Raw genomic sequence first — 54,571 nt, forward strand, 5'->3', positions numbered from 1 at the left:
GTGGTCGACACACGGTGCGCGGGCGGTTGGGCTGCGGCGCGCATCGGCGGGCCCGCCCGCGGCGCCGACGCCCGCATGGCCTATCCCGTCATACCGCAGGCGAAAGGCCGTGCTTTTCAAGTGGTTTCGGGTTTGGTCGCGGCGTAGCCGACCAACGCAAGCGAGGTGGACTGGTCAAGAACCGGGAGCAGACGGGATCAGCGCGCACCGGTGAAACTCACCGGCATCCGACCCGTCCGTGGCATCGACATCGATGCCGCGATCTTCGGCGCAAACTGTGGCAATGTTGAATTTGCGGATCGTGGTGCCGTCCAGGTTGACCGACGACGTGATCGAGATTCTCGAACAGGATCCGTGCGTAAGCAGCGTCGCGGTAGTCCGGGCAGCTGTCATCCGTCCAGCCGGCGACCTCGTGTTCGCCGATGTCACCCGGGAGACTGCGAACGACATCATTTCGCGGTTGCGTGCTGTGGGTGTGCATCGCGAGGGCACCATCGAGATCCAACCGGTCCCCACCTGGCTGTCGAGCAGCGGGTTCACGGCCGAGTGCACTGCTCCGGGCAGCGGCGCGGACGCCGTTGTGTGGGCCGAAGTGGCGCAGCGCTCGTATGAAGAAACCGAACTCAATTGGACCTACTTGAGCTTCATGACGCTCGCTACAGTGATCGCAGCCATCGCCATCGTCCTGGATTCTCAGATCCTCGTGATTGGCGCGATGGTGTTAGGGCCGGAATTCGGGGCCATCGCCGCACTCGGAGTCGCCTTGGTTCGGCGCAGATTCGCGCTCCTCGCGCTCGCCGCGCGCACCCTCATCTTGGGTTTCACAGCAGCCATAGCCGTCACCGCGGTCCTTGCACTGATTGGCCGGGCCTTGGGATGGATCACCGTTGGCGATGTGATCGGGCCGCGGCCCGACACCGCGTTCATTTACACCCCGGACAGGTGGTCCTTCGTCGTGGCCGTCATCGCGGCGACGGCTGGCGTTCTGTCGCTCACATCGAGGAAGGCCGGCGGACTGCCCGGGGTGTTCATCTCGGTGACCACCGTGCCTGCTGCGGGCAACATCGCGCTGGGACTGGCCTTTGGCGTCGCCTCGGAGATTTGGGGCAGCGCGCTGCAACTGCTTTCAAACGTGTCCGGCATGGCCCTGGCTGGTTGGGTGGCACTGGCGCTCCAGCAAGCGGTGTGGTCGAGGGTGTCGGTCCGCCGGGCGAGGGCCATGACGCGACCGAAGCGCATGCTGTAGCGAGCCAACCAAACCGGGGACAGGTCGGCGACGTCAGCCCGCCACCGCCGTGCGCGGTTATTGAGTGAGCAGTTCCGGCATGGACGGCGACACATTGCCCGCGCTTTTGGTTGAGCTCGCCAACGGTCGTCATCAACCGCGAGCCGCCCGGCGACACGGCCACTCGGACACCCGCGGCCCCGCGAAGTAGTCGCCGAGGTAGCCGAACGGCGTTTCCCTCACACGCCGTCCGCAATAGGAGGGAAGTAAGTTTGATTTTCAAACTTACGTCTGGCAGACTCCCGACATGACCACAACGCCGCTGGCCAGCCTGCCCGGTCGGCCCTGCCCGATCGCAGCGGCACTCGAACTCGTCGGTGAACGATGGGCGCTGCTCGTGGTCCGCGAGATCGCGCTCGGGGCCACGCGCTTCAGCGACATCGTTGCCGGGACGGGGGCACCGCGTGATCGCATCGCCGCCAGATTGAAGGCGCTCGAGAGTGCGGGCGTCGTCACCCGGTCGCCGTATCACGAGGGCCCGCGCCGCTACGTATACCGGCTCACCGAATCCGGTGATGCGCTCATTCCGGTCCTGGACGCCCTACTGGTATGGGGCCAGCAGCACGCAGTCTCCCCCAACGATCCCGATCGACAACGCCGATACCCGCCGATGAGTGGGCTGAAGGAATCACGATGACCGCAGAACTGACCGATACCGGCAGGCGCGAAGGCTGGGGCCGGCCGCGCGCACGCACCGTCACATGGCACGAACCCGGGCCGAGCACAGCCCAGGGCCTTTCCCTGGCCGGAGTCGACTACCTGCGGGCGATGGCCAACGGTGAGCTGCCACAGCCCCCGATCGCGGGCCTGTTGCGGTTCGAGATCGTGTCGGCCGACCCGGGACGCGTGGTGTTCACCTGTGAACCGGATGAATCGGCATACAACCCGATCGGTGCCGTGCACGGCGGTGTGGTCTGCACACTGCTCGATTCAGCGGCGGGCTGCGCCATCCACAGCACACTGCCGCCGGGCAAGGGCTACACCGCGGTCGAGATCAAGGTGAACTACCTCAAGGCGGTCCGGCTGAACAGCGGGCTGCTCACGGCGACCGGAACCGTGGTGAAGACGGGTTCGCGGGTCGGCTTCGCCGAGGGCGTCGTCACCGATGCCAGCGGCGCGGTGGTCGCGACGGCCACCAGCACGCTGCTGGTGTTCGACCTTTGAGTCCCGTGTGATCCGAGGCGCTACGGTCGACCAGTGGCGGAGCATCAGCTCCTCGCAATTTTGAGGATTGGTGAACGAGTCAGCAACGCCGGAGGCGGCATGAGGCCACTCGTCACGACCAGGCGTCCGCGGGATGATGGTGGAAACATCGGAGGTGACCGAGATGGATCTGTATTTGATGCAGCACGGTCAGGCGACGACCGAAGCAGAGGATCCCGAGCGGCCCCTCACGGATGCCGGTCGAGCGGCGGTGCAGCGCGTCGCTCGACGAGCCCGGGCTGCGGGCGTCCGGATCAGCGGCTGCCTACACAGCGGAAAGCTACGCGCACAGCAGACCGCGCAACTGCTCGTGACGGAGATCGGCGTGGAGCCGAGCCTCGAGGCTCGACCGGGTCTCGCGCCGAAGGACCCGGTGGCACCGGTCGCGCAGTGGCTTCGAGCATCGAGCGGGCACGAGTCGCTTGCGCTCGTCGGCCACCAGCCATTCCTCGGCAAGCTCGCCTCGTTGCTGGTCGTCGGCGACGAGCAGGCACAGGTGGTCGGCTTCCAGATGGGTTGCCTGGTGAAGCTGGAACCGAAGGTCGACCGGGACGGCTTCGTCCTGGCATGGGCGCTTCCACCCGACCTCGCCTGACCACGCACCAAAAACTGGACGGCGCCCCGCATCACCGCCAAGGGTGCCGCGATGACGGCGACGGTCCGAGCATCAGTACCGTCTCCACCGATGCAGACGCGTCGACGTCCTCGCACTCATTTGTGCCAGCTCGAGTGGCCGCGGCGATGACCCGGGCGTGTACGGCAGGAATGGGCTGCTACTTCTCGAAGTGGCCAGGGCCGGGATCGAACCGGCGACCTTCCGCTTTTCAGGCGGACGCTCGTACCAACTGAGCTACCTGGCCGGAAGGCAATGGTCGCTACGACCAGAATGCCTCGCCGATCTGGCGACCCTGACGGGACTTGAACCCGCGACCTCCGCCGTGACAGGGCGGCGCGCTAACCAACTGCGCCACAGGGCCTTACTTACTACCTGTTCCTACTGCGTGCTCCGCGACAAAGCGAAACGCGTACCCCCTACGGGATTCGAACCCGCGCTACCGCCTTGAAAGGGCGGCGTCCTAGGCCGCTAGACGAAGGGGGCCAGCCGAATCTCTCCGGGGTACTCGCAACGCCGTGACGTTGGGAGCTTCGATAGCTTAGGGTACCGACCCCCAAATCCTCAAACGAGCCGGTCCACGGGACCAAACGAGCCGGTCCAGGGGACCAAAGGCGACGAAGTATCCTTAGTCCCCACGCCCCTATAGCTCAGTTGGTAGAGCTACGGACTTTTAATCCGCAGGTCGTAGGTTCGAGTCCTACTGGGGGCACAGGTGAGAGGCGGTTTCGCCGCGGAGGTGCCGTGATCGGTCGCAGCACCCGGCGCACCAGACCAAGACCACCGGCCCGTCGCGGAGGTGGCATTCTGGACACCATGTCCACTCGGATGTCCACCCGGATGTTCACCCGGCCGTTCACCAAAGCGGCCCTTACCGCGGCCCTGGCCGTGTCGGTCCTCGGCACCGCCTTGACCGTCGGGGTCGCACCGGCCGGCGCCACGCCCCAGGACGACCGGTTCCTGGGCATCGTCAAGCAACTCGACATCCCGGTGAACTCTCCCGAGGAAGCGATCCAGGTCGGCCAGGAGATCTGCAAGACCGTGGCCGAGAACCAGATCGAACCGGTGCGTGCGGTGCGCGGCATGCTCGGCAGGTTGATGGGGCAGGGCCTCAGCAAGGGCCAGGCGGCCAATCTCATCTGGGGTGCCGTCGGCGTCTACTGCCCGCAGTACAGCTCGATCGTCGGGCGCTGAGAGCGCGGCCCTGACGAGCTGAGAGCGGCCCTGACCAACCTCCGTCGCTAGGAGCCGGCGGGCACGTCAACCGGCGCGGGCACCTCAGACACCGGCGCGCGGACACTCACCGGCGGAGGCGACGCGAACTCCGCCAGCGCCAGCCCGATCTTCTCCGCCACCGCATCGATCACGCCGGGAAGCGGAAAGAACGGATCCACGCCGGACTCGGTCCTGGCGCCCATCAGCCGCGTCCCCGCCCGGCCGACACCGTCCAGCGCGTACTGCCCTGACAGGACGACGCCCGCCTGCGCGGTCTGGGCACACACCGTCGAGCACGCGCCGACAGTCGTGACCGCAATCCCCGCGACCGCCACGACGCCGACCCATCGCACCACGCCGCATCGGCGGTCGACGACTCGCGCCATCAGGTAATCGTGACCGACGCCGCGCCGATTGCCCAGCGCCAAGCCGAATGTGTTACCCGCCCGGAACCAAAAGCCTCGCCGGGGCGACCACAACGCACTCAACTATCACTGAGTTCGCAAGCGTGACTGTGAGCGCAGCCACCGCAGACACTTCCTGTCATCCCGACCACATCTGACAAAGGAGTGTCATGCTCGTAGCACTCGGCTTCCTGATGGTCGCCGTGTTCATGTTCCTGATCATGTCCAAACGTGCCACCCCCGTGGTGGCGCTGATCGCGGTGCCGGTCGTATTCGGCATCGCTGCCGGCGCCGGGTTCGGCATCGGCGACATGATCACCGACGGCGTGAAGGCCGTCGCCCCGACCGCGGCGCTGCTGTTCTTCGCGATCATCTACTTCGGCATGATGATCGACGTCGGCCTGTTCGACCCGCTGGTGCGGCTGGTGCTGCGGATCGTGCACGCCGACCCGATGCGCCTGGTCGTCGGCACCGCGGTGCTGGCCATGGTGGTGTCCCTGGACGGTGACGGGTCGACCACCTTCATCATCGTCACCTCGGCCATGCTGCCGCTGTACATGAAGCTCGGCGTGAGCCCCGTCGTCCTGACCGTCGTCGCCGGCCTGTCCAACGGCGCGATGAACATCGTGCCCTGGGGAGGTCCCACCGCCCGCGCCGCGGCCGCTCTCAACGTCTCGGCGACCGACGTCTTCGTCCCGATGATCCCCGCCATGCTGGGCGGCGTCGTCGTGGTGTTGCTGTTCGCCTGGCAGCTCGGCCGCAGTGAGCGGCGCCGCATCGGCACGCTCGTGATGAGTTCCGAGTCGTTGCTGGTCGGCGCCGCCGGCGGCCCAGGTCGCGAACGCCCCATCTCCGGCAACGCGGGCGACGGTGGCACCGGCGCCGACGGCCAGGAGCCCTTCGTCGACGGACTCGACCCGCAGCGCGCCACCCTGCGTCCGAAGCTGTTCTGGTTCAACGCAATTCTGACCGTCGCCCTGCTGACCATGCTCATCGTCGACGTGCTGCCCATCCCGGTGCTGTTCATGATCGCCTCCGCGATCGCGCTCACCGCCAACTTCCCCCACATCAAGGACCAGCAGGAGGCGATCACCCGGCATGCGTCGAGCATCGTCGGTGTGGTGGCGATGGTGATGGCCGCCGCGGTGCTGATCGGCGTCTTCAAGGGCACCGGCATGGTCGAGGCCATGGCGCAGTGGCTGGTGCACGTCATCCCGTCGGGGATGGGCCCGCACCTGGCGGTCATCACCGGTGTGCTGAGCCTGCCGTTCACGTTCTTCATGAGCAACGACGCCTTCTACTTCGGCATCATGCCGGTGCTGACCGAGGCCGCCAGCGCCTACGGCATCACCCCGGTGGAGATGGCGCGCGCGTCGATCACCGGCCAGACGTTCCACATGCAGAGCCCGCTGGTGCCGGCGATCCTGCTGCTGGTCACCCTCGCCGGGGTCTCCCTGGCTGACCACCACCGCAAGGTGCTGTGGCGCGCCGCCCTGGTTTCGCTGTCGATGCTGGCGATCGGCATCGTCCTCGGCCAGATCCCCCTGTGACATCCGAACACCCGAACCCCTTGCACACGAAGGAGATTCACGATGACTGTTGAGCACACCCCCACCCGGCAATCACGCGGCCCGCTGCACGGTATCCGGGTGCTGGACATCAGCACGGTTTATGCCGCCCCCATCACCGCGATGCTGCTGGGCGACTTCGGTGCCGAAGTCATCAAGGTCGAGCATCCCCGTGGCGATCCGGCACGATCGCACGGCGCCAACAAGGACGGCCACGGGTTGTGGTGGAAGGTCATCTCGCGCAACAAGAAATGCATCACCCTGAACCTCGGCACGCCCGAGGGCCAGCAGATCCTGCGCGACCTGGTCCAGGATGCCGACGTCCTCGTCGAGAACTTCCGCCCGGGCGTGCTCGAGAAGTGGGGATTGGGACCCGACCAACTGCAGTCCCTCAATCCCCGCCTGATCACGTTGCGGGTCACTGGTTTCGGACAGACCGGGCCGTATGCCCACCGGCGCGCGTTCGGCACGCTCGCCGAGGCGATGAGCGGCTTCGCGCATCAAACCGGTGAGGAGGGCGGACCGCCGACCCTCCCGCCGTTCGGCCTGGCCGACGGGGTCGCCGGCATCTCGGGTGCCTTCGCCGTGATGACCGCGCTCTACCATCGCGACACCCGTGACCGCGAGCGGCGGGGCCAGGTGATCGACATGTCGCTGCTCGAACCGCTGGTCGGCATCCTCGGCCCCGGACCGACCGCCTTCGATCAGCTCGGCACAATCGCAGGACGGCACGGCAACCGGTCGCCGAACAACGCCCCGCGCAACGCGTATCTCACCCAGGACGAGCGCTGGGTCGCGATCTCGGCCAGCGCCACCTCCGTCGCCGAACGGGTGATGCGGCTGGTCGGCCGTCCCGACATTGTCGAGGAGCCGTGGTTCGACTCCGCCGGTGAGCGCAGCAGGCACGGCGACATGCTTGACGAGGCGGTGGCTAAGTGGATCGCCGAGCGCCCGCTGAGCGAGGTGACCGAGGAGTTCGAACGCGTCGGTGCGGCGCTGGCGCCGATCTACGACGTCGAGCAGCTCATGGCCGATCCGCATGTGGTCGAGCGGGATTCGATCACCACCGTCGACGACGAGGACCTCGGGCCACTGAAGATGCAGAACCTGATGTTCCGCTTGGGTGCGACACCCGGCAGCATCCGGTTCCCCGGCAGGCGGCTCGGCCAGGACAACGATGACGTCTACCGCGAGGCGCTGGGCTACACCCCCGAGCGGCTTGCCGAACTCGCCGAGAAGGGTGTGCTGTAGATGGACCGGAGTTACCTGTTCGTGCCCGGGCACAACGAGAAGCTGCTCGCGAAGGTCTTCGACAGGGGCGCCGACGCGGTGATCCTCGACCTCGAGGACGCCGTCCCGCCGGAGCGCAAGGCGGCGGCACGGAGCGCCGTTGCCGAGGTTCTGCAATCCCACGCCGCGTGGGTGCGGATCAACGCGGCGGGATCCGAGCTCGCCGCGGCCGACCTGGACGCCGTCGCCGCTGTCGCCCACGGGATCCGAATCCCCAAGGTCGAGTCGGTCAACGATGTCCGGTGGGTCACCCAACGAGCACCCGGCAGCCCCCTGCTGTGCGCCATCGAAAGCGCCAAGGGGTTGGTCAACGCGCTCGCCATCGCCGAGCAGCCCCAGGTCGAACATCTCGCGCTGGGCGGGATCGACCTACAGCGGGACCTCGGGGTCGGCAGCGGCGACGCCCCGTTGCACTACGCGCGCTCACATCTGGTCGTGGCGTCGCGGGCGGCGGGCATCCAGCCGCCGATCGACAGCGTCTACCCCCATCTCGACGACCCAGACGGGTTACGGCGGCAGGCCGAGACCAGCCGGTCGCTGGGCCTGTTCGGCAAGTCGGCGATCCACCCGGCCCAGCTGCCGATCATCCACGCGGCGTTCAGTCCGACCCCGGACGAACTCGACTGGGCCCGCGACGTTCTCGAAGCGTTCGAGGAGGCGCGCGGCGGAGCCGCCCGCCTGTCCGGGGGCGAGTTCATCGACCTTCCCGTGGCGGAGCGGGCGAGGGCACTGCTGCGTCTGGCCGAGTCGCTGCCATCCTGAAGCAAGGAGCGCATGCGCTCGGCCGTCACTCCGTATGATCGGTGTCGATGTTCGACCAGCAAACCCGTCCGCCGTTCTGGCGCCGCCATCCGTGGATGAGCGGCACCGCGGCGTTGTTGACGGCGCTGCTGCTGTTCGACGGGTGGTATCTGACCGTCGGCACGGCCGCAGCCCTGGTCCTCTTCGTCGCTGTCCGCCGCCGCATGCGGGCGTTGGCGATACGCGAAGCCGGATTGCGCGCCCGCGCGGACTACGAATACCGGTTGAGCCTCGCCGGTGACCCGCGCGGCGTCTTCGGACGCTATCCGCCGGTGCAGGCGGGCTGGTTTCCAGACCCGCAGAACCGGCTGCAGATGCGGTATTTCGACGGCGCCATGTGGACTCGGCACGCCGTTCGCCGCTAGTCCGCCTCACCCGTCCACGGTGCGAGGAGTGACGTGCAGCCGGGTCAACGACAGGGCCGCTGGTCCGGACTTCCCCTGCGGGACCGCCAGGCTCGCAGGCGGGACGAATTGATCGCGGCGGGTATCGCCTTGCTCGGCGGGGCGGGCGGCCCGGTGCTGACCGTGCGTGCGGTGTGCCGTGAAGCCGCGCTGACCGAACGCTATTTCTACGAGAGCTTTGCCGATCGCGACGAGTTCGTCCGCGTGGTCTACGACGATGTGTGCCACCGCGCGATGACGACGCTGACGACGGCCGACACCGCCCGCGATGCGGTGGAGCGGTTCGTGGCACTGATGGTCGATGATCCAACCCGCGGCCGGATCCTACTGCTGGCCCCCGGCGTGGAGCCGGTCCTTGCCCAATCCGGCGCCACATGGATGCCGAGCTTCATCGAGCTGGTACAACGCAAACTCACCCGCATCAGCGACCCCGCTGTGCAGGCGATGGTCGCCACCGGTTTGATCGGGGCGCTGACCGCCCTGTTCACCGCCTACCTGAACGGCAGGCTCGCGGCTACCCGGGAGCAGTTCATCGACTATTGCGTCGAGATGCTGCTCAACCGGGTGTCGGGCTAGTGAGGCCTGGCCGGCCTCTACTCGTCAGGCGTGCTGACCAGCTGGAGCTCCTGCTCCTGTTGAGCGGCGGCCTCATCGGCGGCGGCCTTGGCCTCGCGGCCTGCCGGGCTCGCGACGGACGGACCGGCGCTGGCGGCCGTTGCGTGATCGCTGTTGCAGTTGAGGGCCAGCATGACCTCGCCGCCGGAGTGGCCGAACTCGCCGCCCACGTCGCGCACGAACGATCCGTTCCATGCGTTGGTCACCAGGCAGTCGTTCCGACTGAGCCGTCCACCGACGGTCGAGGCGACGACCGCGGTTCCGCCGGCGTCGGCGATCGCAGATGCCGCATCCGCATACCGCTCGCCCACCACATCCGGGGCCGCGGCGGCCACGCCACTACCGAAGAGCGCCATCGATGCTGATGCAGCGATGATGCCGCCACCGAGAACGATGTGCTGTTTCACGTGTGCCCGCCTCCGAGTCTGAGGGATGCCTACTTCTTTGAATATGGGCGTAACACTAATACCCGCCCGGATAGTACCGCCCATGAATCGGCCACGCAGACCTCATACGACACTCCGTTCGCGGTAACTTGATGTCACCGGAGTACACAGATATATTGACTGCAACCCACAGGTACAGATAACTGGGAGGCGCCGTGTCGAAAGACCTGACCGACCTACAGCTTTTGGAAGAACTTCAGCCGGCTGTCGAGCAGTACATGGACCGCCACATGAAGATGACCAAGGACTGGAATCCCCACGACTACATCCCATGGTCGGACGGCAAGAACTATTACGCGCTGGGCGGCCAGGACTGGGATCCCGACCAGGCCAAACTCTCCGAGGTCGCGCAGACCGCGATGGTGCAGAACCTGCTCACCGAGGACAACCTGCCCGCCTATCACCGCGAGATCGCGATGAACTTCGGCATGGACGGCCCGTGGGGACAATGGGTCAATCGCTGGACGGCCGAGGAGAACCGCCACGGTATCGCCCTGCGCGACTATCTCGTGGTTACCCGCAACGTCGATCCGATCCAGCTCGAGGAACTGCGTGTCGAGCAGGTCACCCGCGGCTTCTCGCCCGGCCAGAACCAGCAGGGCGACCTGTTTGCGGAAAGCCTGTTCGACTCGGTCATGTACGTCTCATTCCAGGAGCTGGCCACCCGGGTATCTCACCGCAACACCGGCAGGGCCTGCGACGAGCCGGTCGCCGACCAGTTGCTGGCGCGGGTGTCGGCCGATGAGAACCTGCACATGATCTTTTACCGCGACGTCAGCGGTGCCGGCCTCGACATCGCCCCCAACCAGGCGATGACGTCGCTGCACCGGGTGCTGCGCAACTTCAAGATGCCTGGCTTCACGGTGCCCGAGTTCCGCCGCAAGGCCGTGATCATCGCGGTCGGCGGGGTCTATGACCCCCGGATCCACCTCGACGACGTGGTGATGCCCGTGCTCAAGAAGTGGCGCATCTTCGAGCGCGAGGACTTCACCGGCGAGGGCGCGCGACTGCGCGATGACCTGGGTGAGCTCGTCAAGGAACTCGAGGACACCTGCGTCAAGTTCGAGGTCGCCAAGGAACGGCGCCTGGAGCGGGAACGCAAGGTCGCCGAGAAGAAGGCGATGAAGAACCTGCTGGTGTCCACCTCTTCATGACGTCCTCGTGACGGCGTCCGCCGCAACAGCTGCGACGGCCCGATCCGCACCGACCGATTCCCCCGCTGCTACCCGCGGGGTCACGATCGGCCCGATCGCGTTGCGCAGCCCGGTGGTGCTGGCCCCGATGGCCGGTGTGACAAATGTCGCGTTCCGTACTCTGTGCCGTGAGCTCGAGATCGCCAGGGCAGAAACGGTCAGCGGTCTCTATGTGTGCGAGATGGTGACGGCCCGCGCCCTCGTGGAACGGCACCCGTCGACCCTGCACATGACGACCTTCGCGCCCGACGAGTCGCCGCGATCGCTGCAGCTCTACACGGTGGACCCGAACACCACGTACGCGGCGGCGAAGATGATCGCCGACGAGGGCTTGGCCGATCACATCGACATGAACTTCGGCTGCCCCGTCCCCAAGGTCACCCGCCGCGGCGGTGGGGCCGCGCTGCCGTTCAAACGGCGGTTGTTCGGCCAGATCGTCAGGGCCGCGGTGGCCGCGACCGAGAACACCGACATTCCGGTGACGGTGAAGTTCCGGATCGGGATCGATGATCAACATCACACTCACCTCGACGCAGGCCGGATCGCCGCAGAAGAAGGTGCGGCAGCGGTGGCGCTGCATGCGCGCACCGCGGCTCAGCGCTACTCCGGCACGGCCGACTGGACTCAGATCGCGGCGCTGAAAGAGCAGGTCAACGGCATTCCGGTGCTCGGAAACGGCGACATCTTCGCCGCCGACGACGCGCTCGCCATGATGGCGGCCACCGGCTGTGACGGGGTCGTTGTCGGACGCGGCTGCCTGGGCCGGCCGTGGCTGTTCGCCGAACTCTCCGCCGCATTCACCGGGCTCGACATCCCCACCCCACCCACCCTCGGGGAAGTCACCGACATCGTCCGCAGACATGGCGAGCTCTTAGCCGCCCACTTCGGCGAGGACAAGGGCATGCGGGACATCCGCAAGCACATCGCGTGGTACCTGCACGGCTTTCCCGCCGGTGCGGACCTACGGAGGGCATTGGCACTGGTCAGGACCTTGGAGGAGCTCGACGTACTGCTCGACCAACTCGATCGCGACGTGGCCTTCCCGACGGCCGGGGAGGGACCGCGCGGCCGGCAGGGCTCAGCGTCGACGGTGGCACTGCCCGACGGCTGGCTCAAAGACCCCGACGACTGTTCGGTGCCCGCGGGAGCCGACCTCATGCACTCCGGCGGCTGAACCGAAACGGGTTCGCGAACTCCGCTGGCTGGCTGTCTCACAGCATGTCTCAGTACGATGGTCTGGCCGCGTCAGCTCCAACGTCGAAGCAGCCCGGGCGCGATGCCAGCTGAGCATGGCTATACCCAGGCGCTTTGAAGCGCGAACTAGCGCGAACTAGTCGGAGGCCCAGAGGACATGAGTGACGGTGAACACGCCGCTCCTGGCCCTGTGCGACCCCCGAACAGGCCCGGTAACCACTGGCATACACCCTCGCCCGACGAATTTCCAGACGCCACGCCGACGGCCAACTTCATAACTGTCGCCGACCTCATCGCCAAGGTGGCCGCCGACGGTACGGGCCCCCTCCCGGGGCGCGCACACCGCCGTGCCAGGGCCGACATCGACCAGGGCCCGCCCGCACCCACCGCGCCGCCCGCTGAGATCCTCGCGGCACCGCATGACGTCACACCGCCGGTCCCACCGGCTCACGTTGCACCGCCGGTCCCACCGGCGTACGTCGACCAGGACACCCTCGACACCGAGGCCATTCCTGCCACCTACCCGGTGGAACTGCCGGATCTGGCCGCCCTCGCCGCGCGGGACCGCGTGCCCCCGGCCCGGGTGGCGGGTGACGACGTCATGGCCGGCATCGGCGGCATGGTTGAAGCACCGCGGCACCACCGGGCCAGAACCGCAGGGCGCGTGCTGGCCGCCCTGATCGCCGTGCTGGCGCTGGCCCTCACCGGCGCCGCGTGGCAATGGCAGTCGTCGAAGAACAACAGTCTCAACAAGGTGTCCGCACTCGATCTGGATTCGCGCGACATCGTCGACCCCAACGCCCAGTTCGGTGACGAGAACTTCCTCATCGTCGGCGTGGACAGCCGGATCGGCGCCAACAGCGATATGGGAGCCGGCGGCACGGAAGACGCAGCCGGGGCGCGGTCGGACACCGTGATGCTGGTGAACATCCCCGCCAATCGCAAACGTGTGGTGGCGGTCTCCTTCCCGCGCGATCTGGCCATCTCACCTATCCGCTGCGAACCGTGGAATCCCGAAACCGGAGCGTACGGCCCGCTGTGGGACGAAGACTCCCAGACGTATGGTCCCGACGAGGTGTACACCGAGACGAAGCTGAACTCCGCCTACGCGTTCGGCGGACCCAAATGCCTGGTCAAGGTCATCCAGAAGATGTCGGGCCTGTCCATCAACCGGTTCATGGCCGTCGACTTCGCCGGGTTCGCCAAGATGGTCGACGCGGTCGGCGGGGTCGAGGTGTGCAGCACCACCCCGCTCAAGGATTACGAGCTCGGCACGGTGCTGGCCAACGCGGGGCGCCAGACGGTCGACGGCCATACCGCGCTGAACTACGTGCGAGCCCGCCAGGTCACCACCGAGACCAACGGCGACTACGGACGCATCAAGCGCCAACAGCTGTTCCTGTCCTCGCTGCTGCGGTCGCTGATCTCCAAGGACGTGTTCTTCTCCCTCAGCAAGCTCAACAACGTCGTCAACATGTTCATCGAGGACAGCTACGTCGACAACATCAAGACCAAGGACCTCGTCGACCTCGGTCAGTCGATCCAGGGCGTCAACGCAGGCAGGATCACGTTCGTGACGGTGCCGACCGGCATCACCGACGCCAACGGGAACGAGCCTCCGCGCACCGACGACATGCGTGCACTGTTCACCGCCATCATCGACGACGACCCCCTGCCCGGGGAGAAGAACCCGGACAACTCCCCAGTGCCCGGAACACCCGAATCGCTCAGCGCGACACCGGGATCCACGTCCGTCGAACACACAACCGCAACGCCTGAAGGCGGGGAGTATCTGGATGCGGTGACCACCGATCCGCACGATGTCACGGTTCGGGTGTCGAACTCAACCGGTGAGACGGGTCTGGCGACCACCGCGGCGAGCGAACTGGAACAGCACGGTTTCAACGTCACCACTCCCGACGACTATCCGACGTCGCTGAGTTCCACCACCGTGTACTTCTCGCCCGGCAACGAACAGGCCGCCGCCACGGTGGCATCGGCGTTCCCCAACCCGACCGTCGAGCGGGTCTCAGGCATGGGCGACGAGGTCCAGGTGGTGCTCGGTACCGACTTCGACGCGGTGTTGCCGCCCTCACCGAGTGGTTCGCCCGTACAGGTCCAGGTTCTGCGCGGCACCGACGCCACGTCCCACCTTCCCGAGGACCTCACCGTCACCAACGCCGCCGATACCACCTGCGAGTAGCGTCGGAGACGCGCTGCCGAACCATCCACTCGGGCGGCATTCACCTGCCGTTCACCGGTCACGCCGTGACGATTGGCCTGGTCAGCCCGTAGGCTTGAGATATGCGAACCGCGTATCACGACAAACTAGACGCGTTGACCAAGCTGCTCGGCGAGATGTGCGAGCTGGCGGGCACCGCGATGGAGCGTGCGACGCAGGCCCTGCTGCAAGCCGATCTGGTGCTCGCCGAACAGGTGATCACCGAGCACGAGCAGATCGCGATTCGCGCGGCCCGCGCTGAGGAGGCGGCGTTCGTGCTCCTGGCGCTGCAGGCGCCGGTGGCCGGCGACCTGCGGTCGGTCGTCAGCTCGATCCAAATCGTCGCGGATGTGGACCGGATGGGCGCACTTGCGCTGCACGTGGCCAAGATCGCGCGCCGCCGCCATCCCCAGCATGTGCTGCCCGAGGAAGTCAACGGCTACTTCGCCGAAATGGGCCGTGTCGCAGTCGAATTGGGGCACGCTGCCCAAGAGGTTCTGGAAACCCGCGATCCGGAGAAGGCCGCGCGCATCCGCGAAGAAGACGATGCGATGGACGATCTGCACCGCCACCTGTTCACGGTGCTGATGGACCGCGAATGGAAGCACGGCGTCACCGCCGCGGTTGACGTGACCCTGCTCAGCCGGTTCTACGAACGCTTCGCCGATCACGCGGTGGAGGTGGCGCGGCGGGTCATCTTCCAGGTCACCGGTTCATACCCGTACGAAGAGGAAATTTCCAGCCAGGTCTGAGGCGCGACCCGCCTTGTCGAGTGGAGACGCCTGGGCGGCAGGCGCGCCCATTTCCCCCCTGCCGCTTCGTTCGTCGTCCCGGCGGCGGGCACATGGAACCGGACTCTCCGCACCGTTCCGCGGCCGCATTGCGAGGAGTTCCGGCAGGCGGCACGCGGTGGTGCGGCTAGCTTCGCTTGGTGAGGGCGGTGTTCACAATCAGATCAAGGCGCCAGGCATGCGCGAGATCGCTGCGGTGAGTGAGATCTGTTGGGAGCCTTGGGTCTAACTCGGCCAGACCGGGCGCCAGGACGCGCCCGTAGACCTTGGTGAACAGCACCGCGACGCGGCGGCCCAATGGGGTGAGTTGGTAGCGGTGCCGGCCCGGCAGCCGGACGATCAGCGGGCGGGCGATCTGCTCCTTGTTCTCCCCCTTGGCGAACCGGCGCACCGCGACACCGTTGGCCTTGGCCCACCGGTGCACCTCGGCGACATAGGCGTCGCCGATCTTGCCGAACGCCGCCGACGACGGAATCCTGAAACCCTTCTGCCAGTACACGAACTGGCAGACTCCGCCCACGCACTGCAGTTTCGGAATGTAGGCCTGCAAAAAGATCCGGTCTACCGAACGACAGGTCAAAGTGACGTGATCTCGCAGTAAGGTTGCATAGTCGGCCACGATCGCCTCCTTGGTATCAGCAACCTTGAGGCTACGACCGACGCGAGGGATCTCCCACAGCGGAGATCCCTCGCCCTATCAGCAACTCGACTTTTCGCCGAGTTCCAACCGAGCCAGCTTCTCGATGAGTTCGCTCGCCACGGCTAGCCGAAGCGGCCGGAGATGTAGTCCTCGGTCGCTTTCTGGGTGGGGTTGGAGAAGATCTTCTCGGTGTCGTCGACCTCGACGAGCTTGCCGGGTTTGCCGGTGGCCTCGAGGTTGAAAAACGCCGTCTGGTCACTGACCCGGGCGGCCTGCTGCATGTTGTGGGTGACGATCACGATGGTGAAGTCCTGCTTCAGCTCGGCGATGAGGTCCTCGATCGCCAGCGTGGAGATGGGATCCAGCGCCGAGCAGGGCTCGTCCATCAGCAGCACGTCGGGCTGCACCGCGATCGCGCGGGCGATGCACAACCGCTGTTGCTGACCGCCCGACAGCCCACCGCCCGGCTTGTCCAGGCGCTCCTTGACCTCGTTCCACAGGTTGGCACCCTTCAGCGACCGCTCGGCGACCTCATCCAGGGTCTTCTTGTTGCGCACTCCCTGCAGCCTCAGACCCGCCACCACGTTGTCGCGAATCGACATGGTGGGGAATGGGTTCGGCCGCTGGAACACCATGCCGATGGTCTTGCGGACACCGACGGGGTCGACACCGGAACCGTAGATGTCCTCCCCGTCGAGCAGCACTGAACCCTTGACCCGCGCACCCGGAGTCACTTCGTGCATCCGGTTGAGGGCTCGCAACACTGTGGACTTGCCGCAGCCGGACGGACCGATGAAGGCGGTCACGCTGCGCGGCAGTACCGACAGGGCTACATCGGCGACCGCGTGGAACGAGCCGTAATAGATATTTAGATCCTTGAGATCCAGCCGCTTGGCCATGAAAACTCCTAAACCCTGTTCCGCGTCAGGAACCGGTTGACTAATGCGGCCGCTAGGTACAGCGCCGCGATGATGAGAATCAGGGTGAGGGCGGCGCCCCACACCCGCAGGACACCAGCCTCTTCGGGGTTGACCAGTTCGGTGTAGATCAGCAGCGGCAGCGACGCCATGTTGCCGTCGAACGCGTCGAAGTTGATCGAGCGGCTGTAGCCCACCAGCACCAGAACCGGAGCGGTTTCGCCCATGACCCTCGCCAGGGCAAGGAGAATCCCGCTGATCATGCCGGGCAGGGCAGTGGGCACCACGATCCGCACGATGGTCTTCCACTTGGGGACACCCAGTGCATAGGATGCCTCACGCAGCTCGTCGGGCACCAGCTTGAGTATCTCTTCGGTGTTGCGAACGACGACCGGCAGCATCAGCAGAACCAAGGCCAGCGACACAGCGAATGCGCTCTGCGGGAACCCGAACGTCGCGATCCACAACGCGAAGATGAACAACGCGGCCACGATCGACGGCACACCGGCGAGGATGTCGACCATGAACGTGGTCACTCTGGCGAAGGTCCCCCGCCCGTACTCCACTAGGTAGACCGCGGCCATGATACCCAACGGGACGGAGATCAGCGCCGCGATGGCGGCCTGGATGAGTGTGCCGTAGATCGCATGGTAGACGCCACCGGCGAATTCCTCCGGCAATACACCGGCCAGCGAGTTCGTCCACCACACCGAGGACGTGACAGCCCTGGCGCCTCGCTCGAGCACCGTCCACAACAGCCACAGCAACGGGATGGTCGCGATCACGAACGACACGGTGAACAGCGCGGTCGCGACGTTATTCTTGATCTTGCGGCTGGTACTGACCGGGTGGAATGTCTGACCTTTAACCGCCTGGTCGAAAGTGGCTTCTGTCATCCTCCGCTAACCCTTCCGCCAGCCGCGGCCCTGGCCAGCGCGTTGACCACAAAGGTCAGCGCGAACAGCACGAAGCCGGCTGCGATGTATGCTCCGGTCGGTAGCGGCGCACTGAATTCCGCTGCTGCCGAAGCAATCTTGGACGCGAATGTGTAGCCGCCGTCGAACAGCGACCAGTGGCCGGCCTGCGCGGCGGTGCGCAGGATGATCAGGATCGCGATGGTCTCACCCAGTGCGCGTCCCAGGCCGAGCATCGAGGCGGCGATCATCCCGCTTCGCCCATAGGGGAAGACGGTAATGCGGACCACTTCCCATTTGGTGGCGCCCAGGGCCTGAGCCGCCTCGACATGACCCCGCGGGGTGAGCGCGAAAACCTCACGGGTGACCGAGGTGATGATCGGCAGGATCATGACCGCGAGCACGATGCCCGCCGTGAAGATCGTGCCACCGCCCGCCAGGGACACGTTGCCCTCGGCGAACAGGAAGAACCAACCGAGGCTGTCGTTCAGGAACGTCGCGACCGGCGTGAGCCAGGGGGCGAGCACGAAGATGCCCCACAAGCCGAAAACGATCGACGGCACCGCCGCGAGCAGGTCGACCAGCATGGCGAACGGCCGAGCAAGACGTTTCGGTGCGTAGTTGGTAAGGAAGGCCGCGATGCCGATCGCGATCGGCACGGCGATGACCAGCGCGAAAATCGAGCTGAGCACCGTGACCTGGAAGAGGTCGCGGATACCGAACCTCAGGTTGGCCGCATCATTCGTGACGAACTCGGTGCTCGTGATGAAGTTCGCCTGGTTGGCCTGCAGCGACGGGATCGCCTTGATCAGAAGGAACAGTCCCATCAGCGCGATCGCGCCGATGATGATGGCACCTGCGGCGACCGCGAGCGACTTGAAGATGGTGTCGCCCCAGCGGCTGTGGGTCCGGTGCGGGACCGCTGCCCGGTCCGGTGTGGTTGGCATCTGGGGAGTATTCCCGATCTGCTGTGGGCCCGGTGGGGTTGCCGACGAGCCCACAGCGGTCGAGTCCGGTGTCACTGCCATGGCTGGTTGGCTGCTACGACGTAGCGTTGATGGCGTCGACGGCCTCGGTCAGCCGAGTCTTGAATGCCTCGGGCACCGGAATGTAGCCGTTCTCCTCAAGCCCGGTCTGCCCGTTGCCGAGCGCCGAGTGCATGAACGCCTTGACCGCTGTCGCCACGTCGGCGTCGGGGTACTCCGAGCAGACGATCTCGTAGGCGGCGAGCATGATCGGGTACGAACCCGGCTCGCTCGGCATGTAGAACGACGTCGTGTCGAGCACCAGATCGTTGCCCTCACCCTTGAACTTGACGCCGTCGATGGCCTTGCCAGCCGTCTCCGTGCTCAACTCCACCGCTTCCGGTCCGGCCGAGGTGATGATCTTGGCGATCGACAGGCCCTGCGCCTTCGCGAACGACCATTCGTTGTACGTGATGGAACCCGGGGTGCTCGCAATGGCTGCTGACGTGCCCTCGTTGCCCTTGGCGCCCTCACCGACACCGCCGGCGAACGACTTGCCCGCACCCTTGCCCCACGCGCCGCCAGACGCCGCGTCCAGGTACTTCTGGAAGTTGTCGGTGGTGCCCGACTCGTCACTGCGGAAGATCACGTTGATCGGCTCGGCAGGCAGCGTGGCACCCTCGTTCAATGCCTTGATCTCCGGCGCATCCCAGGTGGTGACGGTGCCGTTGAAGATCTTGCCCAGCGTCGGTCCGTCAAGCACCAGGCCGTCTACGCCTTCGAGGTTGTAGGTGATGGCGATCGGGCCGAACACCGCCGGCAGATTCCAGGCCTCGTTGCCGCCGCAGCGTTCCTTGGCCCTGTCGACCTCACCCTTTTCCGCGTTCAGCGGTGAATCCGAACCACCGAAGTCGGTCTGCCCACCGAGGAACTCCGAGACACCGGCACCCGAACCGCTAGATGTGTAGTTCAGGGTGTAGCCGGGGCAGTCTTTTTCGTAGGCGTTGATGAACCGCGTCATCGCGTTGGCCTGTGCCGACGAGCCGCTGGCCTTCAGCGACTCCTTGCCCCCGCAGTCGCTGGCCGCTGCCGATCCGGCCTCGCCCGCTCCCGACCCCGAAGCGGCGTTGTTGTCGCTGCCGCAGGCCGACAGCAGCAGGGCGCCGGCGGCCAGCATGCTCAGCGCGGCGGCAGTTCGTTTGGCCTTCACGAAACTCCTTATGTGTACAGGTACGGGTAGACACGCGGGTGCCGGCCCTTGCCCGCCGACAACACACCTCGCGCCAAGCAGACCCATTGCTGCTCGGCTGTGAACCTAAGCGCTGCCCGTGAACCGATGCCCTACGGATGGTGAACGGAAGATGAACTGGGAAGGGGGGCGAGGCGACAATTCCGCAGCAGGGATTGACGCGACTACATCGACTCAGTACGGATTGACTCAATGTCGATTGAAACAAGTGCAGTCCTCGAGACGAGGGCCGCATTCTTTGCGGCTCTTTCGGATCCCGGACGGCTGGCAATCGTGGATCACCTGCTGCTGGCGGACGCCTCGCGCTCCGAATTGCGCTCCGCTCGCAGCCAGTTGGCCGCCCCGATCTGGAACCGCCGCAGTCCCGTGCCCGCGACCTCTGCCGGCACCCGGCCCACCGCGCAGGTAAACCCGGCGCCGTCGCCGCAGCCCGGCGAACCGAGCTGCCCCTTCGCCCCGTACCCCCTGCTACCTGCGTGACGTGCTGAGTCACGACGATCTGGTGATCGCGGTCTGCGACAACGCCCACGAAGAACTGCCTGCCGAATTGCCCCGCCTGCACTGGTCTGTTAGCGACCCCGCGCGCACCCCACGCACGAAGGCGTTCGACAGCGCCGTCCACGAACTGACCGAGCGCATCGAGCGCCTCGCCCCTACCTGCAATCAGCGTGAGAAGGAGAACACCATGACTGACGATATCGCCGCCGCCCATCCGCACCTTCACCTCGACCTGTCCATCGACCAGCAACTCGCCCTCAAGACGGCGGCGACGCAGCTGCAGAAGGAGTTCGGGGAGATGTTGGGTGTGGAAACGATCGAACGGTTCCTGCATTCGTCCTATGACCAATTCGCCGGCCGGGCCAGCATCCCCAACTTTCTCCCCCTACTGGCCGAACGCTTTACCCGGCAACGACTCCGGGCACTGGCGCGGGTGGAGGGCAAGCACCATGACGGCAAGCCGACGGTGCTGTTTCTGTGCACCCACAATGCTGGGCGGTCTCAGATGGCGATGGGGTTCTTCACGCAGATGGCTGGCGACGCAGCCGTGGCCTGGTCCGGCGGTTCCGAGCCCGGCAACGAGGTGAATCCTGCCGCGGTGCAGGCGATGGCCGAGCGCGGCATCGACATCGCGCACGAGTACCCCAAGCCCTGGACCGACGAGATCGTCCGAGCCGCCGATGTCATCATCACGATGGGCTGCGGCGACGCGTGCCCGGTGTTCCCGGGTCGGCGCTATGAGGAGTGGAAGCTCGACGACCCGGCTGGCCAGAGCGTGGAGGACGTGCGGCCGATCCGCGATGAGATCGAACGCCGGGTCCGTGCGCTATTGGCGGAACTTGCCGTTCCGATCAATGCGTAGTTCGGCGGCAGACAGATCACACAGTCAGACCACGCGGGTACTCGATGAGCTGGGCAGGAGAGTTGAAGCGGTCGACATCGAAGTGGCGATCGTCAAAGCCAACTCACGTTCTAGGTCAGCGGGCTCGAGAACGGGTTCGATTCGGCAAGGATGACGATGATGACGCGTAGGCGACATCGGTGTTGAACACCTCAAACCCCAGCTTCTGATAGGTGTTCACCGCCGCTGGGTTATCGGCCTCCACATAGAGCATGACCGCGGACTGTGAACCGTCCGATAGTCGTCGCGAAAGGTGATGCAGGCCAACCAGAGTCAGTGTGCGACCCAGTCCCCTGCCCTGGGCGGCCGGGTCGACGCCCACCACGTACACCTCGCCGAGGCCGGGGCTGTGGATCTTGGTCCAGTGGAATCCGAGCAGTGTGCCGGTTTCCTCGTCGATGGCCAGGAATACACCGGCAGGGTCAAACCACGGCTCGCCGCGGCGTTCGGCGATATCCGCTTCCGTCCAGCCGCCCTGCTCGGGGTGCCAGGAGAAGGCGGCACTGTTGACGCGCAGCAGTTCACCGTCGTCCGCCGGTCCCGCATACGTCCTGATCTGCACCCCTGCCGCGGGCTCCACCGGGGGCAGCGATCGCAACGACCGCCTCATCTGCAGCAGCTCCCGCACCGCGACCAGCCCCAGCGCGGCCGCCGTCGCCCGTGCGGCGGGCAGGTTGCCGTGCGCCCAGATCCGCGCACCGTCGCCGCCTTCGGCCAGTCCCGCCGTTACCATCGCCGCGCCGACGCCGCGGCGGCGGCTGTCGGGATGCACGACCAGTTCGGCCATGGCGGGACCTTCGGAGTTTGCCGGTGACAGATTCAGATATCCGACCACGGCGCCGTCTGCAGCCGTGGCCACCAGATGCCGGGTGCGGTCGTGCGGCAACTCACGCAGGACCTGATCCCCTACCGGCGCCACCCCGTCCCGGGCAGTGGCCGCGGTGATGATGTCGCGCACCTGGTCCTGGCCGGTCTGCGACAGCGGCGAGTGCCAGCCGATCTCCGTCACTGACTATGCAACGGGTCCAGCACGTCGACGCCGTCGCGGGTCGGGTCGAAGCTGTCGTCGATGTCGTCGTGCAGGTCGCCACCGGTCGGGGGCCTGCCGCGCGCGGGCCGCACCGCCTTGTAACCGACGTTGCGGACGGTGCCGATCAGAGATTCGTACTCGGTGCCGAGTTTGGCGCGCAGCCGCCGGACGTGGACGTCAACGGTGCGGGTGCCACCGAAGAAGTCATATCCCCACACCTCCTGCAGCAGCTGGGCGCGGGTAAACACGCGGCCGGCGTGCTGTGCGAGGTATTTGAGGAGTTCGAACTCCTTATAAGTGAGGTCAAGCGGGCGTCCGCGCAACCGGGCGGTATACGTGCCTTCGTCGATGACCAGCTCCCCGAGGGAGACCTTGCCGACGTTCTCCTGATTGGCCACCCCGCCGCGGCGCCCCACCAGGAGCCGTAAGCGTGCGTCGATCTCAGCGGGGCCGGTGCTGGGCAGCAGGATCTCGTCGAGCCCCCATTCGTGGTTGACCGCGACCAGGCCACCCTCGTTGACGACGGCCACCACCGGAATCGACGTTCCTGTGGTGCCGAGAAGACGACACAGTCCACGCGCGGCGGCAAGCTCCGTGCGCGCGTCGACGATCGCCACATCCGCGGTGCCCGCCTCCAATAAAGAGGAAACCTCCGTCGGCGCCGATCGCACTGTGTGCGCGAGCAGCGACAAGGAGGGCAGGACAGACTCGGGATGTGGGTCGACGGTTAACAGAAGTAAATCCACCAGGCCCTCCAGCACGCCCCTGAGCAGAATCACCGCGGACATCAACGTCCGGGTGATCTCCCAGATTCATGGCTGACACGTGGCCGTTACCCGGCCAGCCGTCACCTAACGATAGCGTGCTACCTGCTAGAAGGCCGCGCCAAGCCGAGCCGGCCGGGCTCATGGGCCAGAATGTGCAGGTGCGAAGGCTGCTGATCGGACTGGCCACGACGATGATCGCGGTGGTCGTCGGCGCGCTCGGCGTGGACTTCGGAACGGCTATCTACGCCGAATATCGCTGGTCGCGGGCGGTCCGAGACGCTGCTCACCTGCAGTTCGACCCGTGGGTGGGCATTATTGGCTTTCCGTTCATCCCGCAGGCGGTGCGGCGTCACTATGACGAGGTGGAGGTCCGCGCCAGTGCTGTAGATCACCCCGCCGTCGGTAAGGCCTCCCTCGAGGCAACCATGCATTCGGTGGACCTTGAGCAGGCCACCTGGCTCGTCAGACCCGAGGCCCAGCTGCCGATCGGCAAGCTGGAAAGCCGGATCATCATCGACTCGACGCATATCGGACGGTTCATGGGCATCAAGGATCTGCTGGTCGAGGCCCCTGCCCGCGAGACCAACGACGCCACCGGCGGCACCACCGAATCCGGAATCTCCAGCAATCGCGGGTTGGTTTTCACCGGAACACCGCTGCAGGCCGACTTCCACGAACGGGTCAGCATCGCCGTCGACCTTTCGATCGCCGGGCCCGAGCAGACCACGCTCGTGCTCACCGCCACCGACGTCCTCACCGGCCCGGGAACCGCCGACCACGACGTCCCCGGCGACAAACTCGGCGCCGTCCTCGCCGAGTTCAGCACCATAATCCCCGATCAGCGGCTGCCCTTCGGTGTAGCACCGACCAGCCAGGGCGCGCGCGGCTCGGACATCATCATCGAAGGCATCGCCGAGGGAGTAACCATCACACTCGACGGGTTCACTCAATCATGAACACTTCAGTGGTCGTGGTCATCGCCGTGCTGATCGCCGCGCTGGGGCTGGCTTACGTGATCGGCAAGCTCATCACGCTGCGCGCGGGGATGCTGCGGTCGGCCGAGCAGGCCGCCAACATCGATACCAGCGGCCTGGGGCTTTCCGACACCGGGCCGACGGTGCTGCATTTCAGCGCCGACTGGTGCGGCCCCTGCGCGGCCGTGCGCAAGGTGGTCGACCAGGTGTGTGCCGAACTGCCGGGCGTGGCCCATGTGGAGATCGACATGGACACCAATCCCGAAGCGGCGCGTCGGCTTTCGGTGCTGTCGTTGCCGACGACGATCATTTTCGACGCACAGGGGCATCCGCGGCTGCGAACGTCGGGAGTGCCCAAGCCCGCGGAGCTGCGGGCGGCCCTCGAACCGCTATTGGCCTGATCAACCCCTCATTGGGTAAGCTGTCCGCGTGTTCGCCCGCATGGAGCAGATGCTCACCAAGCGTCGCGCAGTTGACCTGTGCCGCACCGCGGGATGTTGCTGTTGTTGTTGTAGCTGCTGAGTAGCCGCGCCTCTATCTCTTTTGCGCCGCGCTCGGAGCCGCCTCTGCGCGTGCCCATGCCAGCCCAGAACCACACAGCAGGAGCACCTTTATGTCAGTAATGCCAGCACCCTCGTCCAGGCCATCTGCCATCCCGACGGCCACGCCCGCACAGGTGGACGTGCGCGGACCCCGTTTCGCCGCCTGGGTGACCACCGGCGTGCTGGTCCTCACCCTCCTCGTCGCGGCCGTCAGCCCAGCGGCGGCGGCGGCGATCCTGGCCGGGCAGGGCCTGGTGTTCGCGATCGGTGCGCTGCTCGGTCCCCGGCGTCATCCATATGGCCGGGTTTTCGCTCGTTTCGTCGCGCCGCAGCTGGGTCCGGTGACTGAACGTGAACCCGCGGCGCCGCTGAAGTTCGCCCAGTTGGTCGGTTTCGTTTTCGCTGTGGCCGGGGTGGCCGGATTCGCAGTGGGCGCCGACCTGGTGGGCCTTGTCGCCACCGGCTTCGCGCTGATGGCGGCGTTTCTCAATGCGGCTTTCGGCATCTGCCTTGGCTGCCGGCTCTACCCGCTCGCCGTCCGGTTTCGCAAGACTCCACGCCGGGCTCACGCCCCCATATAACGCTCGAATCATCAAGCAACCGAAAGGATTTCGTTCATGGCTCGCTCCGACGTCCTGGTCTCCGCCGACTGGGCCGAGAGCAATCTCGATGCGCCTAACACCGTCTTCGTCGAGGTCGACGAAGACACGTCCGCCTACGACGACGGACACATCGCCGGCGCGGTGAAGCTCGACTGGAAGAAGGATCTGCAGGACCCGGTCAAGCGCGACTTCGTCGACGCGCAGCAGTTCTCGAAGCTGCTCTCGGAACGTGGCATCGCCAACGACGACGCCGTGATCCTCTACGGCGGCAACAACAACTGGTTCGCCGCCTACGCCTACTGGTACTTCAAGCTCTACGGCCACCAGGACGTCAAGCTGCTCGACGGCGGTCGCAAGAAGTGGGAACTCGACGGGCGGCCGCTGTCCACCGACGCCGTGCACCGGTCCGAGACCTCTTACGTCGCCAAGGACCCCGACACGGCCATCCGCGCGTTCCGGGACGAGGTCATCGCTGCGATCGGCACCAAGAATCTGGTCGACGTCCGTTCGCCCGACGAGTTCTCCGGCAAGATCCTCGCCCCCGCCCACCTGCCGCAGGAGCAGAGCCAGCGGCCCGGCCACATCCCGGGCGCCATCAACGTGCCGTGGAGCAAGGCCGCCAACGAGGACGGCACCTTCAAGTCCGATGACGCCCTCGCCGCGCTGTACGCCGAGGCCGGCCTGGACGGCACGAAGGAGACCATCGCCTACTGCCGGATCGGCGAGCGCTCGTCGCACACCTGGTTCGTGCTGCAGGAGCTCCTTGGCCACGAAAACGTCAAGAACTACGACGGCAGTTGGACCGAATACGGCTCCCTGGTGGGGGCCCCGATCGAGTTGGGAAGTTGATTATGTGCTCTGCACCGACACAAGGACAGACCCTGCCCGCCGGCGTCGACCTGGAGAAGGAGACGGTGATCACCGGTCGCGTCGTCGACGGCTCCGGCCAGACGGTCGGCGGCGCGTTCGTCCGGCTGCTCGACGAGTCCGACGAGTTCACCGCCGAGGTCGTCACCTCGGCCACCGGTGACTTCCGGTTCTTCGCCGCCCCCGGCACCTGGCGCCTGCGTGCCCTGTCGAAGGTCGGCAACGGCGACGCCATCGTCGTACCGGCCGGCGCGGGTATCCACGAGGTCGACGTCAAGGTCGCCTGACCTGACCGTCTCTCCGCGAGCGTGCGTGTCTGTTCGGCGACACGCCGCGAAAAGTGAGCAATTACGCACGCTCGCGGAGGGAACCGGCGCGACTGGACCGGCCCGCACGAACTAGACTCATGCCCGTGGTGCTCTTTTTCGAGATTCTCCTCGTCGCTGCCGTCGTGGTGATCACCTGGTTCGCGCTCTATGCGGTGTACCGCCTCGTCACTGACGAGTCGTGACCTCCGACGAAGGTTCAGCCTTCGCAGGTTCTGGTGACCGCGCGGTCGCAGCTGCAGCCGAACGCGCGAAAATCACCGCTAGCCGTAACATCCCGGTTTTCGACGACCTGCCGCTACCGGCGGACACCGCCAACCTGCGCGAAGGCGTCGACCTCAACGACGCGCTGCTCGCGCTGCTGCCGCTGGTGGGGGTATGGCGCGGCGAAGGCGAAGGCCGCGGTGCCGACGGCGACTACCGATTCGGCCAGCAGATCATCGTCTCCCACGACGGTGGTCATTACCTGAACTGGGACGCCCGCTCGTGGCGCCTCGACGAAAAGGGCAATTACGCCCAGCCGGGGCTTCGGGAGACCGGCTTCTGGCGATTTGTCGACGACCCGTCGGACCCTTCCGAGTCACAGGCCATCGAGCTACTGCTGGCGCACTCCGCGGGCTACGTCGAATTGTTCTACGGCAGCCCACGCAACCAGTCGTCGTGGGAACTGGTCACCGACGCACTCGCCCGCAGCAGATCCGGGGTGCTCGTCGGCGGGGCCAAACGCCTCTACGGCATCGTCGAAGGCGGCGACCTGGCTTACGTCGAGGAGCGTGTGGACGCCGACGGCGGGCTGGTCCCGCATCTGTCGGCCCGTCTGGCCAGGTTCGTCGGGTAGTGCGACGACTGCGGTCCGCCGCGACGGTGTTCACCATCGCGGCGCTGTTGGCGGCGTGTTCGTCCGGCGCCACCCCACCCGAACCGCCGCCCACCACGCACGCCCCGGCCACCGCCGAACACGGCTCGCTGGCGCACTGCCTTGCCGAGCACGGCATGCCCGCGGCGCCGGGTCCTGTTGCCGGACCGCCCCCCGGCGTCGACCCGACCCACTGGCACGAAGCGATGCAGGCCTGCTCGCCGCTGGCACCGGGACCGGCGTCGTGACCCAAATCCTGACCGGCGTCGATCAGGAGACCTCGAACACAGCCGTGCAGGCCGCGCGGACCTGACGCCGGCCAACCGTCAGCCACCCGGGGGCGAGGTTCCCGCGCCGGTGACGCGGCGCAGGAACTCACGGGTGCGCGGCTCTTTCGGGTCGCTGAAAAGCTGACCCGCCGGACCGGATTCGACGATCACGCCGCCGTCGAGAAAGCACACCGTGTCGGCCACCTGCCGGGCGAACCCCATCTCGTGGGTGGCCATCACGATGGTGCTTCCGGCCGCGGCCAGCTCCCCGACGAGTTCCAGCACGTCGCCGACGAGTTCGGGATCCAGTGCACTGGTGATCTCGTCGAGCAGCAGCAGTCGAGGGTCGTAGGCCAATGCCCGGGCGATCGCGACCCGCTGCTGCTGACCGCCCGAGAGGGTGTCGGGGTAGGCGCCGGACTTCCCGGCGAGTCCGACCCGGTCGAGCAGTTCGCGGCCGCGCGCCTCGGCGCCGACGCGGTCCATCCCGTGTACGACCCGCGGCGCGAGTGCGACGTTGGACAGCGCGGTCATGTGCGGGAACAGGTTGTAGGACTGGAACACCATGCCCATCGCCTTCCTGGCGACGTCGGCGTCGATGCGCGGATCGCTGATATCGGTTCCGTCCAGCAGGATCTGGCCGTCATCGATGTCCTCGAGCAGGTCGATGCACCGCAGCAGTGTCGACTTCCCCGACCCGGACGGCCCGATCAGCACCACCACGTGGTGCTCGGCGACATCGAGATCGATGCCGTCCAGCACTGCCCGACCGTGGTAGGCCTTGCGCAGACCCCGGACCGACAGCACGGGAGCCGCGGCCGGCTTCACAGCGTCCCCTGCCTGGCAGCGGCGCGCCGCGCGGCCCAGTCGGCAACCCGGGCGGAGGGCACGGCCAGCGCGACGAACAGCAGGCCGGCGACGACGTAGGGCGTGAAGTTGTAGGAAGTGGCGGACTGGATCTGCGCCGCGCGGACGGCGTCGACGGCCCCGAGGACCGAGATGAGGCCGCAGTCCTTCTGGAGCGCGACGAAATCGTTGAGCAGGGCGGGGGTGACCCTGCGGATGGCCTGCGGCAGCACGACCAAGCGCATCATCCGGCGATGGTTCAGCCCGAGCGACCTGGCCGCCATCAGCTGTGATGGGTGAACCGACTCGATGCCGGCACGGATCACCTCGGCCACGAAGGCGGAGTACACCAGTACCAGCGCAACGGTGCCCAGCACGACCGGACTGGTGGGCATGCCCGTCAGGCGCAGCCCGGGCAGACCGAACCCCACCAGGTAGAGGCAGATCAGCAGCGGCAGGCCACGGAAGAAGTCGACGTAGCCGATGGTCAGCGCCCGGACGGGAAACCACACCGGGCCGCGCAGCGACCTCAACAGCGCCAGGGCGAGGCCGATGATCAGCACAAGCATCGAGGCCACCGCCAGCACCCTGATGTTCAGCCACAGGCCGTCGAGCAGCGCGGGCAGGCTTTCCCACCCGATGCGCAGGTTGAAGAACGACTCCCGCACCCGGGGCCAGCCCGGCGCCGAGCTGACGACCACGAACATCACCGCGGCGAAGACCAGCGTCGACGTCAGCGCCACCAGCGTCGAACGGCGGGCCTTCGCGCGCCGGTAGGCCTGCCGGTCCAGCGGCGCCGTGACCGGCGGCGTCACGACAGGAACGGAGCCGTCCCCGGCCCGGCCAGCCACTCCTTCTGCAGCCGGAACAACACGCCGTCGTCACCGAGCTCGTCGACGGCGGTGGAGACGCACGCCGTCAACGGGCTGTCCTTGTCCAGCACCATCCCGAACTGCTCGTCGGCGCCGGGCTGTGGCGGCAGCTGGCCGACGATCTTGGATCCCGGCAGTTCCGCTTGCACCGCGAACGCGGTGGGCAGGTCCAGCACCAGAACGTCGATCTGGTCGGCCGTCAGAGCGGCCTTGGCGTCGTCGTTGGTGTTGTAGACCCGCACCTCCTGATCGCCCGCGACCGTCTTGGCGGCTTCGTAGCTGGTCGTGCCCACCTGCGCACCCAGGCGCACGTTGCGCAGACCGTCAAGGGTGGTGATCGAGGCGGCCGGCGACGTCGCAGTGGTGAGGAATGCCTGCGTGACGTTGTAGTACGGCGAGGAGAAGTCGACGGCCTGCTTGCGCTCGTCGGTGATCGAGAACTGCGACAGGCTGGCGTCGAACGTCTTGGGGCCGGGTGCGATGGCGGCGTTGAACGGCACCCGCACCCAGCGGACGTCCTCGCGGCCGTAGCCGAGTTTGTCCGCGACCGCATAGGCGACCGCCGATTCGTAGCCCTGCCCGTTCTCGGGCTGGTCGTTGACGAACCACGGCTGATACGCCGGCTGGTCGGTGGCGAAGGTGAATACGCCGGGGGTCAGGGTGGACAGCGAGTCCTTCTGACATGCCTGCGGCGCGGCCGAGGTCTGGGGGGCGGGCTCCTCGGCGGGCGCGCAGGCGGTCAGCGCCCCCAACGCGCAGACGGTCACGATGGCGATGAGCGGATACGGGCGCATGGGCACGCATCATGTCGCACCTCGCGCATGCCCGCCAGGATTTTCGTCAGTGAAACGGCCAATGCGTTGGTAATCGCCTGGGGGGGTCCGGATATGGAGCGGCCCCCGAGCCGTAGTTCCTGGTTGGACGAACCGAGGGGCTCGGGGGCCGGGTGGCTGCGGGAAATTCGCCAGCGCGCGCGGTTCATTCGGCGCATCGCGTTGCCACGCGAATAATCCCGGTGCTGCTAGCGGGCAGCCACCTCACATGTCCATACGTCACTCAATTTGTCGGACCACCTCCTTCCCTGTGTACGAGCGACCGTACCCGCGCTCCGGCGCGGCGACAACCGGTTTACGCCAGCGGCTCAGCGATCACAGACGATCGCGGCGTCCACCAGGCCCGCGATATCGGCCGCCGAGGGTGCGTGCTGCAGCAGAGCACCGTCCAGGGTGTGCACCCTGGCCGCCAGCGTGATGCTCGATACCAGCCAAACGCCCTGCGCTGCAACCAGATCCGTGACGCGTAACGCACGGTAGTCGCAGTCATAGCCCTTGTTGCGTGCGACCTCGAACAGCGCCTGCTGGGTCGTGCCCCGCAAGATCGGATACCACGGTGGCGGGGTGAGGAGGCAGACGTCGCCGTCCTCGCCCTCGGTGGCGATCACCACCGTCGAGCGTGGACCCTCCAGCACGTAACCGTCGGAGCTGAGGAAGATCACGTCACCCGCGCCGTTACGCTCGGCGTGCCGCAGCGCGGCCATATTCAACGCATAGGAAAGCGTCTTGGCGCCCGCCAGCAGCCACGGCATATCCGCCAGCCCGCTCGAGGGCAGGCTGCGGGCCAGCGTCAGGGCCGCCACACCGTGGCGCCGCGCGTCGGCCACCCTGGCGGGCAGTGCCGCGACCGTCACAAACGCCGTGGGAGGCCCGCCGCTCTCGCGCCCGCGGCTGTACACCAGGCGCAGCACCCCATCGTCGCCGCTGCTGCCTGCGGTTTCACACCAGCGTTTGGCGGCGGCGCCCACCGCTGCGCGCCAGCGGGGCAGGTCGGGAGCGGCGAGGTCCATCATCGTGGCCGAATGCGTCAACCGTCCCAGGTGCGCCTCCAGCAGACACGGGCGGCCTTCACGCACCAGCAGCGTTTCGAAGACGCCATCACCGCGGACGGCGGCCAAGTCGTCAGCATGCAGCAGGGGCGTCTGCGGATCGTGCACCTCGCCGTCGAGAGTGACCACGACACCCGGTAGACCCGCCATGGGCATTGAGCGTAGCGCGAGCGCGACGAGCGGCATCACCGCGCACGCGAGGAGCGCATCATGACCGCGCACGCGAGGAGCGCATTCATGACCGCGCACGCGAGGAGCGCATCATGACCGCGCACGCGAGGAGCGACTCGTGACTGCGTGGGTGGAGCTGACCGTAGAGTTGTCATATGTCCGCAGTTCCAGCTCCCGATACCGGTCCAGACGCCGGTGCCATCTGGCACTACGGCGACCCCTTCGGTGAACAGCGGGCGGCGGCCGTGGAAGCCGTGGTGATCGACCGATCGCACCGTGCGGCGCTGACCCTGACCGGAAACGACCGCCGCAGCTGGCTGCACAGCGTGTCCACCCAGCATGTCAGCGAGCTCGCCGACGGCTCGGTGGTGCAGAACCTGAGCCTTGACGGTCAGGGGCGCGTCGAAGACCACTGGATCCAGACCGAGCTGGGCGGTGTCACCCACCTGGACACCGAGCCGTGGCGGGGCGCGCCGCTGCTGGCCTACCTGCGCAAGATGGTGTTCTGGGCCGATGTCCAGGTCAACGACGCCGAGCTGGCCGTGCTGTCGCTGCTTGGCCCGAAGCTGGCCGACACACGGGTGCTCGACACGCTGGGTCTGAGTTCGCTTCCCGCTGAATCCATCGCGGTCGCGCTGCCCGACGGCGGCTTCGCGCGCCGGATGCCGGCCAGCGGCGTCGAGCTCGATCTGGTGGTGCCGCGGGATCAAGTGGCGGCATGGCGGGATCGTCTGCCGGCGGCGGGCGTGCGCCCGGCTGGGGTGTGGGCCTATGAAGCCCACCGGGTGGCCGCGGTCCGCGCCCGGCTGGGCGTCGATACCGATGACCGGACCATTCCGCACGAAGTGGGCTGGATCGGGGGCCCCGGCCAGGGTGCCGTGCACCTGGACAAGGGCTGCTACCGAGGCCAAGAAACCGTCGCGCGGGTCCACAACCTGGGTAAACCCCCCCGGATGCTGGTGCTGCTCCACCTCGACGGTTCCACGGACCGCCCCGCAACGGGCGACCCCGTGCTGGCCGGCGGACGGTCGGTGGGTCGGTTGGGCACCGTGGTCGACCACGTCGATCTGGGCCCGGTTGGTCTGGCCCTGCTCAAGCGCGGCCTGCCCGCCGACACCGAGCTCACCACCGGTGGCCAGATCCCGGTGGGTGCGGCCATCGACGCCGACACCCTGCCGCCCGCCGATACGGCAGGCGCGGGACGCCTGGCGGTCGAGCGGCTGCGGCACGGCGCACGTTGACCCGGCCGCCTGCGCATGGCCATGTCAGCACACCGCCACCGGGCACGGTAAAGTGTTGGCAGGATAATAAAGACACACAGATCGGAGCCGCCTGCTCAATGGGCCGCTCCGTTATTGCGCGAGGGGGTTCCCCCATGGGCCGCGGCCGGGCTAAGGCGAAGCAGACCAAGGTTGCTCGTGAGTTGAAGTACAGCTCACCGCAAACCGATTTCGAGCGGCTTCAACGCGAGTTGTCAGGCGCTTCCGACGCCGACGACATCACCAATGACGACGATGACTGGTCCGACGACCACTGGCGGCGCTGACCCCGGTCTTCCGGTTTGAGTCCGCCGGGGTGACCGGCGGCTCGTCCTAGAACCGTGGATGCTGGCCCACAAGCTCGGCTCGTGGGCCTTCTTTGCCGCCCTTCATGACGGTGCCGAGGGTCCAGCACTTGAGATGGCGTGCGGTCAGGATCGCCAGTGCGCGGTCGGTGTCCTCCGGTGCGACGACGGCCACCATGCCGATCCCCATGTTGAACGTCTTCTCCATCTCGGCGCGATCGATCCTGCCGCGCTGAGCGATCATCCGGAACACGGGCGCGGGCGTCCACGTACCACGCTCCAACTCGGCGTACAGGCCGACGGGAATGACGCGTTCCAGATTCCCGGCCAGCCCACCCCCCGTGACATGGCAGAAGGTCCGCACCTGTGTCTCGGCGGACAGCGCCAGGCAGTCCTTGGCGTAGATCCGGGTCGGCTCGAGGAGCTCCTCACCCAGGGTGCGGCCGAACTCCTCCACATGGCCCGCCAGATTCATCCGGTCGATTTCGAGCAGCACCTTGCGGGCCAGGGAGTAGCCGTTGGAGTGCAGTCCGCTCGATCCCAGAGCGATGATGACGTCACCGGGCTTGACCCGGTCGGGACCGAGAACGTCGTCCGCCTCCACGATGCCGACCCCGGTTGCGGAGATGTCGTAATGATCCGGTGCCATCAGCCCGGGATGTTCGGCGGTTTCACCGCCGAGCAGCGCGCACCCGGCGATCACGCATCCGTTGGCGATGCCCGACACCAATTCGGCGACCCGTTCGGGGACGGTGCGGCCCACGGCGATGTAGTCCTGCAGAAACAGCGGTTCGGCACCGCACACCACGAGGTCGTCGACGACCATCGCCACAAGATCGAGTCCGACGGTGTCGTGTTTGTCCATGGCCTGGGCGACCGCCAGCTTCGTGCCAACGCCGTCGGTCGACGCTGCCAGCACCGGCTCGCGGTAGCCGCCCCGCAATGCGAATAGCCCCGCGAAACCCCCGAGGCCGCCCCGGACCTCCGGCCTGGTGGCCTTCTTTGCCAGTGGTTTGAACAGCTCGACCGCGCGGTCGCCCGCCTCGATATCGACCCCCGCAGCCGCGTAGGAGACGCCCCGCTGATCGCCCCGCTCACTGTCTCCGTTCATCGGTGCCCAAGGCTACCGTTCCCGATCAGCCCGCCGCACGCGCCCACGGGCACCGCAGGCGCGCCGTGGCCGGCAACCTGCCGACGTGGCTGGCCATGTGATCGAACTAGCCTGTCTGACAATGTGTTTGGGGGTTGTCGGGAGGGTCGGGGGTTTCGGCCGCAACGACTAGGGGCGGCGCAGCGCCGACACGTTGTCGTTGTCGGACTGCAACGGAACGCCGGTACGCGCGGCGGTAGCCAGCATGTGCTCGATGACGTTCTTGCCCAAGGCCGTCTCCCCCGGCAGCTCGATCGGATACTCACCGTCGAAACATGCCGCGCACAGCCGCGATGCGGGCTGCTCGGTCGCGGCGATCATGCCCTGTTTGGAGATGTAGGCAAGGGTGTCGGCACCGATGGCGTGCCGCACCGCTTCGAGCACCTCGCCCTCGTTGGCCTGGGTATTCGCCGCGTTGGCGATCAGCTCGGCGGGAGTGGCGAAGTCGATCCCGTAGAAGCAGGGCCACTTCACCGGCGGTGAGGCGATGCGGACATGGACCTCGATGGCACCAGCCTCACGCAGCATCCGCACCAGCGCGCGCTGGGTGTTGCCGCGAACGATGGAATCGTCCACGACGATCAACCGCTTACCGCGGATGACCTCCTTGAGCGGGTTGAGCTTGAGACGGATGCCCAGCTGCCGGATGGTTTGCGAGGGCTGGATGAAGGTGCGCCCCACATAGGCGTTCTTCATCAGGCCCTGCCCGTAGGGAATGCCAGACTCCTGGGCGTAGCCGACCGCGGCGGGCGTCCCGGACTCCGGAACACCGATCACCAGATCCGCGTCGACCGGGTTCTCGCGGGCGAGCCGCCTGCCGATGTCCACCCGCGTCCCGTGCACCGAACGACCCACCAGCGTGCTGTCCGGGCGGGCCAGGTAGACGTACTCGAAGACGCATCCCTTGGGCTCGGGGTTGGCGAAGCGCGTGGAGCGGACGCCGTCGGCGTCGATGGCAAGTAACTCGCCGGGCTCGATGTCACGGACGAACGACGCGCCCACGATGTCCAGGGCGGCCGTCTCGGAAGCCACCACCCATCCGCGGTCAAGCCGGCCCAGCGACAGCGGCCGCACACCGTACGGATCACGCGCCGCATACAGGGTGTTCTCGTCCATGAACGTCAGGCAGAACGCGCCGCGCACAGTGGGCAGCAGTTCGAGCGCGGCCTGCTCGAGGGTGGCATCGGCGGCACCGTGGGCCAGCAGCGCGCCCAGGATGTCGGAGTCGGTGGTGGCAGGCGCCGCGCCGCGGGTGCCCATCAGGCCCGCCTCGCGCGCACGAGCGGCCAGGTCGGTGGTGTTGACGAGGTTGCCGTTGTGCCCGAGCGCCACACCGGTTCCGGCGGCGGTGTTACGAAACACCGGCTGGGCGTTCTCCCAGGTCGTGGAACCAGTGGTGGAGTAACGGCAATGGCCGATCGCGACGTGGCCCTGCATGGCAGCCAGGGTCTGCTCGTCGAACACCTGGCTGACCAGGCCCAGATCCTTGAACACCAGCACCTGGGAGCCATCGGCGACCGCGATACCGGCGGCCTCCTGGCCACGGTGCTGCAGCGCGTACAGGCCGTAATACGTGAGTTTGGCGACGTCTTCGCCCGGGGCCCAGACCCCGAACACACCGCATTCCTCGCGCGGGGAATTCTCCGGCTCGATCAACTCAGCTGTCACGGCAGGGCGGCTCCCATAAGACGGGTGTGGTGACGCGTTCAGTCTACGGTCACCTACTCTTCAGTACGAAAGCTCGCAACGCATTTTCTGAGGCCAAATGCCGTCGGGGTGGTCAATCTCACACCTCAGCGGGCCGTGTCACCCATCGAGCTCGGTCAGCGGCAGCCAGTGCGCGATCTCCCCCGCCCGTGACCCCGACAGCCGCAGCGTGCCGTCCGCGGACGCCTCGTCGATCGTCTGACGTCCCGTACACAGCAACAGCCATGTCCGCGGGTCGGCCTCGACCACGTTGGGTGGGTTCCCGCGGGTGTGCTTCGGGCCGGCGATGCATTGCACCGCGACGAACGGCGGGACCCGGACTTCGACGCTGCTGCCCGGAGCCAGCGCGCCCAGGGTGCGTGCCGTCAGGCGGACCGCCTCGGCCAGCCGGACCCGGTCGGGCGCCGGGCTGGAGTCGTCGCGCAACCACTCAGCGACGGCGAGCACGGCGGCGCGGGTCGCCGTCGGATCGGGCGGGCGGCGAGCGATCATGGCCCCAGCGTCTCAGAACCACAGGCCGACGATGCCGGCAGACCCGCGCCTCCTGCGTTGAGTCGCGCAGGCGCAGAAGGTTTCGCGAATCCCTTGACCTGAAGAACAGTTAAGGTTCTAGCGTCACAGACATGTCGAACATCACCCTCACCCGCGCAGTCCAGGACAGGACCCATCGGGTGCAGCGCTGCACACCGGTGTGCGTCCAGGTGGCGTGCTGATGCCCTTCAAGCGGCATGAGGCCGCATTTCTCCGCGCCGCCGACCTGGGCAGGCTGGCCACCGTGCGCCCCGACGGCACACCGCAGAACAGCCCGGTCGGCTTCACGTTCAACGAACGTCTCGGAACCATCGACATCGCGGGCTACCGGATGTCGCAGAGCCAGAAGTTCCGCAACATCGCGTTCAACGAGAACGTCGCGTTCGTCGTCGACGACATCGTCTCCCGCGATCCCTGGCGGGTGCGGTGTCTGGAGATTCGTGGCACCGCGGAACAGGTTCTCGCGGAGCCCCGGGACGGCGGGACCGGCCACGAATGGGATCCCGCGATCATCCGCATCACGCCGCGCCGCATCATCAGCTTCGGCATCGACGACTCGGACACCGAGCCGCATCTGCTGCGCGCCGACAGCCGCGACGTATAGCGCCCGTCCAACGCCCACGTCTCAACGCCACGTCTCAACCGAGGGCAGGTCTTGACGCCAGGGCATGGCGCGTTCGCCGGACCCTCGCGCACTGCGGCGCTGCACCACCAGCGCGGCCACTGCCCCTGCCTCGTTGATCGCAAGATGGGCCAGCATCGGTGCGGCGAGGCTGCCGGATCGGCGGTACAGCCGATCGAAGACCCAGCCGGCCGCACCGGTCACCAGGATCGTGCCTGCCACCACCGTCGCGGCGCTGCGCGTGGCGGGCTCAGCCTCCGCCCCCTGCGGGCTGGCCGCCGTCGCAACCCCGAAGTGGGACAGACCGAATGCGGCGGCCTGCAGCACCGGGCCCACCCTCGGCCCGAAGCCGTCGTCGGCCAGCGCGCCGAGCGCCCCCCGGAACGCCGCTTCCTCCGACCACACCGTTCCGATCGGAATGCCCAGCAGCAGCCACCGGGCGGCGGAGTCGGGCAGCGGATGCGCCCGCATCGCTGAACGCACCCCGGGCAGCGCGGCCGCGGTCGCGACTCCCCCGGCCACCGCCGCCGCAGCGGCCAACCCCCACCGCAGGCCCGACCAGACGGCGGGCGGCCGCAGGCCGAGAGGGGCGCGGGTCACTGTGGCCAGCGCCGCGCCGAGCAGGGCGTGCGGCAAAGGGTGCCACCGCGGCAGAACCCTCGGGTTGACCACTCCGTTCCAGCCGATCAGCGCCGCCGCCACCGCGATCGCCCGTAGGCGGCGAAACCTTTTGGCGTGCATCAGTTCTTGGGGCCGTCCTCGGCGGCGGTCCTGACCAGCGCGCCCCGGATGCGTTCGGTGTCGGAGGCTGTCCAGCCGTCCGGCGCGGCCACCGCCACCCACCCGTCCAGAAGCGAGTCTCCGTAGTTGTGACCATGACCGCTCGGTACGCCCGCCGCGTTGGTCACATCGGCGCCGACCTGCAAGAACGTCACGATCGGATACCAGCGCATCGACGGGGTGCGATCGCGGCCGGGCGGCTCGACCAGCCAATCCGGCCGGGAGAACAGCAGATCCGGCGACCACCAGATGATGGGGTCGGACGGATGCTGCAGGAACAACACCCGCGTGCCCTCCCACGGTCCGGCGGCGATCTCGGCGATCTCGGCGGCGTCGACGGCCTGCGAGAACCGCACCGTCCGGCCGTCGTCGTAGCGCGGTTCCACCTCCGGTGTGCCGGGGTCGCGCCGGGCTGTCAACCCGCGCCACAGCGGGCTGGCATTGGGCGGCCCGACCCACAGGACCGACGAGAAGCCCATCCTTTCGATGTCGGGCAGCCAGCGAAATGCGCCCTGACCCGCCATCGCACCGAGGCTTTCGCCGTACAGCACCAACTTGGGCCTGCGGTCGGGCGGCAGGCGCACCCACCTGTCGTGGATGGCGTCGATCATCAGCCGGCCGATCACCATCGACCTTTCCCGGTCCGCCAAGAACGAAATCCAGCTGGGCAGATACGAATACTGCATACCGACAAGCGCGGTGTCGCCGTTGTAGATCAACTCGAGCGCGCGCGCGGCGAGCGGGTTGATCCAACCGGTTCCCGTGGTCGGGATGACCGCCAGCACCCGTCGATCGAATGCGCCGGTGCGCTCCAGCTCACTGAGCAGCGCGGCGACCCGCTGTTCGTCGGCGCCGGCCGTCTGCAGTCCGGCGTACACGCGGATCGGCTCCTTGGCGGTTCCGCCGTTGATCCGCTCGAGTTCGCCGGCGCGAGGACCGGTAGCCACGAAGTTGCGGCCCTGATAGCCCAGGCTGTCCCAGGGCGCGAACGACGTTGGACTGCCGGATCGCTCCGGCTCCATCGGCTGCTCGATGCCGGGCCTGGTCGAGGCGTTCTGCGGCTGGAACACCCTGCCGGCCCCCGCGATGAATCCACGCAGCAGCACGCCGTTGATCAGCGTGACGACCAGCACCACGACCAATGCGGTGCCGATGAACAGCGCCACCTCGCCTTGCACGTGCCAGCGCCGGATCAGCGCTCGCGCGACCGCGCGGATCGCGTCGAGCAGCAGCCGCGACACCGCGACCAGCGCACCGCAGACGAGGATGGCGATGATCAGGGTGCGCAGGTAGCCCGCCGTCGCGGGCCCCTCCAGACCCAGCTCGGCCGACATCTGCCGTTGCCATGCCGCCGCCGGAATCAGCATGAGTACACACGCGGCCGCCGAGACGCCGACCGTGACGGCCTTGCACCGCCACAGCACCCGCTTCGGCGGTGGCCACCACGACCGATTCTGTAATACGAAGCGGCGGAACTGTTTTCCCACCGCGACGCCGAGCCCGTAGCCGATCGCCGCGTTGATGCCGCCGATCAGCCCTTGGAAGAGCCAGTCGCGCGGCAGCAGCGACGGCGTCAGCGAGAGGCAGAAGAACAGGGCACCGAAGACGACGCCGACGAAGTCCAGCCGCAGCAGACTCCACGCCCACACCGGCATCGGATGTCCTTCTCGGCGCTGCGGTGTGTCCTCAACCGGACCGCCGGTCATCCTCTCCGGTGAGAAACTCACCCGAACAGCCCGGGAAGCACGCCCTCCGACGTGCTGCGCAGCTCCTCCAGCGACACCGTGAACAGACCCTGCACCTCGACCGCATCGCTGCCCTGATCGACCACACCGATGCGGGCTGCCGGCAGCCCCCGCGCATCGCACATCGACCGGAACCTGCTCTCCTCGGTGCGCGGCACCGCTACCAGCACCCGGCCCGCCGACTCGGAGAACAGGAACGTGAACGGGTCAGTGCCCTCCGCCCCGGCTTCGGGAATCAGGATGCGGCAACCGGTTTCACCGGTCAGCGCCGCCTCGACCACCGCCTGGATCAATCCGCCCTCGCTGAGGTCGTGCGCGGCGGACACCAGCCCGTCGCGGGAGGCGGCCGTGAGCACGTCGGCCAGCAGCTTCTCGCGGGCCAGATCGACCTTCGGGGGCAGGCCGCCCAGGTGATCGGCACTCACCTGCGCCCAGATCGACCCGTCGAACTCGTCATGGGTATCGCCCAGCAGCATCAGCGTCTCACCGGGCTCCGCCCCGAATCCGGTGGGGATGCGCCGCTTCACATCGTCGATGACACCGAGCACCCCCACGACGGGGGTGGGGTGGATCGCGGTGGTGCCGGTCTGGTTGTAGAAGCTCACGTTGCCGCCGGTCACCGGAATGCCCAGCGCCGCACAACCATCCGCGAGTCCCCGGACAGCCTGGGAGAACTGCCACATGACCCCGGGGTCCTCTGGTGAGCCGAAGTTGAGACAGTTGGTCACCGCCACCGGGGCGGCACCGGTGACGGCCACATTGCGATACGCCTCCGCCAGTGCCAATTGCGCTCCGGCATAAGGGTCCAGCGCCGTGTAACGGCCCGAGGCATCGGTGGAGACCGCGATGCCGCGGCCGGATACCTCGTCGATGCGCAGCACTCCACCGTCGGCGTTCTCGGCGAGCACGGTGTTGCCGCGCACATAGCGGTCGTACTGTTCGGTGATGAACCGCCGACTACACAGGTGCGGGCTGCCCAGCATGGCAAGCAATGTCGCGCGCAGGTCGTCCCCGCTGACGGGTCGGGGCAGGCTGTCGGATGTATCGGCATTGAGTGCGTTCTGGGTTTCCGGGCGGGTCACCGGCCGCTCGTAAACCGGACCTTCGTGCGCGACGGTGCGGGGCGGAACATCCACCACCGTTTCGCCGTTCCAGGTGATCTGTAGCCGGTCGCCCTCGGTCACCTCACCGATGACCGTGGCCAGCACCTCCCATTTGCGGCACACCGCCATGAATGCGTCGACGTTCTCCGGCGCCACCACGGCGCACATACGTTCCTGGGACTCGCTGGACAGCACCTCGGCCGGTGTCATGTTGGCAGCCCGCAGCGGCACCCTGTCCAGTTCGATCGCCATGCCACCGTCCCCGGCGGACGCAAGTTCCGATGTCGCACAGGACAACCCGGCGCCACCGAGATCCTGGATGCCGATCACCAGTCCTGCCGCATACAGCTCGAGGCAGCATTCGATGAGCACCTTCTCCATGAACGGGTCGCCCACCTGGACCGAGGGGAGCTTCTTACGGCCCGAACCGGATTCGTCACCGGCGAAGGTATCCGACGCCAGCACCGAGACGCCGCCGATGCCGTCGAGACCCGTCCGCGCCCCGAACAGGATGATCTTGTTGCCCGCCCCCGACGCGAACGCGAGGTGCAGGTCCTCCTTGCGCAGCACACCCACACACAGCGCGTTGACCAGCGGGTTGCCCGCGTAACACGCGTCGAAGACCGTCTCGCCGCCGATGTTGGGCAGACCGAGGGAGTTGCCATAGCCGCCGACCCCGCGGACCACACCGTCGAGCACTCGCCGGGTGTCCGGCGCGTCCGCGGCGCCGAAGCGCAGCTGGTCCATCACCGCCACCGGCCGCGCACCCATCGCCATGATGTCGCGAACGATGCCGCCGACGCCCGTGGCCGCACCCTGGTACGGCTCGACATAGGAGGGATGGTTGTGCGACTCGACCTTGAAGGTGACCGCCCAGCCGTCACCGATGTCGACGACGCCTGCGTTCTCACCGATTCCGGCCAGCATCGAGGCCCGCATGGCTTCTGTGGTGGTCTCGCCGAAGTAGCGCAGGTGCACCTTGGACGACTTGTAGGAGCAGTGCTCGCTCCACATCACCGAATACATCGCCAATTCGGCATCGGTGGGGCGACGGTGCAGGATCTGACGGATCCGTTCGTACTCGTCGTCCTTGAGGCCCAGTTCACGGAACGGCTGCGGCTGATCGGGCGTGGCCGCCGCTCGCTCGACGGTGTCAACGGCCCAATTCGGGTCGTCGGCGGCTGAGTCTGCGGTTTCGAGGTCGGGGGTGAGCTCGGGCGTCACGTCGATAGTTTAGTTTGTGCCCGCGTGTGCGCGCGGACGGCGGCAGGTGCGCCGACGCCGTGGATCACCACTCCGACCGCTCCGATCTCTCCGGATCCCTCCCGTCGGGGCGTCTATTCCGCCGCGACACAGAAGGCATTGCCCGCCGGATCGGCCAGCACCACCCAGTGAAACTCCTCGCCGAAGCTGTTACGGGCGGTCACCTGGGCGCCCAACCCGACAAGCCGAGCCACCTCGGCCTCCATATCGTCGGCGCCGAGATCCAGATGAACCCGGTTCTTACCCGGTGTCGGATCGGGCACCCGCTGGAACGCCAAATTGGGTCCATCGGGCTGACTTACCAGCACGAACTCGCCTGGCACGACGGGATTTACCTCACCGCCGAGCGCATCGGCCCACCATTTCGCCAAGCCGTCGGGGTCAAGACAGTCGAACGTCGTCGACACAACTTTCAAGGACATGACCCGACCCTAGCCAAGCCCTCCGACAGAAAGGACTAGCCGGGCGAGAGGAAGGCGGCCAGCGCCGCGGCATAGGCGGGGACGTCGTGGGCGCCCATCAGTTCGCGCGCGGAGTGCATCGCCAACTGCGGCGCGCCCACATCCACCGTCGGAATGCCGGTGCGTGCCGATGTCATCGGCCCGATCGTCGAACCGCACGGCAGGTCCGCCCGGTGCTCGTAGCGCTGCAGGCCGACCCCCGCCTGCGCGCAGGCCAGCGCGAACGCCGCCGCGGTGCGGCCGTCGGTGGCATAGCGCAGATTCGGCTGGACCTTGAGCACGGGACCCGCGTTGACCTCGATGAGGTGTCCGGGTTCGTGGCGGTCGGGGTAGTTCGGATGGGTCGCGTGCGCCATGTCGCCGGAGGCGACCATGGACCCCGCCATGCGGCGCAGAAAGTCCTCGCGGTCACCGCCTGCCGCCAGGGTGATCCGCTCCAGCACGGTCAGCAGCAATTCCGACTGCGCGCCGTGATCCGACGTCGAGCCGACCTCCTCGTGGTCGAACAGGGCCAGCACGGGTGTGTGACCGCTCGGCTCGGCGACGAGCAGTGCCTCCAGGCCCGCGTAGCAGGTCGCCTGGTTGTCCAGCCTGGGCGCGCTCACCAGCTCACCGTCCACCCCGACCAGCGCCGACGCGGTCAGGTCGTGTGCCATGAGATCGAACCCCAGAACATCGCCCGCCTCGACGCCCGCCCGGCCCGCGACGAACGTCAGGAAGGACCGCGGGCCGCTGCCCACGCCCCATACCGCGTTGACGTGGCGCTGCGGATCCAACGCGACCCCCTTGCGGTCGTCGGACAGGTGGATCGCCAGCTGCGGGACGCGCAGGATCGGGTCGTCGATCCGGACGAGCACGTGGTCGAGACCGCTGCCCACTTTGACCGACAGCCGGCCGCTGATGCCCAGATCGCGGTCCAGCCAGGAATTCAGCCATGCCCCGCCGTACGGCTGAAGCGCAACCACCTGCCAGCCCGTCACGAACCGGTCGGGGTGTTGTTTGACACGCAGATTCGGGCTATCGGTGTGAGCGCCGATGATCCGGAACGGCCGGCCGCCGTCTTCAGCGTCGTCAGCTTTCGAGGCGTTCCAGGCCACGAGCGACCCCGCCCGCACCGTGAAGTGGCGACCGCCCGCCGGCCACGCGTCCACCTCTGCCAGTTCGGTGAAACCGGCGCCGAGCAACCGATCGGCAACCGTGTGGCAGACGTGAAAGGGCGACGGTGAGGCGTCGATGAATTCGCACAGACCCGCTGCGGACGGGGATGACAACGCGCTGGGGTTCGCCGAGCGATCAGGCATGCCGACCATCTTTCGCCATCGGGTTGTCAGGCGTAGCCGCTAGGGTCTGGTGGTGCCCTCAGCTCGACCGCAGCCGATCCTCTCCCCGCTGACCCGGGCGGCGATCTTTCTGGTCGCGACCATCGACGACGGCGGCGAAGCAGCCGTCCACGACGCACTGGCCGGTCTGTCGGGACTCGCGCGCGCAGTCGGGTTCCGGGTCCCGGCTTCGGGTTTGACGCTGGTCACCGGAATCGGATCGGACGCCTGGGACAGGCTGTTCGCCGGTCCGCGGCCCGCCAAACTGCACGACTTCCCCGAACTCAACGGAACCCGCCATCACGCCCCATCCACACCCGGCGACCTGCTTTTCCACATCCGCGGCGAATCGATGGATGTCTGCTTCGAGTTGGGCGGGCGCATCCTGGACTCGATGAGCGGAGCGGTGACCGTCGTCGACGAGGTGCACGGTTTCCGGTTTTTCGAGCAACGCGACCTGCTGGGGTTCGTTGACGGTACCGAGAATCCCGACGGCGCCGACGCTGTCACGGCGGCACAGATCGGTCCCGACGACCCCGACTACCCGGATTTCCCCGGCGGCAGCTACGTCCACGTCCAGAAGTACGTGCACGACATGGCGGCGTGGAATGCGCTGAGCGTCACCGAACAGGAATTGGTGATCGGGCGGACCAAGCTCGAGGACATCGAACTCCCCGACGCCGAGAAGCCACCCAATTCCCACCTGGCGCTCAACGTCATCACCGACGACGAGGGCAATCAGCTGCAGATCGTCCGGGCGAACATGCCGTTCGGCACGCTGGGTGACGGCGAGTCGGGCACGTACTACATCGCCTACGCTGCCGACCCGGACGTCACCGAACGGATGCTGCACAACATGTTCATCGGCGACCCGCCAGGCAACACCGACCGGATCCTGGACTTCTCCACGGCGGTCACCGGCGGACTGTTCTTCACACCCACCGTCGGGTTCCTCGACGACCCGCCTCCGCTGGCGGGCGACTCCGAAGAACCCGCCGTCGTCCCGGTGCTCGTACCGGTCGAATACCACGGCTCACTGGCGATCGGCAGTCTGAAAGGATCCCCCTGTGAATAACCTCTACCGTGAGCTTGCCCCGATCACCGAATCCGCGTGGGCGCAGATCGAAGAGGAAGCGACCCGAACCTTCAAGCGCCACATCGCAGGCCGGCGGGTGGTCGATGTCAGCGACCCGGGCGGACCGGTGACGGCCGGGGTCAGCACCGGTCATCTGCTCAGCGTTGACGCCCCCGGCACCGGCGTGGTGGCACACCTGCGGCAGTCGCAGCCGTTGGTGCGGCTGCGCGTTCCGTTCACCGTCAGCCGCACCGCCGTCGACGACGTCGAACGCGGTGCGCAGGATTCCGACTGGGATCCGGTCAAGGACGCCGCCAAGAAACTCGCCTTCGTCGAGGACAGGGCCATCTTCGAAGGCTACGAGCCCGCGTCGATCGAGGGCATCCGCAAGTGCAGCTCCAACCCCGCGCTCGCGTTGCCCGAGGATCCGCGCGAGTACCCCGATGTGTTCGCCCAGGCGCTGTCCGAGCTGCGACTGGCCGGCGTGGACGGGCCCTACTCGGTGCTGCTGTCGGCCGACGCCTACACCCTGGTCAGTGAGACGACCGAACACGGGTATCCGCTGCGCGAACATCTGAACCGGCTCGTGGACGGCGACATCATCTGGGCGCCCGCGATCGACGGCGCATTCGTTTTGTCAACCCGCGGTGGCGATTTCGACCTGCAGCTGGGCACCGACGTGTCGATCGGCTACCTGTCGCACGACGCGGACACGGTCCAGCTGTATCTGGAGGAGACGCTGACGTTCCTGTGCTACACCGCGGAGGCCTCCGTCGCGCTGACCCCGTGAACCCGCGAATGCCGCGGCGGCTCCGGGCTATTCGGTGTCGCGGGTCAGCTCAGCGCAGCGGTCAGACCGACAGTACGGCGTCGAGGAGCGAGTAAAAAAGGCCGAGCCCGTCGTCGGAGGGACCGGTCAACGCCTCGGTGGCGTGCTCGGGATGCGGCATCAACCCGACCACCCGGCCGCTGGCGGAGCTTATCCCGGCGATGTCGCGCAGCGATCCGTTCGGGTTGTCGCGGTAGCGGAACACCACTCGCCCGTCACCCTCGAGTTCATCGAGAGTCTTCTCGTCGGCGACGTAGCGCCCCTCCCCCGACTTCAGCGGTATCAGCAGGTCGGCGCCGAGGTCATAACGTGTCGTCCATGCCGTCGAATTCGCCGCGACCTCCAACCACACGTCGCGACAGATGAAGTGCAAGCCGGCATTTCGGGTAAGCGCGCCGGGCAACAACCCGGCCTCGCACAGCACCTGAAACCCGTTGCAGATCCCCAACACCGGCATGCCGCGTCCGGCGGCCTCGATCACCTCGCCCATCACGGGCGCGAACTTCGCGATCGCACCGCAACGCAGGTAGTCGCCGTAGGAGAACCCCCCGGGAACGACGACGGCGTCCACACCCTTGAGGTCGGCGTCACCGTGCCAGAGGCTTACCGCCTCGCCGCCAGCGATGCGCACCGCACGGGCGGCGTCGACGTCGTCCAGCGTGCCAGGGAAGGTGATCACTCCCACACGCGCTGTCATATCGGCTCCTCGCGCAAGCGCTCGTCGGTCATGTCGGCTCCCTGCTTACCGACCAGTCCTCGATGACCGTATTGGCCAGCAACGATTCGGCGATCTCGGCGACGGCCTCGTCGTCGACGCTGTCGTCGACCTCGAGCTCGAATCTCTTGCCCTGGCGGACATCCGACACACCGGCCACGCCGAGGCGTCCGAGCGCTCCAACGATGGCCTGCCCCTGCGGGTCAAGAATCTCCGCCTTCGGCATCACGTGCACAACGACCCGGGCCACGCGCGGCTCCTCCACATCGGCTGCTGATTGCTCGGCGATCACTCTACCGGCGACCGCAGGCACCCCGCTTCACCGGCACGAATCGATATAAGCCCTGCACAGCGGGCTGAGCATCGCATCGAAAACCTCCGCATCCGATACCGGCGACCACGGAGTCAGCGGCGGGGAGGTGGCCCACATAGCCAGCTCCACCACCGAGCTGCTCTCCGGGTGGGCCAGCAGGTACTGGCGCAGCACCCGCTGTCCGCCGATGCTGATTACCGCCGCAAGCCTGTCCGGCTCGTCGGTGGTGATCGACGGGGACGCGGCGGGCGCCGTAACCTGGCATGCGCGAAGGGTCGAGGCGGCGGTCTGCAGTTCGGCCAGCGCGGTCTGCCCACCACGCCACGTCTCGCCGCGCCAGTGCAGGACCTGCACCTGCAGCTGCCACTGGCCGGGAGGCTGCGGCACCACCGCGCGGGCGGCCACGGCGTACGCCCGCGCATCTCCGGGCAACGCCGGCGTCCCGCACTCCTCCTCGAACCGGAACACCGGCGCCATGACGGGCACACCGGCCGGCCGCGGCCAGCGGTAGACCCGGTCGAGCGGCACCGAGGTCGGCTCGATCCACGCCGAATCGGGGATGCGATCGCACACGGGCGGGCAGTCGGTGGGCTGAGCGTGCGCTGGCGCGCCGGCACCGACGGCCAAGACACAGCCGGCAACCGTCATGGCGAGCATTGCCAACAGCATTCGCATCGCAACCCCCGTTGGACATCGCGCCCGAGCGCCACAATATAGGCATGCAGCTCACGCATTTCGGCCATTCGTGCCTTCTCGCAAGTTTCCCCGCCGATTCGGGTTCTGAGACCTCGGTATTGTTCGATCCTGGCAATTTCTCGCACGGATTCGAGGGCATCACCGGGCTTTCGGCGATACTCATCACCCACCAGCATCCAGATCACGCCGACCCCGCGCGTCTTCCCGCGCTGGTGGAGGCCAATCCGCAGGCGGCGTTCTACGCCGATCCGCAGACCGCCGCCCAGCTCGGCGGACCGTGGAAAGCGGTGAATGTCGGCGACGAGTTCACCGTCGGGCATCTGACGGTTCGCGGCGTCGGCGGCCGCCACGCCGTGATCCACCCCGAGATCCCGGTCATCGACAACATTTCCTACCTCATCGGTGATGGTGAGCACCCGGCCCGGTTGATGCATCCCGGCGACGCCCTGTTCACACCGGGTGAACCCGTCGACGTGCTGGCCGCGCCCGCCGCCGCGCCGTGGATGAAGATCTCCGAGGCCGTCGAGTACCTGCGTGCCGTGGCGCCCGCCCAAGCGGTGCCGATCCACCAGGCGATCATCGACCCGATCGCCCGCGGCATCTACTACGGACGCTTGACGGAGATGACCAAGACCGATTTCCGCGTGCTCGACCCCGAGAACGCCACCGAGTTCTGACACGAGAGCGTCCCCCGCGAGCGGGGATTAGCCGGCGGCGCGTCCGGCGGCACGGCCCGAGAAGATGCACCCGCCGAGGAAGGTGCCCTCCAGCGAGCGGTAGCCGTGCACCCCGCCGCCGCCGAAGCCGGCCGCCTCACCCGCGGCGAACAGTCCGTCGAAGGGCGTGCCACCCGGTCGGAGCACCCGCGACTCCAGATCGGTTTCCAAGCCGCCCAAGGACTTACGCGTGAGGATGTGCAACTTGACCGCGATCAGCGGACCCGCTTTCGGGTCGGTGAGGCGATGGGGCGCGACGACGCGGGTGAAGCGGTCGCCGAGGTAGGTGCGCGCCGACCGGATCGCCATGATCTGGCTGTCCTTGGTGAACCGGTTGGCGACCTCCCGGTCCCGGGCGGTGACTTCGGCCTCGACCGTCGCGTAATCCAGCGGTATGACACCGGGTACGGCGTTCATCGCAAAGACCAACTCGCGCAATGAATCCGCGCTGACGAAGTCGACACCGTGGTCGACGAAGGCCTGCACCGGGCCCGGCGCGCCGGGGCGAACCCTGGACAGAATGTCGCGCACACTGCGACCGGTGAGGTCGGGGTTCTGCTCCTGGCCGGACAGCGCGAACTCCTTGGCGATGATCCGCGCGTTGAGGATGAACCAGGTGTAGTCGTGGCCGCTGTGGCCGATGTATTCCAGCGTGCCCAGCGTGTCGAATCCGGGGTAGAGCGGGACGGGAAGCCGTTTACCGTTGGCGTCCAGCCACAGTGAAGACGGCGCTGGCAGAATCCGGATGCCGTGCGCGGGCCAGATCGGATCGTAGTTCGTGATTCCCTCGGTGTAGTGCCACATCCGGTCGGTGTTGATCACATGAGCCCCGGCAGCTTCGGTGATGTCGATCATCCGTCCGTCGACGTGGGCCGGCACACCGCTGAGCAACGACTCGGGCACCCGACCCATCCGCGACGGCCAGTTCCTGCGCACCAGGTCGTGATTGCCACCGATCCCGCCGCTGGCGACGATGACCGACGAAGCCCGGAACTCGAATTGTCCCAACACTTCTCGCGACGACGCCACCCCACGCGCTGCGGACGACGGGGCCAGCACCGAGCCACGCACGCCTGCCGCGGCGCCGGATTCGACGATCACCTCGTCGACACGATGGCGGTGCACGAACCGCACCGCCGTACCAGCGTCGCGCAGCCGGCGCGCGAAGACCTCGACGATCGCCGGTCCGGTGCCCCACGTGATGTGGAAGCGCGGCACGGAGTTACCGTGGCCGCGGGCGTCGTAGCCGCCCCGCTCGGCCCAGCCGACCAGGGGGAAGGTCTGTAGCCCACGCTCACGCAACCAGCTGCGTTTCTCACCAGCGGCGAAGTCCACGTAGGCATGGGCCCATTGCCGCGGCCAGTGATCCTCGGGACGATCGAAGCCCGCGCTACCCAGCCAGTCCTGCAGCGCCAGTTCGTGGCTGTCGCGGATGCCCAGCCGACGCTGCTCGGGACTGTCGACGAAGAACAATCCGCCGAACGACCAGAATGCCTGACCGCCGACGTTCGCCTGGTTCTCCTGGTCGACGATCAGCACCCGGCGGCCGCGATCGATCAGCTCACACGCGGCGACCAGACCCGCCAGCCCCGCACCCACCACGACGACGTCGGCATCAGACATGGACGCCAATCTAGCGAGCGGATCAGGCGGCGTCCGTGAGGGCGGGGTCGCGCGGACGCCAGCTGTACACGTCAGGCTCGCATCGGTGCAGCAGGGAGAGGTCGACCGCGTCGAGCATCGCCTGACGCGGTCCAGGCGTCCGCAGATGACGAGCCGATACCGCGATCCTCACCATGCCCGACCTGCGCGCGGTCCGCTCGGCCGACAGCACCAACGTCCGGCACCACCACGGCTCACTCAGGAAGCCCTCGCCGATCCCGAGCACCCTGGCCCGAATCGTGGTGCGGTGCACCAGGTCTGTCACCCCAGTCATGCCGGCCAGCAACCGAAAACCGGTGCGCGGAAGCGCCCTCACGGTACCGTGGGACACCGCCCAGCCCGGTGCCGCGAACAACCGCGTGCGCAACCCCAGCCGCTCGAGGACCCGGTCGGCACCCAACAGGCGCAGACGAGCCTCGTGGGCGGGCAACGACGCGAACTCGCTGCGGCGTTTCTTGGTCGCCGCCTCGTCGTATCCGTGCAGGACGACGGCGTCACCGCGGAGTCGGCGCGCCGCCAGCCAGTCGACCGTTGCGCCGTCGCGTTCGAGTCGATAGCCGCCCTTGAGCCGCGGTGCCACCAGCAGGGATACCGGCACCTGCCGGGCGTCCAGTTCGGCGCAGAATCTGTCGATGTCGCCAAGGGTTCTGTCGCTGATCCCTGACACCGATACGACCAGTTGTCCAGCCACGTGTGCAGTGTGTCAACGTCAGGTTTCGCAACGGTTTACGGCATTTTGACGTGAGCTGTCCGTCAGCGGTCAAAGAGCATTCGGGCGATCCGCCCGGTGTCTGACATCGGGTCGTCGTCCGTGTCGATGGCCCCGTTGAGGCGCAGCATCGAGAACCCGTGCACCAGCGACCATGCCGCCAGCGCCGCACCGGCCGGATCGGCGCGGGCGTGCGGATCCGCCAGCGTGGCGACGCCGCGGCCCAGTTCGGCGCCCGCGGCCGCCTTCGCCGCTACCAGATCGACGTCGGTGGCGTCGTGCAGGGACCTGTCGAACATGACCGCGTAGTGGCCGGGATGGTCCAGGGCGAACCGCACATAGGCCAGTGCGGCGTCGATGAAATCCGGCCTGGCGTCGGCCAGCGCGTCAGCGAGCAGTCGGAATCCCTGCGTGGCAAGCGCGGTGAACAGGCCACGCCGGTCGATGAAGTGATGCGCGGGCGCCGCATGCGAAACGCCCGCCGTACGGGCCAGCTCACGCAGCGAGACACCGTCGGCCCCGCGTTCGGCCACCAGATCGGCCGCTCCCGCGAGGATCACCGCCTTCAGATCCCCGTGGTGGTAGGTATCCCTGGGCACCTCGTCATCCTAGTCCGCGAATCTTGACATCGGCAAGATGATTGGTATGGTCATCTTGACAGCGACAAGATGTTGGGAGTCTCTCCGTGGCCGTGTTCATGACCCTGGTATTCGGCAGCCTGCTTGCCCGGGCCGCCGGTTGGCTCGGCGTCGAGTACGCCGACAGCTGGTCGCGCGCGATCGCGATCGGCCTCGCGGCGATGTTCACGCTGACCGGTGTGGCACATTTCGTGCGGCCGCTGCGGGACGACATGATCGCCATCGTCCCGCCGCGGCTTCCAGCACCGGGATTACTCGTGACGATCACCGGCGTGCTGGAACTGCTCGGCGCCGCCGGACTGCTGTTCCCGCCCACCAGAGCCGCCGCCGCGGCCTGCCTGTTTCTGTTGATGCTGGCGATGTTTCCGGCCAACATCTACGCAGCCAGGTTGCCCGACCCGCCCGAATCGATGACCTCGCGGCTACCCGTCCGGGCCGCCGAAGAGGCTGTCTACCTGGCCGCTGCCGTGGTTGTCGCGATCGGCAGTAGCCAGGATCCAGGCGTACTGGAACGCCGCTTCCTTCCACCGCTCGTAACGACCGCTGATGCCGCCGTGGCCCGCGCTCATCTCGGTCTTCAATAGCACCGGCCGACTCCCTGTCGCGGTGTGCCGAAGGGCCGCAACCCATTTGGCCGGCTCGACGTAGTACACCCTGGTGTCGTTCAGCGATGTCATGGCGAGGATGGACGGGTAATCCGTTGCCCCGACGTTCTCATAGGGCGAGTAGGACTTCATGTAGAAGTAGACATCCTTGCCCTCCAATGGGTTTCCCCACTCGTCCCACTCGGTGACCGTCAGGGGCAGCGTCGGATCGAGGATGGTCGTCAACGGGTCGACGAACGGCACCTGAGCCAGGATCCCGGCGAACAGGTCGGGGGCCAGATTGGCCACCGCGCCCATCAACAGACCACCCGCGCTGCCACCGAGTGCCACCAGGTTCTCCGGGCGGGTCACGTCGGAGGAGACGAGATGGTTTGCAACGGTGATGAAGTCGGTGAAAGTGTTCTTCTTCTCCAGCAGTTTGCCGTGCTCGTACCAGGGACGGCCCAGCTCGCCACCGCCGCGCACGTGCGCGACTGCGAACACCATCCCACGGTCCAGCAGCGACAGCCGGGCGATGGAAAACCTCGGGTCCTCGCAGGATTCGTACGCGCCGTAGCCGTACAGCAGCGCCGGCGCCGGGAACTGCAATCCGGCGCGGTGGATGATCGAGATCGGCACCCGCGCACCGTCGGGGGCCACCGCCCATTCCCGCCGCTCGACGTAATCTTCGGGACGGTAGTCCCCCAGCACCGGCTGTTCCCGCAGCAGGACGCGCTCACCGGCAGCCAGGTCGATGTCGTAGATGCGCACCGGGGTGACGAATGACGTCGCACCCACCCGCAGGCGCGGGGCCGACCACTCCGGGTTCGCGCCAAGGCCCGCCGAGGTCAGCTCGGAGTCGAAGACGATGTCCTCCGGGCGCCCGTAGCCGGCCTCACCGCCGCGGTTGACTATGGGCCACAGTTGAATTCGCGGCAGCGCCTCGCTGCGGTAGCTGACCACCAGATGGTCCGCAAAGGCGTCGACGGAGTCCAGTCGAACGTCGGGACGGTGCGCGATCAGCGTGCGGCACGCCGTCGGGTCGGCCACCGGGGCCTCGACCAGAGTGAAGTTCTCGGCACCGTCGTTGTGCAGGATCAGGAACCGGTCCTCATCGCCGATGACGGCGTGCTCGACGGAGTACTCGACCAAGTCCCTGCGCGGCCAGACGATCGTGAACTCGGCCTGCGGGTCGGCGGCGTCGGCATACCAAATCTCCGACGTCACGGCGCTGCCCGCCGCGATGACGAGGTACCGGCTGCTGCGCGTGCGGCCCACGCCGAGCCAGAACCGCTCGTCGGGTTCGTGATAGACCTTCTGGGCGGGCAATCCCGATCCGAGCCGATGACGCCACACCGTGTCGGGCCGCCACGAGTCGTCGACAGTGGTGTAGTAGATCGTCAGGTTGTCCGTCGCCCAGGTGGCGCCCGCCCCGATACTCACGATCGTGTCGTCGTATCGCTGTCCGGTCCGTAAATCCTTGAACCGCAGGGTATAACGCTCATCGCCGACCGTGTCGACCGAATAGGCCAAGATGTTGCCGTCCGGGCTGACGGTCGCCGCCCCCAGCGAGAAGAAGTCGTGGCCCGCCGCCTCGGAGTTCTCGTCGAGCAGCACCTGCTCGCCCGCGATGTCGGCGTGCTCGTCGAGGACGGGCGGCGTCCAGTCGTCGGGATCGGCCACCGGACAACGGCAATGCACCGCGTACTGCTTGCCCTCGAAGCTACGCCCGTAGTACCACCAGCCGCCGCGCCGGGTCGGTACCGACAGATCGGTCTCCTTGGTGCGGGCCTTGATTTCGTCGAAGATCTGCTGGCGCAACGGCGCTTGCTGTGCGGTCACCGTCTGGGTGTAGTCGTTTTCGGCGGTGAGGTATCCGATCACCTCGGGATCCGATTTGTCTCGCAGCCATTCGTAGTGATCGATGAAGACATCGCCGTGGTGTTCACGACGGTGCTCCACGCGTTTGGCCACCGGCGGTGTGGCGGTCACGACAAAGGTCCGATCCAGTTACTGAACGTCAGTCCCGAAATGCGTTCGTAGGCTTCGATGTACCGCGCACGTGTCGCGTCCACGATCTCGGGCGGCAACGGCGGGGGTGGCACGTCGCCGTGGCGGTCCCATCCGGAGTCCGGCCCGGTGAGCCAGTTCCTGACGAACTGCTTGTCGTAGCTGGGTTGCACGACGCCCTCTCGGTAGGTGTCGGCCGGCCAGTATCTCGATGAGTCGGGGGTGAAGACCTCGTCGGCCAGTCGCAGGTTTCCGTGCGCGTCCACACCGAACTCGAACTTGGTGTCGGCGACGATGATTCCCCGTGTCAGTGCGTGGTCGGCGCCCTGAACGTAGGTTTGCAGTGTGCGCTCTCGCAGCTGGTTGGCGCGCACGGCTCCGACCAGCTCGATCACGTCGGCGAAAGTGATGTTCTCGTCGTGCTGTCCGAACTCGGCCTTGGACGCCGGGGTGAACAGGGGCTGGGAGAATCTGCTCGCCTCGCCGAGGCCGGGCGGCAGCGTGATGCCGCACACCTTGCCGGTCGCCCGATAGTCGATCAACCCCGACCCGGTCAGGTAGCCGCGGGCCACACATTCCACCGGAACCATCTCCAGTTCGGCGACGACCAGCGCACGTCCCAGCACCTCGGCGGGTATCCGCTCGTCGTCGGGCGGTCCGGCCAGATGGTTGGGCGCATCGACCAGGTCGAAGAAGAACACGCTCATCGCCGTCAAGATGCGTCCCTTGTCGGGGATCTCGCTGTCGAGGATGTAGTCGAAGGCGGATATCCGGTCCGAGGCGACCAGCAGCAGGTGGGCATCGTCGACCCGGTAGATCTCGCGGACCTTTCCGCTGGCCAGATGTTGGTAGTCGGATAGTGCGGGACGCATCGGGCCAGCTTAGTTGGCCCAGGTGGGGTCACCGGACAGCCGGTTCGAATCCCCGCGTCGGTGCGCTGCGCCCGTGCGGCGGGACATCGGGCAGCATCATCTCCATGACATCACGGTTTCTGCCCTACGCCACGACACCCGGCCGGCTCGTCACCCAGCTGGCCAGCGACCTCGTG

The 54,571-nt window shown here is 67.2% G+C and carries 59 protein-coding genes, 4 tRNA genes and 2 pseudogenes (1 of these 65 cut by a window edge); 33 read left to right on the forward strand and 32 right to left on the reverse strand.

What is annotated here, in order from left to right; all coding sequences use genetic code 11:
• Window positions 1-283 precede the first annotated feature (283 nt).
• From ADBZ6K_RS22400 to sixA, 4 genes are all read left to right on the forward strand, one after another.
• Entirely contained in the window at window positions 284-1,246 is a 963-nt protein-coding gene (locus ADBZ6K_RS22400; protein WP_526350807.1) for a DUF389 domain-containing protein, read from the forward strand.
• A gap of 286 nt (window positions 1,247-1,532) precedes the next feature.
• A complete protein-coding gene (locus ADBZ6K_RS22405) occupies window positions 1,533-1,922 on the forward strand; it encodes a winged helix-turn-helix transcriptional regulator (RefSeq protein ID WP_526350809.1) in 390 nt (129 codons plus the stop codon).
• On the forward strand, window positions 1,919-2,449 hold the full coding sequence (locus ADBZ6K_RS22410; RefSeq protein ID WP_526350811.1) for a PaaI family thioesterase: 531 nt from the start codon (window positions 1,919-1,921) through the stop codon (window positions 2,447-2,449). Before ADBZ6K_RS22405 ends, ADBZ6K_RS22410 begins: the two co-directional genes overlap by 4 nt.
• Before the next feature lie 163 nt (window positions 2,450-2,612).
• On the forward strand, window positions 2,613-3,083 hold the full coding sequence (gene sixA / locus ADBZ6K_RS22415; protein WP_526350813.1) for a phosphohistidine phosphatase SixA: 471 nt from the start codon (window positions 2,613-2,615) through the stop codon (window positions 3,081-3,083).
• Window positions 3,084-3,274: 191 nt separating this feature from the next.
• Here the strand turns inward: sixA and ADBZ6K_RS22420 are convergent.
• The 3 genes from ADBZ6K_RS22420 to ADBZ6K_RS22430 all read right to left on the reverse strand — a co-directional run bounded on the left by ADBZ6K_RS22420 (window position 3,275) and on the right by ADBZ6K_RS22430 (window position 3,587).
• Window positions 3,275-3,348 (reverse strand) — tRNA-Phe (locus ADBZ6K_RS22420).
• Window positions 3,349-3,388: 40 nt separating this feature from the next.
• Window positions 3,389-3,465, reverse strand: a tRNA-Asp gene (locus tag ADBZ6K_RS22425).
• 49 nt (window positions 3,466-3,514) lie between these two features.
• Window positions 3,515-3,587, reverse strand: a tRNA-Glu gene (locus tag ADBZ6K_RS22430).
• A gap of 153 nt (window positions 3,588-3,740) precedes the next feature.
• Here ADBZ6K_RS22430 and ADBZ6K_RS22435 point away from each other — a divergent pair.
• Both ADBZ6K_RS22435 and ADBZ6K_RS22440 read left to right on the forward strand, forming a co-directional pair.
• Window positions 3,741-3,813: transfer RNA gene (locus tag ADBZ6K_RS22435), tRNA-Lys, on the forward strand.
• Between the two features lie 104 nt (window positions 3,814-3,917).
• Window positions 3,918-4,295 carry a DUF732 domain-containing protein gene (locus ADBZ6K_RS22440; protein ID WP_526350815.1) on the forward strand — a complete coding sequence of 126 codons (378 nt, stop codon included), beginning with the start codon at window positions 3,918-3,920 and terminating at the stop codon, window positions 4,293-4,295.
• A 47-nt stretch (window positions 4,296-4,342) separates the two neighbouring features.
• Here ADBZ6K_RS22440 and ADBZ6K_RS22445 read toward each other — a convergent pair whose 3' ends face one another.
• Entirely contained in the window at window positions 4,343-4,702 is a 360-nt protein-coding gene (locus ADBZ6K_RS22445) for a hypothetical protein (RefSeq protein ID WP_526350817.1), read from the reverse strand.
• A 188-nt stretch (window positions 4,703-4,890) separates the two neighbouring features.
• On the opposite strand from ADBZ6K_RS22445, the gene ADBZ6K_RS22450 reads away from it, so the two are divergent.
• Genes ADBZ6K_RS22450 through ADBZ6K_RS22470 form a run of 5 tightly spaced genes read left to right on the forward strand, consistent with a single transcriptional unit; the run spans window position 4,891 to window position 9,359 of the window.
• Window positions 4,891-6,270 (forward strand): CitMHS family transporter, encoded by a 1,380-nt coding sequence (locus ADBZ6K_RS22450; protein WP_526350819.1) that lies wholly within the window; start codon window positions 4,891-4,893, stop codon window positions 6,268-6,270.
• 42 nt (window positions 6,271-6,312) lie between these two features.
• Complete coding sequence (locus ADBZ6K_RS22455) at window positions 6,313-7,539, forward strand: CaiB/BaiF CoA transferase family protein (protein WP_526350821.1); 1,227 nt, start codon at window positions 6,313-6,315, stop codon at window positions 7,537-7,539.
• Complete coding sequence (locus ADBZ6K_RS22460) at window positions 7,540-8,340, forward strand: HpcH/HpaI aldolase/citrate lyase family protein (RefSeq protein ID WP_526350823.1); 801 nt, start codon at window positions 7,540-7,542, stop codon at window positions 8,338-8,340. It abuts the gene before it with no gap.
• Between the two features lie 47 nt (window positions 8,341-8,387).
• The gene (locus ADBZ6K_RS22465) at window positions 8,388-8,744 is read left to right on the forward strand and encodes a DUF2510 domain-containing protein (protein ID WP_526350825.1); all 357 of its coding nucleotides are present in this window, start codon (window positions 8,388-8,390) and stop codon (window positions 8,742-8,744) included.
• Window positions 8,745-8,777: 33 nt separating this feature from the next.
• Entirely contained in the window at window positions 8,778-9,359 is a 582-nt protein-coding gene (locus ADBZ6K_RS22470) for a TetR/AcrR family transcriptional regulator (RefSeq protein WP_526350827.1), read from the forward strand.
• Between the two features lie 17 nt (window positions 9,360-9,376).
• Here ADBZ6K_RS22470 and ADBZ6K_RS22475 read toward each other — a convergent pair whose 3' ends face one another.
• A complete protein-coding gene (locus tag ADBZ6K_RS22475; protein WP_526350942.1) occupies window positions 9,377-9,754 on the reverse strand; it encodes a hypothetical protein in 378 nt (125 codons plus the stop codon).
• A gap of 245 nt (window positions 9,755-9,999) precedes the next feature.
• Between ADBZ6K_RS22475 and ADBZ6K_RS22480 the strand changes: the two genes are divergently transcribed.
• The 4 genes from ADBZ6K_RS22480 to phoU all read left to right on the forward strand — a co-directional run bounded on the left by ADBZ6K_RS22480 (window position 10,000) and on the right by phoU (window position 15,204).
• The gene (locus tag ADBZ6K_RS22480) at window positions 10,000-10,998 is read left to right on the forward strand and encodes an acyl-ACP desaturase (protein ID WP_526350829.1); all 999 of its coding nucleotides are present in this window, start codon (window positions 10,000-10,002) and stop codon (window positions 10,996-10,998) included.
• Between the two features lie 7 nt (window positions 10,999-11,005).
• Window positions 11,006-12,211 carry a tRNA dihydrouridine synthase DusB gene (dusB, locus tag ADBZ6K_RS22485; RefSeq protein WP_526350831.1) on the forward strand — a complete coding sequence of 402 codons (1,206 nt, stop codon included), beginning with the start codon at window positions 11,006-11,008 and terminating at the stop codon, window positions 12,209-12,211.
• 177 nt (window positions 12,212-12,388) lie between these two features.
• The gene (locus ADBZ6K_RS22490; protein ID WP_526350833.1) at window positions 12,389-14,434 is read left to right on the forward strand and encodes an LCP family protein; all 2,046 of its coding nucleotides are present in this window, start codon (window positions 12,389-12,391) and stop codon (window positions 14,432-14,434) included.
• Window positions 14,435-14,535: 101 nt separating this feature from the next.
• Entirely contained in the window at window positions 14,536-15,204 is a 669-nt protein-coding gene (gene phoU, locus ADBZ6K_RS22495; protein ID WP_526350835.1) for a phosphate signaling complex protein PhoU, read from the forward strand.
• 166 nt (window positions 15,205-15,370) lie between these two features.
• On the opposite strand, the gene ADBZ6K_RS22500 is transcribed toward phoU, so the two are convergent.
• From ADBZ6K_RS22500 to pstS, 5 genes are all read right to left on the reverse strand, one after another.
• Complete coding sequence (locus ADBZ6K_RS22500; protein WP_526350837.1) at window positions 15,371-15,862, reverse strand: hypothetical protein; 492 nt, start codon at window positions 15,860-15,862, stop codon at window positions 15,371-15,373.
• Between the two features lie 143 nt (window positions 15,863-16,005).
• Window positions 16,006-16,782, reverse strand: a complete 777-nt coding sequence (pstB, locus tag ADBZ6K_RS22505; protein ID WP_526350839.1) for a phosphate ABC transporter ATP-binding protein PstB — start codon at window positions 16,780-16,782, stop codon at window positions 16,006-16,008.
• An 8-nt stretch (window positions 16,783-16,790) separates the two neighbouring features.
• Window positions 16,791-17,696 carry a phosphate ABC transporter permease PstA gene (gene pstA / locus ADBZ6K_RS22510; RefSeq protein ID WP_526350841.1) on the reverse strand — a complete coding sequence of 302 codons (906 nt, stop codon included), beginning with the start codon at window positions 17,694-17,696 and terminating at the stop codon, window positions 16,791-16,793.
• Window positions 17,693-18,661, reverse strand: a complete 969-nt coding sequence (gene pstC, locus ADBZ6K_RS22515; RefSeq protein WP_526350843.1) for a phosphate ABC transporter permease subunit PstC — start codon at window positions 18,659-18,661, stop codon at window positions 17,693-17,695. The genes pstA and pstC overlap by 4 nt, the downstream gene beginning before the upstream one ends.
• A 94-nt stretch (window positions 18,662-18,755) precedes the next feature.
• Entirely contained in the window at window positions 18,756-19,889 is a 1,134-nt protein-coding gene (pstS, locus tag ADBZ6K_RS22520) for a phosphate ABC transporter substrate-binding protein PstS (RefSeq protein ID WP_526350845.1), read from the reverse strand.
• 231 nt (window positions 19,890-20,120) lie between these two features.
• Here pstS and ADBZ6K_RS22525 point away from each other — a divergent pair.
• Window positions 20,121-20,583: pseudogene (locus ADBZ6K_RS22525) on the forward strand (hypothetical protein); the annotation flags it as partial.
• Between the two features lie 30 nt (window positions 20,584-20,613).
• Window positions 20,614-21,288 carry an arsenate reductase ArsC gene (locus ADBZ6K_RS22530; protein WP_526350944.1) on the forward strand — a complete coding sequence of 225 codons (675 nt, stop codon included), beginning with the start codon at window positions 20,614-20,616 and terminating at the stop codon, window positions 21,286-21,288.
• Window positions 21,289-21,403: 115 nt separating this feature from the next.
• Here the strand turns inward: ADBZ6K_RS22530 and mshD are convergent, their stop codons facing one another.
• On the reverse strand, window positions 21,404-22,336 hold the full coding sequence (gene mshD, locus ADBZ6K_RS22535) for a mycothiol synthase (RefSeq protein ID WP_526350847.1): 933 nt from the start codon (window positions 22,334-22,336) through the stop codon (window positions 21,404-21,406).
• Window positions 22,333-23,106, reverse strand: a complete 774-nt coding sequence (locus ADBZ6K_RS22540) for a winged helix-turn-helix transcriptional regulator (RefSeq protein WP_526350946.1) — start codon at window positions 23,104-23,106, stop codon at window positions 22,333-22,335. Before ADBZ6K_RS22540 ends, mshD begins: the two co-directional genes overlap by 4 nt.
• Window positions 23,107-23,264: 158 nt before the next feature.
• Here ADBZ6K_RS22540 and lmeA point away from each other — a divergent pair, with 158 nt between their 5' ends.
• The 8 genes from lmeA (at window position 23,265) to ADBZ6K_RS22580 (ending at window position 27,539) form a co-directional block, all read left to right on the forward strand.
• Window positions 23,265-24,080, forward strand: a complete 816-nt coding sequence (gene lmeA / locus ADBZ6K_RS22545) for a mannan chain length control protein LmeA (RefSeq protein WP_526350849.1) — start codon at window positions 23,265-23,267, stop codon at window positions 24,078-24,080.
• Entirely contained in the window at window positions 24,077-24,499 is a 423-nt protein-coding gene (locus ADBZ6K_RS22550) for a thioredoxin family protein (RefSeq protein ID WP_526350851.1), read from the forward strand. The genes lmeA and ADBZ6K_RS22550 overlap by 4 nt, the downstream gene beginning before the upstream one ends.
• Window positions 24,500-24,539: 40 nt before the next feature.
• Window positions 24,540-24,620: an Ms5788A family Cys-rich leader peptide gene (locus tag ADBZ6K_RS22555; protein ID WP_526350948.1), complete on the forward strand. Its 81-nt coding sequence runs from the start codon at window positions 24,540-24,542 to the stop codon at window positions 24,618-24,620.
• A 100-nt stretch (window positions 24,621-24,720) separates the two neighbouring features.
• Entirely contained in the window at window positions 24,721-25,221 is a 501-nt protein-coding gene (locus ADBZ6K_RS22560; protein ID WP_526350950.1) for a DUF4395 family protein, read from the forward strand.
• Between the two features lie 36 nt (window positions 25,222-25,257).
• Window positions 25,258-26,091, forward strand: a complete 834-nt coding sequence (locus ADBZ6K_RS22565) for a sulfurtransferase (RefSeq protein ID WP_526350853.1) — start codon at window positions 25,258-25,260, stop codon at window positions 26,089-26,091.
• A 2-nt stretch (window positions 26,092-26,093) separates the two neighbouring features.
• Complete coding sequence (locus tag ADBZ6K_RS22570) at window positions 26,094-26,396, forward strand: DUF1416 domain-containing protein (protein ID WP_526350855.1); 303 nt, start codon at window positions 26,094-26,096, stop codon at window positions 26,394-26,396.
• A 220-nt stretch (window positions 26,397-26,616) separates the two neighbouring features.
• A complete protein-coding gene (locus ADBZ6K_RS22575) occupies window positions 26,617-27,273 on the forward strand; it encodes a nitrobindin family protein (protein WP_526350857.1) in 657 nt (218 codons plus the stop codon).
• Window positions 27,273-27,539, forward strand: coding sequence for a hypothetical protein (locus ADBZ6K_RS22580; RefSeq protein WP_526350859.1), 267 nt, complete (start codon window positions 27,273-27,275; stop codon window positions 27,537-27,539). Before ADBZ6K_RS22575 ends, ADBZ6K_RS22580 begins: the two co-directional genes overlap by 1 nt.
• Before the next feature lie 78 nt (window positions 27,540-27,617).
• On the opposite strand, the gene ADBZ6K_RS22585 is transcribed toward ADBZ6K_RS22580, so the two are convergent.
• The 4 genes from ADBZ6K_RS22585 to ADBZ6K_RS22600 all read right to left on the reverse strand — a co-directional run bounded on the left by ADBZ6K_RS22585 (window position 27,618) and on the right by ADBZ6K_RS22600 (window position 31,310).
• Window positions 27,618-28,388, reverse strand: coding sequence for an amino acid ABC transporter ATP-binding protein (locus ADBZ6K_RS22585; RefSeq protein ID WP_526350861.1), 771 nt, complete (start codon window positions 28,386-28,388; stop codon window positions 27,618-27,620).
• Entirely contained in the window at window positions 28,385-29,221 is an 837-nt protein-coding gene (locus tag ADBZ6K_RS22590) for an amino acid ABC transporter permease (RefSeq protein WP_526350863.1), read from the reverse strand. Before ADBZ6K_RS22590 ends, ADBZ6K_RS22585 begins: the two co-directional genes overlap by 4 nt.
• Complete coding sequence (locus ADBZ6K_RS22595; protein WP_526350865.1) at window positions 29,218-30,072, reverse strand: ABC transporter substrate-binding protein; 855 nt, start codon at window positions 30,070-30,072, stop codon at window positions 29,218-29,220. Before ADBZ6K_RS22595 ends, ADBZ6K_RS22590 begins: the two co-directional genes overlap by 4 nt.
• Before the next feature lie 347 nt (window positions 30,073-30,419).
• Window positions 30,420-31,310, reverse strand: a complete 891-nt coding sequence (locus tag ADBZ6K_RS22600) for an aminodeoxychorismate lyase (protein WP_526350867.1) — start codon at window positions 31,308-31,310, stop codon at window positions 30,420-30,422.
• Between the two features lie 176 nt (window positions 31,311-31,486).
• On the opposite strand from ADBZ6K_RS22600, the gene ygfZ reads away from it, so the two are divergent.
• Complete coding sequence (gene ygfZ, locus ADBZ6K_RS22605; protein ID WP_526350869.1) at window positions 31,487-32,572, forward strand: CAF17-like 4Fe-4S cluster assembly/insertion protein YgfZ; 1,086 nt, start codon at window positions 31,487-31,489, stop codon at window positions 32,570-32,572.
• A 134-nt stretch (window positions 32,573-32,706) separates the two neighbouring features.
• Window positions 32,707-32,877, forward strand: a complete 171-nt coding sequence (locus tag ADBZ6K_RS22610) for a DUF3073 family protein (protein ID WP_526350871.1) — start codon at window positions 32,707-32,709, stop codon at window positions 32,875-32,877.
• A 46-nt stretch (window positions 32,878-32,923) separates the two neighbouring features.
• Here ADBZ6K_RS22610 and purM read toward each other — a convergent pair whose 3' ends face one another.
• The 3 genes from purM to ADBZ6K_RS22625 all read right to left on the reverse strand — a co-directional run bounded on the left by purM (window position 32,924) and on the right by ADBZ6K_RS22625 (window position 36,244).
• Complete coding sequence (purM, locus tag ADBZ6K_RS22615; protein WP_526350873.1) at window positions 32,924-34,006, reverse strand: phosphoribosylformylglycinamidine cyclo-ligase; 1,083 nt, start codon at window positions 34,004-34,006, stop codon at window positions 32,924-32,926.
• A 168-nt stretch (window positions 34,007-34,174) separates the two neighbouring features.
• A complete protein-coding gene (gene purF / locus ADBZ6K_RS22620) occupies window positions 34,175-35,713 on the reverse strand; it encodes an amidophosphoribosyltransferase (RefSeq protein WP_526350876.1) in 1,539 nt (512 codons plus the stop codon).
• Window positions 35,714-35,851: 138 nt separating this feature from the next.
• Window positions 35,852-36,244 (reverse strand): sterol carrier family protein, encoded by a 393-nt coding sequence (locus ADBZ6K_RS22625; protein WP_526350878.1) that lies wholly within the window; start codon window positions 36,242-36,244, stop codon window positions 35,852-35,854.
• A gap of 220 nt (window positions 36,245-36,464) precedes the next feature.
• On the opposite strand from ADBZ6K_RS22625, the gene ADBZ6K_RS22630 reads away from it, so the two are divergent.
• Window positions 36,465-36,887, forward strand: coding sequence for a PPOX class F420-dependent oxidoreductase (locus ADBZ6K_RS22630; protein ID WP_526350880.1), 423 nt, complete (start codon window positions 36,465-36,467; stop codon window positions 36,885-36,887).
• 21 nt (window positions 36,888-36,908) lie between these two features.
• On the opposite strand, the gene ADBZ6K_RS22635 is transcribed toward ADBZ6K_RS22630, so the two are convergent.
• From ADBZ6K_RS22635 to ADBZ6K_RS22655, 5 genes are all read right to left on the reverse strand, one after another.
• The gene (locus tag ADBZ6K_RS22635; protein WP_526350882.1) at window positions 36,909-37,646 is read right to left on the reverse strand and encodes an Rv0804 family intramembrane glutamic endopeptidase; all 738 of its coding nucleotides are present in this window, start codon (window positions 37,644-37,646) and stop codon (window positions 36,909-36,911) included.
• Complete coding sequence (locus ADBZ6K_RS22640; RefSeq protein WP_526350884.1) at window positions 37,646-39,391, reverse strand: alpha/beta hydrolase; 1,746 nt, start codon at window positions 39,389-39,391, stop codon at window positions 37,646-37,648. Before ADBZ6K_RS22640 ends, ADBZ6K_RS22635 begins: the two co-directional genes overlap by 1 nt.
• Before the next feature lie 17 nt (window positions 39,392-39,408).
• The gene (gene purL / locus ADBZ6K_RS22645; protein WP_526350952.1) at window positions 39,409-41,634 is read right to left on the reverse strand and encodes a phosphoribosylformylglycinamidine synthase subunit PurL; all 2,226 of its coding nucleotides are present in this window, start codon (window positions 41,632-41,634) and stop codon (window positions 39,409-39,411) included.
• A gap of 236 nt (window positions 41,635-41,870) precedes the next feature.
• Window positions 41,871-42,218 carry a VOC family protein gene (locus ADBZ6K_RS22650; protein ID WP_526350886.1) on the reverse strand — a complete coding sequence of 116 codons (348 nt, stop codon included), beginning with the start codon at window positions 42,216-42,218 and terminating at the stop codon, window positions 41,871-41,873.
• Window positions 42,219-42,253: 35 nt separating this feature from the next.
• Window positions 42,254-43,558 carry a M18 family aminopeptidase gene (locus ADBZ6K_RS22655; RefSeq protein ID WP_526350888.1) on the reverse strand — a complete coding sequence of 435 codons (1,305 nt, stop codon included), beginning with the start codon at window positions 43,556-43,558 and terminating at the stop codon, window positions 42,254-42,256.
• 52 nt (window positions 43,559-43,610) lie between these two features.
• Here ADBZ6K_RS22655 and ADBZ6K_RS22660 point away from each other — a divergent pair, with 52 nt between their 5' ends.
• Both ADBZ6K_RS22660 and ADBZ6K_RS22665 read left to right on the forward strand, forming a co-directional pair.
• Window positions 43,611-44,651 (forward strand): Dyp-type peroxidase, encoded by a 1,041-nt coding sequence (locus ADBZ6K_RS22660; protein WP_526350890.1) that lies wholly within the window; start codon window positions 43,611-43,613, stop codon window positions 44,649-44,651.
• A complete protein-coding gene (locus ADBZ6K_RS22665) occupies window positions 44,644-45,441 on the forward strand; it encodes a family 1 encapsulin nanocompartment shell protein (RefSeq protein ID WP_526350892.1) in 798 nt (265 codons plus the stop codon). Before ADBZ6K_RS22660 ends, ADBZ6K_RS22665 begins: the two co-directional genes overlap by 8 nt.
• A 61-nt stretch (window positions 45,442-45,502) precedes the next feature.
• Here ADBZ6K_RS22665 and purQ read toward each other — a convergent pair whose 3' ends face one another.
• The 3 genes from purQ to ADBZ6K_RS22680 all read right to left on the reverse strand — a co-directional run bounded on the left by purQ (window position 45,503) and on the right by ADBZ6K_RS22680 (window position 47,165).
• Window positions 45,503-46,177 (reverse strand): phosphoribosylformylglycinamidine synthase subunit PurQ, encoded by a 675-nt coding sequence (gene purQ / locus ADBZ6K_RS22670; protein WP_526350894.1) that lies wholly within the window; start codon window positions 46,175-46,177, stop codon window positions 45,503-45,505.
• A gap of 28 nt (window positions 46,178-46,205) precedes the next feature.
• Window positions 46,206-46,445, reverse strand: a complete 240-nt coding sequence (purS, locus tag ADBZ6K_RS22675; RefSeq protein ID WP_526350896.1) for a phosphoribosylformylglycinamidine synthase subunit PurS — start codon at window positions 46,443-46,445, stop codon at window positions 46,206-46,208.
• A 69-nt stretch (window positions 46,446-46,514) separates the two neighbouring features.
• Window positions 46,515-47,165, reverse strand: a complete 651-nt coding sequence (locus tag ADBZ6K_RS22680) for an ATPase (RefSeq protein WP_526350898.1) — start codon at window positions 47,163-47,165, stop codon at window positions 46,515-46,517.
• Between the two features lie 62 nt (window positions 47,166-47,227).
• Between ADBZ6K_RS22680 and ADBZ6K_RS22685 the strand changes: the two genes are divergently transcribed.
• A complete protein-coding gene (locus ADBZ6K_RS22685) occupies window positions 47,228-47,881 on the forward strand; it encodes an MBL fold metallo-hydrolase (RefSeq protein ID WP_526350900.1) in 654 nt (217 codons plus the stop codon).
• A 27-nt stretch (window positions 47,882-47,908) separates the two neighbouring features.
• Here the strand turns inward: ADBZ6K_RS22685 and ADBZ6K_RS22690 are convergent, their stop codons facing one another.
• The 3 genes from ADBZ6K_RS22690 to ADBZ6K_RS22700 all read right to left on the reverse strand — a co-directional run bounded on the left by ADBZ6K_RS22690 (window position 47,909) and on the right by ADBZ6K_RS22700 (window position 50,890).
• Window positions 47,909-49,543 carry an FAD-binding dehydrogenase gene (locus ADBZ6K_RS22690; RefSeq protein WP_526350902.1) on the reverse strand — a complete coding sequence of 545 codons (1,635 nt, stop codon included), beginning with the start codon at window positions 49,541-49,543 and terminating at the stop codon, window positions 47,909-47,911.
• Between the two features lie 22 nt (window positions 49,544-49,565).
• On the reverse strand, window positions 49,566-50,273 hold the full coding sequence (locus tag ADBZ6K_RS22695; protein ID WP_526350904.1) for a DUF2334 domain-containing protein: 708 nt from the start codon (window positions 50,271-50,273) through the stop codon (window positions 49,566-49,568).
• 62 nt (window positions 50,274-50,335) lie between these two features.
• Window positions 50,336-50,890 (reverse strand): TetR/AcrR family transcriptional regulator, encoded by a 555-nt coding sequence (locus ADBZ6K_RS22700; RefSeq protein WP_526350906.1) that lies wholly within the window; start codon window positions 50,888-50,890, stop codon window positions 50,336-50,338.
• Between the two features lie 86 nt (window positions 50,891-50,976).
• Between ADBZ6K_RS22700 and ADBZ6K_RS22705 the strand changes: the two are divergent.
• Window positions 50,977-51,414: pseudogene (locus ADBZ6K_RS22705) on the forward strand (DoxX-related protein); the annotation flags it as partial.
• On the opposite strand, the gene ADBZ6K_RS22710 reads toward ADBZ6K_RS22705, so the two are convergent.
• Window positions 51,352-53,505: a S9 family peptidase gene (locus ADBZ6K_RS22710; RefSeq protein ID WP_526350908.1), complete on the reverse strand. Its 2,154-nt coding sequence runs from the start codon at window positions 53,503-53,505 to the stop codon at window positions 51,352-51,354. The pseudogene ADBZ6K_RS22705 and the gene ADBZ6K_RS22710 sit on opposite strands and share 63 nt — an antisense overlap.
• Window positions 53,502-54,395 (reverse strand): phosphoribosylaminoimidazolesuccinocarboxamide synthase, encoded by an 894-nt coding sequence (locus ADBZ6K_RS22715; RefSeq protein WP_526350910.1) that lies wholly within the window; start codon window positions 54,393-54,395, stop codon window positions 53,502-53,504. Before ADBZ6K_RS22715 ends, ADBZ6K_RS22710 begins: the two co-directional genes overlap by 4 nt.
• A gap of 104 nt (window positions 54,396-54,499) precedes the next feature.
• Here ADBZ6K_RS22715 and ADBZ6K_RS22720 point away from each other — a divergent pair, with 104 nt between their 5' ends.
• Window positions 54,500-54,571, forward strand: partial view of a hypothetical protein gene (locus ADBZ6K_RS22720; RefSeq protein ID WP_526350912.1) — the 5' end (the start) only. Its footprint extends 549 nt past the window's final position; 72 of the gene's 621 nt are visible here — the first part of the coding sequence; its start codon is at window positions 54,500-54,502; the stop codon falls past the right edge of the window.

Origin of the sequence: Mycobacterium sp. (assembly GCF_044223235.1) — a bacterium.
Classification (GTDB): Bacteria; Actinomycetota; Actinomycetes; order Mycobacteriales; family Mycobacteriaceae; genus Mycobacterium.

What these genes read in the sequence shown, in the direction of transcription:
- pstC (WP_526350843.1), bottom strand. Translation starts at nt 18,661, where the DNA reads ATGCCAACCACACCGGACCGGGCAGCGGTCCCGCACCGGACCCACAGC.
- ADBZ6K_RS22400 (WP_526350807.1), top strand. Translation starts at nt 284, where the DNA reads ATGTTGAATTTGCGGATCGTGGTGCCGTCCAGGTTGACCGACGACGTG.
- ADBZ6K_RS22490 (WP_526350833.1), top strand. Translation starts at nt 12,389, where the DNA reads ATGAGTGACGGTGAACACGCCGCTCCTGGCCCTGTGCGACCCCCGAAC.
- ADBZ6K_RS22450 (WP_526350819.1), top strand. Translation starts at nt 4,891, where the DNA reads ATGCTCGTAGCACTCGGCTTCCTGATGGTCGCCGTGTTCATGTTCCTG.
- ADBZ6K_RS22410 (WP_526350811.1), top strand. Translation starts at nt 1,919, where the DNA reads ATGACCGCAGAACTGACCGATACCGGCAGGCGCGAAGGCTGGGGCCGG.
- ADBZ6K_RS22570 (WP_526350855.1), top strand. Translation starts at nt 26,094, where the DNA reads ATGTGCTCTGCACCGACACAAGGACAGACCCTGCCCGCCGGCGTCGAC.
- ADBZ6K_RS22640 (WP_526350884.1), bottom strand. Translation starts at nt 39,391, where the DNA reads ATGACCGGCGGTCCGGTTGAGGACACACCGCAGCGCCGAGAAGGACAT.
- lmeA (WP_526350849.1), top strand. Translation starts at nt 23,265, where the DNA reads ATGGGCCAGAATGTGCAGGTGCGAAGGCTGCTGATCGGACTGGCCACG.
- ADBZ6K_RS22530 (WP_526350944.1), top strand. Translation starts at nt 20,614, where the DNA reads ATGACTGACGATATCGCCGCCGCCCATCCGCACCTTCACCTCGACCTG.
- ADBZ6K_RS22465 (WP_526350825.1), top strand. Translation starts at nt 8,388, where the DNA reads ATGTTCGACCAGCAAACCCGTCCGCCGTTCTGGCGCCGCCATCCGTGG.
- ADBZ6K_RS22560 (WP_526350950.1), top strand. Translation starts at nt 24,721, where the DNA reads ATGCCAGCACCCTCGTCCAGGCCATCTGCCATCCCGACGGCCACGCCC.
- ADBZ6K_RS22685 (WP_526350900.1), top strand. Translation starts at nt 47,228, where the DNA reads ATGCAGCTCACGCATTTCGGCCATTCGTGCCTTCTCGCAAGTTTCCCC.
- ADBZ6K_RS22445 (WP_526350817.1), bottom strand. Translation starts at nt 4,702, where the DNA reads ATGGCGCGAGTCGTCGACCGCCGATGCGGCGTGGTGCGATGGGTCGGC.
- ADBZ6K_RS22635 (WP_526350882.1), bottom strand. Translation starts at nt 37,646, where the DNA reads ATGCACGCCAAAAGGTTTCGCCGCCTACGGGCGATCGCGGTGGCGGCG.
- ADBZ6K_RS22555 (WP_526350948.1), top strand. Translation starts at nt 24,540, where the DNA reads ATGGAGCAGATGCTCACCAAGCGTCGCGCAGTTGACCTGTGCCGCACC.
- ADBZ6K_RS22680 (WP_526350898.1), bottom strand. Translation starts at nt 47,165, where the DNA reads ATGCTCGCCATGACGGTTGCCGGCTGTGTCTTGGCCGTCGGTGCCGGC.
- ADBZ6K_RS22455 (WP_526350821.1), top strand. Translation starts at nt 6,313, where the DNA reads ATGACTGTTGAGCACACCCCCACCCGGCAATCACGCGGCCCGCTGCAC.
- phoU (WP_526350835.1), top strand. Translation starts at nt 14,536, where the DNA reads ATGCGAACCGCGTATCACGACAAACTAGACGCGTTGACCAAGCTGCTC.
- ADBZ6K_RS22460 (WP_526350823.1), top strand. Translation starts at nt 7,540, where the DNA reads ATGGACCGGAGTTACCTGTTCGTGCCCGGGCACAACGAGAAGCTGCTC.
- ADBZ6K_RS22610 (WP_526350871.1), top strand. Translation starts at nt 32,707, where the DNA reads ATGGGCCGCGGCCGGGCTAAGGCGAAGCAGACCAAGGTTGCTCGTGAG.
- ADBZ6K_RS22655 (WP_526350888.1), bottom strand. Translation starts at nt 43,558, where the DNA reads ATGCCTGATCGCTCGGCGAACCCCAGCGCGTTGTCATCCCCGTCCGCA.
- ADBZ6K_RS22650 (WP_526350886.1), bottom strand. Translation starts at nt 42,218, where the DNA reads ATGTCCTTGAAAGTTGTGTCGACGACGTTCGACTGTCTTGACCCCGAC.
- ADBZ6K_RS22405 (WP_526350809.1), top strand. Translation starts at nt 1,533, where the DNA reads ATGACCACAACGCCGCTGGCCAGCCTGCCCGGTCGGCCCTGCCCGATC.
- purQ (WP_526350894.1), bottom strand. Translation starts at nt 46,177, where the DNA reads ATGACAGCGCGTGTGGGAGTGATCACCTTCCCTGGCACGCTGGACGAC.
- pstA (WP_526350841.1), bottom strand. Translation starts at nt 17,696, where the DNA reads ATGACAGAAGCCACTTTCGACCAGGCGGTTAAAGGTCAGACATTCCAC.
- ADBZ6K_RS22475 (WP_526350942.1), bottom strand. Translation starts at nt 9,754, where the DNA reads ATGGCGCTCTTCGGTAGTGGCGTGGCCGCCGCGGCCCCGGATGTGGTG.
- ADBZ6K_RS22440 (WP_526350815.1), top strand. Translation starts at nt 3,918, where the DNA reads ATGTCCACTCGGATGTCCACCCGGATGTTCACCCGGCCGTTCACCAAA.
- ADBZ6K_RS22600 (WP_526350867.1), bottom strand. Translation starts at nt 31,310, where the DNA reads ATGGCGGGTCTACCGGGTGTCGTGGTCACTCTCGACGGCGAGGTGCAC.
- pstB (WP_526350839.1), bottom strand. Translation starts at nt 16,782, where the DNA reads ATGGCCAAGCGGCTGGATCTCAAGGATCTAAATATCTATTACGGCTCG.
- sixA (WP_526350813.1), top strand. Translation starts at nt 2,613, where the DNA reads ATGGATCTGTATTTGATGCAGCACGGTCAGGCGACGACCGAAGCAGAG.
- ADBZ6K_RS22550 (WP_526350851.1), top strand. Translation starts at nt 24,077, where the DNA reads ATGAACACTTCAGTGGTCGTGGTCATCGCCGTGCTGATCGCCGCGCTG.
- purM (WP_526350873.1), bottom strand. Translation starts at nt 34,006, where the DNA reads ATGAACGGAGACAGTGAGCGGGGCGATCAGCGGGGCGTCTCCTACGCG.
- ADBZ6K_RS22595 (WP_526350865.1), bottom strand. Translation starts at nt 30,072, where the DNA reads ATGCGCCCGTATCCGCTCATCGCCATCGTGACCGTCTGCGCGTTGGGG.
- ADBZ6K_RS22690 (WP_526350902.1), bottom strand. Translation starts at nt 49,543, where the DNA reads ATGTCTGATGCCGACGTCGTCGTGGTGGGTGCGGGGCTGGCGGGTCTG.
- ygfZ (WP_526350869.1), top strand. Translation starts at nt 31,487, where the DNA reads ATGTCCGCAGTTCCAGCTCCCGATACCGGTCCAGACGCCGGTGCCATC.
- ADBZ6K_RS22565 (WP_526350853.1), top strand. Translation starts at nt 25,258, where the DNA reads ATGGCTCGCTCCGACGTCCTGGTCTCCGCCGACTGGGCCGAGAGCAAT.
- ADBZ6K_RS22630 (WP_526350880.1), top strand. Translation starts at nt 36,465, where the DNA reads ATGCCCTTCAAGCGGCATGAGGCCGCATTTCTCCGCGCCGCCGACCTG.
- ADBZ6K_RS22715 (WP_526350910.1), bottom strand. Translation starts at nt 54,395, where the DNA reads ATGCGTCCCGCACTATCCGACTACCAACATCTGGCCAGCGGAAAGGTC.
- ADBZ6K_RS22625 (WP_526350878.1), bottom strand. Translation starts at nt 36,244, where the DNA reads ATGATCGCTCGCCGCCCGCCCGATCCGACGGCGACCCGCGCCGCCGTG.